50 protein-coding genes, 1 pseudogene and 1 riboswitch (2 of these 52 running past the window's edge) are annotated in these 57,671 nt (G+C 62.9%); of the genes and pseudogenes, 26 read left to right on the forward strand and 25 right to left on the reverse strand.

Annotated features, from left to right (window positions below; genetic code table 11):
• Positions 1-546, forward strand: the 3' portion of a protein-coding gene (locus tag AC4BCK_RS00820) for a copper resistance CopC family protein (protein WP_251421396.1). The gene continues 78 nt to the left of window position 1, outside the view; the window shows 546 of its 624 coding nt (coding positions 79-624); its start codon lies off the left edge, out of view; the stop codon is at positions 544-546.
• Positions 547-644: 98 nt separating this feature from the next.
• Here AC4BCK_RS00820 and AC4BCK_RS00825 read toward each other — a convergent pair whose 3' ends face one another.
• A complete protein-coding gene (locus tag AC4BCK_RS00825) occupies positions 645-1,112 on the reverse strand; it encodes a hypothetical protein (RefSeq protein ID WP_251421399.1) in 468 nt (155 codons plus the stop codon).
• Positions 1,113-1,630: 518 nt separating this feature from the next.
• Here AC4BCK_RS00825 and AC4BCK_RS00830 point away from each other — a divergent pair.
• Positions 1,631-3,919, forward strand: coding sequence for a transglutaminase TgpA family protein (locus AC4BCK_RS00830; RefSeq protein WP_251421616.1), 2,289 nt, complete (start codon positions 1,631-1,633; stop codon positions 3,917-3,919).
• 138 nt (positions 3,920-4,057) lie between these two features.
• Here the strand turns inward: AC4BCK_RS00830 and AC4BCK_RS00835 are convergent, their stop codons facing one another.
• Complete coding sequence (locus AC4BCK_RS00835; protein ID WP_251421402.1) at positions 4,058-4,834, reverse strand: NlpC/P60 family protein; 777 nt, start codon at positions 4,832-4,834, stop codon at positions 4,058-4,060.
• A 3-nt stretch (positions 4,835-4,837) separates the two neighbouring features.
• Positions 4,838-5,034: riboswitch (cyclic di-AMP (ydaO/yuaA leader) on the reverse strand.
• Positions 5,035-5,589: 555 nt separating this feature from the next.
• Here AC4BCK_RS00835 and AC4BCK_RS00840 point away from each other — a divergent pair.
• The 4 genes from AC4BCK_RS00840 (at position 5,590) to AC4BCK_RS00855 (ending at position 10,117) form a co-directional block, all read left to right on the forward strand.
• Positions 5,590-7,110: an alkaline phosphatase gene (locus AC4BCK_RS00840; protein ID WP_363936516.1), complete on the forward strand. Its 1,521-nt coding sequence runs from the start codon at positions 5,590-5,592 to the stop codon at positions 7,108-7,110.
• Positions 7,111-7,480: 370 nt separating this feature from the next.
• Positions 7,481-8,257 (forward strand): hypothetical protein, encoded by a 777-nt coding sequence (locus AC4BCK_RS00845; protein WP_251421408.1) that lies wholly within the window; start codon positions 7,481-7,483, stop codon positions 8,255-8,257.
• Positions 8,258-8,985: 728 nt separating this feature from the next.
• Complete coding sequence (locus AC4BCK_RS00850) at positions 8,986-9,135, forward strand: hypothetical protein (RefSeq protein ID WP_363936517.1); 150 nt, start codon at positions 8,986-8,988, stop codon at positions 9,133-9,135.
• Between the two features lie 202 nt (positions 9,136-9,337).
• Positions 9,338-10,117: a CPBP family intramembrane glutamic endopeptidase gene (locus tag AC4BCK_RS00855; protein ID WP_363936520.1), complete on the forward strand. Its 780-nt coding sequence runs from the start codon at positions 9,338-9,340 to the stop codon at positions 10,115-10,117.
• A 222-nt stretch (positions 10,118-10,339) separates the two neighbouring features.
• Here the strand turns inward: AC4BCK_RS00855 and AC4BCK_RS00860 are convergent, their stop codons facing one another.
• A complete protein-coding gene (locus tag AC4BCK_RS00860; protein ID WP_363936523.1) occupies positions 10,340-10,777 on the reverse strand; it encodes a DUF6023 family protein in 438 nt (145 codons plus the stop codon).
• Between the two features lie 1,048 nt (positions 10,778-11,825).
• Between AC4BCK_RS00860 and AC4BCK_RS00865 the strand changes: the two genes are divergently transcribed.
• On the forward strand, positions 11,826-12,047 hold the full coding sequence (locus AC4BCK_RS00865; RefSeq protein ID WP_251421418.1) for a DUF3188 domain-containing protein: 222 nt from the start codon (positions 11,826-11,828) through the stop codon (positions 12,045-12,047).
• A gap of 675 nt (positions 12,048-12,722) precedes the next feature.
• Positions 12,723-15,350: an AMP-binding protein gene (locus tag AC4BCK_RS00870; RefSeq protein WP_251421420.1), complete on the forward strand. Its 2,628-nt coding sequence runs from the start codon at positions 12,723-12,725 to the stop codon at positions 15,348-15,350.
• A 57-nt stretch (positions 15,351-15,407) separates the two neighbouring features.
• Here the strand turns inward: AC4BCK_RS00870 and AC4BCK_RS00875 are convergent, their stop codons facing one another.
• The 8 genes from AC4BCK_RS00875 to AC4BCK_RS00910 all read right to left on the reverse strand — a co-directional run bounded on the left by AC4BCK_RS00875 (position 15,408) and on the right by AC4BCK_RS00910 (position 22,324).
• Positions 15,408-15,638 carry a hypothetical protein gene (locus tag AC4BCK_RS00875; protein ID WP_309296832.1) on the reverse strand — a complete coding sequence of 77 codons (231 nt, stop codon included), beginning with the start codon at positions 15,636-15,638 and terminating at the stop codon, positions 15,408-15,410.
• A gap of 82 nt (positions 15,639-15,720) precedes the next feature.
• The gene (locus tag AC4BCK_RS00880) at positions 15,721-16,827 is read right to left on the reverse strand and encodes a phenylacetate--CoA ligase family protein (protein ID WP_364423793.1); all 1,107 of its coding nucleotides are present in this window, start codon (positions 16,825-16,827) and stop codon (positions 15,721-15,723) included.
• Positions 16,828-17,135: 308 nt separating this feature from the next.
• The gene (locus tag AC4BCK_RS00885) at positions 17,136-17,735 is read right to left on the reverse strand and encodes a cadmium resistance transporter (RefSeq protein ID WP_251421426.1); all 600 of its coding nucleotides are present in this window, start codon (positions 17,733-17,735) and stop codon (positions 17,136-17,138) included.
• A gap of 53 nt (positions 17,736-17,788) precedes the next feature.
• On the reverse strand, positions 17,789-18,538 hold the full coding sequence (locus tag AC4BCK_RS00890; protein WP_251421429.1) for a cytochrome c biogenesis CcdA family protein: 750 nt from the start codon (positions 18,536-18,538) through the stop codon (positions 17,789-17,791).
• Positions 18,535-19,044 carry a signal peptidase II gene (gene lspA / locus AC4BCK_RS00895; RefSeq protein WP_251421433.1) on the reverse strand — a complete coding sequence of 170 codons (510 nt, stop codon included), beginning with the start codon at positions 19,042-19,044 and terminating at the stop codon, positions 18,535-18,537. The genes AC4BCK_RS00890 and lspA overlap by 4 nt, the downstream gene beginning before the upstream one ends.
• On the reverse strand, positions 19,041-20,990 hold the full coding sequence (locus AC4BCK_RS00900) for a heavy metal translocating P-type ATPase (RefSeq protein ID WP_363936530.1): 1,950 nt from the start codon (positions 20,988-20,990) through the stop codon (positions 19,041-19,043). Before AC4BCK_RS00900 ends, lspA begins: the two co-directional genes overlap by 4 nt.
• A complete protein-coding gene (locus AC4BCK_RS00905) occupies positions 20,987-21,361 on the reverse strand; it encodes an ArsR/SmtB family transcription factor (RefSeq protein ID WP_251421439.1) in 375 nt (124 codons plus the stop codon). The genes AC4BCK_RS00900 and AC4BCK_RS00905 overlap by 4 nt, the downstream gene beginning before the upstream one ends.
• Before the next feature lie 354 nt (positions 21,362-21,715).
• Positions 21,716-22,324 carry a TlpA family protein disulfide reductase gene (locus tag AC4BCK_RS00910; protein WP_251421441.1) on the reverse strand — a complete coding sequence of 203 codons (609 nt, stop codon included), beginning with the start codon at positions 22,322-22,324 and terminating at the stop codon, positions 21,716-21,718.
• A gap of 302 nt (positions 22,325-22,626) precedes the next feature.
• On the opposite strand from AC4BCK_RS00910, the gene resB reads away from it, so the two are divergent.
• The 10 genes and pseudogenes from resB to AC4BCK_RS00960 all read left to right on the forward strand — a co-directional run bounded on the left by resB (position 22,627) and on the right by AC4BCK_RS00960 (position 30,846).
• The gene (gene resB, locus AC4BCK_RS00915) at positions 22,627-24,276 is read left to right on the forward strand and encodes a cytochrome c biogenesis protein ResB (protein WP_251421444.1); all 1,650 of its coding nucleotides are present in this window, start codon (positions 22,627-22,629) and stop codon (positions 24,274-24,276) included.
• The gene (gene ccsB / locus AC4BCK_RS00920) at positions 24,276-25,382 is read left to right on the forward strand and encodes a c-type cytochrome biogenesis protein CcsB (RefSeq protein ID WP_251421447.1); all 1,107 of its coding nucleotides are present in this window, start codon (positions 24,276-24,278) and stop codon (positions 25,380-25,382) included. The genes resB and ccsB overlap by 1 nt, the downstream gene beginning before the upstream one ends.
• 70 nt (positions 25,383-25,452) lie before the next feature.
• Entirely contained in the window at positions 25,453-25,665 is a 213-nt protein-coding gene (locus AC4BCK_RS00925) for a hypothetical protein (RefSeq protein WP_251421449.1), read from the forward strand.
• Positions 25,666-26,017: 352 nt separating this feature from the next.
• The gene (locus tag AC4BCK_RS00930) at positions 26,018-26,464 is read left to right on the forward strand and encodes a hypothetical protein (protein WP_366280037.1); all 447 of its coding nucleotides are present in this window, start codon (positions 26,018-26,020) and stop codon (positions 26,462-26,464) included.
• 451 nt (positions 26,465-26,915) lie between these two features.
• On the forward strand, positions 26,916-27,548 hold the full coding sequence (locus tag AC4BCK_RS00935) for a hypothetical protein (protein WP_363936535.1): 633 nt from the start codon (positions 26,916-26,918) through the stop codon (positions 27,546-27,548).
• 305 nt (positions 27,549-27,853) lie between these two features.
• Positions 27,854-28,330, forward strand: coding sequence for a hypothetical protein (locus AC4BCK_RS00940; protein WP_363936537.1), 477 nt, complete (start codon positions 27,854-27,856; stop codon positions 28,328-28,330).
• A gap of 148 nt (positions 28,331-28,478) precedes the next feature.
• Positions 28,479-29,108, forward strand: a complete 630-nt coding sequence (locus AC4BCK_RS00945; RefSeq protein ID WP_363936540.1) for a DUF305 domain-containing protein — start codon at positions 28,479-28,481, stop codon at positions 29,106-29,108.
• Positions 29,109-29,195: 87 nt separating this feature from the next.
• The gene (locus AC4BCK_RS00950; protein WP_400511926.1) at positions 29,196-30,074 is read left to right on the forward strand and encodes a F510_1955 family glycosylhydrolase; all 879 of its coding nucleotides are present in this window, start codon (positions 29,196-29,198) and stop codon (positions 30,072-30,074) included.
• A gap of 125 nt (positions 30,075-30,199) precedes the next feature.
• Positions 30,200-30,611, forward strand: a pseudogene (locus tag AC4BCK_RS00955) (four-helix bundle copper-binding protein).
• Positions 30,612-30,627: 16 nt separating this feature from the next.
• Positions 30,628-30,846, forward strand: coding sequence for a hypothetical protein (locus tag AC4BCK_RS00960; RefSeq protein ID WP_366372504.1), 219 nt, complete (start codon positions 30,628-30,630; stop codon positions 30,844-30,846).
• 368 nt (positions 30,847-31,214) lie between these two features.
• On the opposite strand, the gene AC4BCK_RS00965 is transcribed toward AC4BCK_RS00960, so the two are convergent.
• Positions 31,215-31,925, reverse strand: a complete 711-nt coding sequence (locus tag AC4BCK_RS00965) for an aspartate/glutamate racemase family protein (RefSeq protein WP_490566468.1) — start codon at positions 31,923-31,925, stop codon at positions 31,215-31,217.
• Complete coding sequence (locus AC4BCK_RS00970; protein ID WP_363936546.1) at positions 31,915-33,228, reverse strand: MFS transporter; 1,314 nt, start codon at positions 33,226-33,228, stop codon at positions 31,915-31,917. Before AC4BCK_RS00970 ends, AC4BCK_RS00965 begins: the two co-directional genes overlap by 11 nt.
• A gap of 1,219 nt (positions 33,229-34,447) precedes the next feature.
• Between AC4BCK_RS00970 and AC4BCK_RS00975 the strand changes: the two genes are divergently transcribed.
• Positions 34,448-35,632, forward strand: a complete 1,185-nt coding sequence (locus AC4BCK_RS00975) for a TerC family protein (protein ID WP_363936549.1) — start codon at positions 34,448-34,450, stop codon at positions 35,630-35,632.
• A gap of 962 nt (positions 35,633-36,594) precedes the next feature.
• Entirely contained in the window at positions 36,595-37,302 is a 708-nt protein-coding gene (locus tag AC4BCK_RS00980) for a hypothetical protein (protein ID WP_207597772.1), read from the forward strand.
• 268 nt (positions 37,303-37,570) lie between these two features.
• On the opposite strand, the gene AC4BCK_RS00985 is transcribed toward AC4BCK_RS00980, so the two are convergent.
• The 4 genes from AC4BCK_RS00985 to AC4BCK_RS01000 all read right to left on the reverse strand — a co-directional run bounded on the left by AC4BCK_RS00985 (position 37,571) and on the right by AC4BCK_RS01000 (position 42,175).
• Positions 37,571-38,245 (reverse strand): DedA family protein, encoded by a 675-nt coding sequence (locus AC4BCK_RS00985; protein ID WP_366280044.1) that lies wholly within the window; start codon positions 38,243-38,245, stop codon positions 37,571-37,573.
• 194 nt (positions 38,246-38,439) lie between these two features.
• Positions 38,440-39,498: a hemolysin family protein gene (locus AC4BCK_RS00990; protein WP_366280047.1), complete on the reverse strand. Its 1,059-nt coding sequence runs from the start codon at positions 39,496-39,498 to the stop codon at positions 38,440-38,442.
• Positions 39,498-40,844 (reverse strand): hemolysin family protein, encoded by a 1,347-nt coding sequence (locus tag AC4BCK_RS00995; protein WP_366280050.1) that lies wholly within the window; start codon positions 40,842-40,844, stop codon positions 39,498-39,500. Before AC4BCK_RS00995 ends, AC4BCK_RS00990 begins: the two co-directional genes overlap by 1 nt.
• 428 nt (positions 40,845-41,272) lie before the next feature.
• Entirely contained in the window at positions 41,273-42,175 is a 903-nt protein-coding gene (locus AC4BCK_RS01000; RefSeq protein ID WP_366280053.1) for a TerC family protein, read from the reverse strand.
• Between the two features lie 302 nt (positions 42,176-42,477).
• Here AC4BCK_RS01000 and AC4BCK_RS01005 point away from each other — a divergent pair, with 302 nt between their 5' ends.
• The 3 genes from AC4BCK_RS01005 (at position 42,478) to AC4BCK_RS01015 (ending at position 45,182) form a co-directional block, all read left to right on the forward strand.
• On the forward strand, positions 42,478-43,548 hold the full coding sequence (locus AC4BCK_RS01005; protein WP_490566469.1) for a TerC family protein: 1,071 nt from the start codon (positions 42,478-42,480) through the stop codon (positions 43,546-43,548).
• 85 nt (positions 43,549-43,633) lie between these two features.
• On the forward strand, positions 43,634-43,882 hold the full coding sequence (locus tag AC4BCK_RS01010; RefSeq protein WP_490566470.1) for a hypothetical protein: 249 nt from the start codon (positions 43,634-43,636) through the stop codon (positions 43,880-43,882).
• A 208-nt stretch (positions 43,883-44,090) separates the two neighbouring features.
• Positions 44,091-45,182 carry a calcium:cation antiporter gene (locus AC4BCK_RS01015; protein ID WP_490566471.1) on the forward strand — a complete coding sequence of 364 codons (1,092 nt, stop codon included), beginning with the start codon at positions 44,091-44,093 and terminating at the stop codon, positions 45,180-45,182.
• A 186-nt stretch (positions 45,183-45,368) separates the two neighbouring features.
• On the opposite strand, the gene AC4BCK_RS01020 is transcribed toward AC4BCK_RS01015, so the two are convergent.
• From AC4BCK_RS01020 to AC4BCK_RS01050, 7 genes are all read right to left on the reverse strand, one after another.
• Positions 45,369-45,830 carry a DUF6036 family nucleotidyltransferase gene (locus tag AC4BCK_RS01020; RefSeq protein WP_400586670.1) on the reverse strand — a complete coding sequence of 154 codons (462 nt, stop codon included), beginning with the start codon at positions 45,828-45,830 and terminating at the stop codon, positions 45,369-45,371.
• Positions 45,831-45,880: 50 nt separating this feature from the next.
• Complete coding sequence (locus AC4BCK_RS01025; RefSeq protein WP_366280061.1) at positions 45,881-46,495, reverse strand: helix-turn-helix transcriptional regulator; 615 nt, start codon at positions 46,493-46,495, stop codon at positions 45,881-45,883.
• A 315-nt stretch (positions 46,496-46,810) separates the two neighbouring features.
• Positions 46,811-47,599, reverse strand: coding sequence for an IS21-like element helper ATPase IstB (gene istB / locus AC4BCK_RS01030; RefSeq protein ID WP_237428195.1), 789 nt, complete (start codon positions 47,597-47,599; stop codon positions 46,811-46,813).
• Positions 47,596-49,125, reverse strand: coding sequence for an IS21 family transposase (gene istA, locus AC4BCK_RS01035; protein WP_237428196.1), 1,530 nt, complete (start codon positions 49,123-49,125; stop codon positions 47,596-47,598). Before istA ends, istB begins: the two co-directional genes overlap by 4 nt.
• A 74-nt stretch (positions 49,126-49,199) precedes the next feature.
• Positions 49,200-50,276 (reverse strand): ornithine cyclodeaminase family protein, encoded by a 1,077-nt coding sequence (locus AC4BCK_RS01040; RefSeq protein WP_490566472.1) that lies wholly within the window; start codon positions 50,274-50,276, stop codon positions 49,200-49,202.
• A 361-nt stretch (positions 50,277-50,637) separates the two neighbouring features.
• Entirely contained in the window at positions 50,638-51,855 is a 1,218-nt protein-coding gene (locus AC4BCK_RS01045) for a CaiB/BaiF CoA transferase family protein (protein ID WP_366279922.1), read from the reverse strand.
• 36 nt (positions 51,856-51,891) lie between these two features.
• A complete protein-coding gene (locus AC4BCK_RS01050) occupies positions 51,892-52,971 on the reverse strand; it encodes a hypothetical protein (protein WP_400586673.1) in 1,080 nt (359 codons plus the stop codon).
• Positions 52,972-53,210: 239 nt separating this feature from the next.
• Here AC4BCK_RS01050 and AC4BCK_RS01055 point away from each other — a divergent pair, with 239 nt between their 5' ends.
• A complete protein-coding gene (locus tag AC4BCK_RS01055; RefSeq protein ID WP_435896742.1) occupies positions 53,211-53,987 on the forward strand; it encodes an IclR family transcriptional regulator in 777 nt (258 codons plus the stop codon).
• Here the strand turns inward: AC4BCK_RS01055 and AC4BCK_RS01060 are convergent.
• Positions 53,918-55,096 (reverse strand): zinc-binding dehydrogenase, encoded by a 1,179-nt coding sequence (locus AC4BCK_RS01060; RefSeq protein ID WP_366279927.1) that lies wholly within the window; start codon positions 55,094-55,096, stop codon positions 53,918-53,920. The genes AC4BCK_RS01055 and AC4BCK_RS01060 overlap by 70 nt on opposite strands.
• A 379-nt stretch (positions 55,097-55,475) precedes the next feature.
• Here AC4BCK_RS01060 and AC4BCK_RS01065 point away from each other — a divergent pair, with 379 nt between their 5' ends.
• Together AC4BCK_RS01065 and AC4BCK_RS01070 are read left to right on the forward strand one after the other, a co-directional pair.
• Positions 55,476-56,837, forward strand: coding sequence for an MFS transporter (locus AC4BCK_RS01065; protein ID WP_366279930.1), 1,362 nt, complete (start codon positions 55,476-55,478; stop codon positions 56,835-56,837).
• Between the two features lie 85 nt (positions 56,838-56,922).
• A protein-coding gene (locus AC4BCK_RS01070) for a CaiB/BaiF CoA transferase family protein (protein ID WP_366279932.1) crosses the window boundary here: on the forward strand, positions 56,923-57,671 show its 5' portion. The gene runs 442 nt beyond the window's last position; 749 of the gene's 1,191 nt are visible here — the first part of the coding sequence; it begins with the start codon at positions 56,923-56,925; the stop codon falls past the right edge of the window.

Genomic DNA, 57,671 nt, shown 5'->3' on the forward strand with positions numbered 1-57,671 from the left:
GCCGGCCCGGCGCAGGCCCACGACGCTCTCCAGTCCACGTCCCCGGACAGGGACGCGACAGTGACAGCCGCCCCTGACACGGTGACCCTCACCTTGTCAGAACCGCCCACGGATTCAGAGAGCCTGAACCTGAGCGTGATCACCGTGACCGATTCAACCGGAAAGACGCTCAGCGACGGCAAGGTCACAGTGACCGGCCCGACGATCTCGACCAGAGTCGCCCCCGGAAGCAACGGACCCTACACGGTGCTGTGGCGGACGGTTTCCTCCGACGGTCACCCCATCGAGGGAAACTACTCTTTCACGGTCCAGGACCCCGCAGCAGTAACGCCGGCTGCACCGCCAGCCTCGACAACAGAGTCGGTGCCGCCCTCGGCTGCACCATCGCCGACTCAGAGCGCGGCGGCAAACACCGTTCCGAAGGCTCCGCGCCCGGATGACAGCAATGGTCCCCTCGTCGTAGGGATCGGCGCAGTCATCATCGCCATCTTGGGGGGCATCCTTTACCTCGCCCGGCGCCGCCGGGAGCAGACCGGTAACGGGTAACTGACCCCTGAGGGATTTTCTGGAACCGTAGCTGCCGTGCCCGGCCACCTGACACGAAGGGTGCGACCGGGGCCGGCATCTCTTTTTAGGGCGTGGTCTTAGTGCTTTTGCGGCTGCTGTCCGGCTTTCGTTGAACGCCTGCGGTCCCGGTACCTGGAGACCGCAGCAGCCGCAACGGCCCCGGCCATTAGCCCGAATGCGGCGAAGCCAACGTAGAACAATACGGAGGACACCGGCGGTGCAGGTGCGGACGCATCGGCGGCCGCAACAATGGTCAGCCAGTACGCGATGGTGGCTCCTGTCCACGCTACGCCCGCACAAGCTGTCAGCCATGACCACCGGGAAAACCACGCCGTTCCGTGCCGATAGGACAAGGCGACGGCTATCGCCACTACCCCGGCGACTGCCAGGAGCTGCAGGCCGAGCAGGTACGGCCCGGCAATCAATCCGACGGGAACGCCTAATCCGCCCAGGAGTACCAGCCGCTTGGCGCCCAGGGGCATTCCGGCCGTGCCTCCCTGGTCCCCGTCGGGCCGTGCCCCGTCGCTTGTCGTCTTATCTGGCATGGTCGTATCCATGGACTTCCTCTTAAAAAATGGGGCTTGGCCGGCGCAGGGGCTGCCCGGCGCCGCACGATGGCGCGGCAAATGTTTGGCCCCCCTGACGTTACAGCATCAGCTGGATCGAACCTGGCCGGGGCGAATCTACGGGGGAACGGAACTTTTCACCGGAGTAACGCGTTTGAGCTGTTATTCCTGCGAGGCGTCCGGCCCCGGGTCCCGGGCTCTTCCTTTGGCAGTGTGAGGAAGGTATCCATGACGCCAACTAATCAGGGGCTCCGCGGGCAGGAGATCTGTTACGGGCAAAAGCACCTTCTCCGGGCACAAGAGACGATGTGCGCTGAGGAGTATCTCGTTGACGGTTCTGATCCATCTGTTTCCTTAGTTCTGTAACGGGCCAGAACGTCATCTCGATGGAAACCGCCACGACGATAAGACGCCGGTCGCTCCTGGCGCCCGATCCACGAGAGCAGTGGCGCTCACCGGAGCAGCGCGCACAGACCGCTGGCGGTCAGCGGCACTTGATGGTGTCGGTAGCAGCTGTGGCGGCAGTGGTCCTTGTATCGCTCAGCATCCATGGAGTCCTTGATGGCTGGAGCTGGCTTCCAAACGTAGTGTCTACTGCCGTGGCCGTGTTGGGGGCGACGGCAGGGGCGCGGAGCCTCCGTTGGCCCCCTGCCCTCATCATGGGTGCGGGTCTTGTGGCCCTTGCGGGGGCGTTGATCTGGCAATTTTTCCGTGAGCAAAGCACTCTGGGCATCATTCCGAGGCCCGAGGCTGGAGACCGGTTGGCTTTTCTGCTCGAAAACGCCGAACTTACCGTGTCATCCGAGTTGGCACCGGTGGTCCCTGGTGATGGAATCCTTTTGATTACCTGCGCGACCATCGGTCTGACGGCAGTGCTCGTTGATACCCTGGCCATCACCTGCAGGATGCCGGCGACCAGTGGCCTGCCCCTGCTGGCTGTCCTTTCCATCCCCGCAGTCATCATTCCCGAAAGCGTGGGTGTTCCCGCGTTTACTGCAGCGGCCGCCGGCTACATCTTCCTCCTTGGCTCGGGGCAGTGGCGGGAAAGCTTTGATGTACACAGCCGGGCAGCGCACTCAACTGCCGGCTACCTCGCTCGTGCTGTGTCTCTCGGGGCGGCCGCGCTTAGCCTGACTCTTTTTCTGCCAACCGTCATCCCGGGCTTCAACGCAGGAACGTTTCCCCAGGGAGCCCGGTTGCAGTGGTGGGGCGCCGCGTCCGGGCTCGACCCAAGCATAACGCTGGGAAACTCGCTCAGGGAGCCTGACGGTTTTGGTCGAATCACGTATGCCACCACTGCCGATGAACCACTGTATCTGCGGCTTGCGACACTGGAGGACTTTTCGGGCAAACGATGGCAGCCGGACCCACGCCTGGATTCGCGCCGGTCCGGCATCAGGGAGATGGGAAAGAGAGCCGGCCTTCCGGTCCGTAGCGGGAGTGTGATCACCACCCGGATCGATACCCGAAGTTTTACGAGTCCCTGGTTGCTGGCACCCTATGCCCCGGTGAGCATCTCTGGACTTGATGGCAGGTGGACATGGGACCCGCGAAACCTGACTGTGCTGTCGGCCAAGGGGGAGACAGCAGCCTGGCAAAGCTATCAGGTGATCAGTTCAACACCGGAGTTAACGAGTGAGTCACTGGCCGGCATGGGCCCTGTCAGGGAAGATGAGGTCGATGCCGGGTTCAGCTCCCTGCCCGGGGAGCTTCCACCCATCGTCAGGGAAACCGCACAATACCTCACCGAGGACCTGATCAAGCCCTACAACAAAGCAATGGCCATCCAAAATTACCTGCGGGGTGGCGACTTCACCTACTCCCTGCAGGCACCCGTCGAAGGAAACTACGATGGCACCGGCCTTGAAGTCATTGGACGGTTCCTTGAAGTAAAAGCCGGCTACTGCGTCCACTTCGCCGGAACCATGGCTGTCATGGCACGGCTGGCCGGGATCCCGAGCCGCGTCGCCGTCGGTTACGCCCCAGGGGACCCAACCGGGAACACCGTTATGGTCGGCGGGGAAGAGCTGCCCGAATTCGCCGTTGATTCCAAGGACGCCCATGCCTGGCCAGAGCTGTACTTCCGCGGTGCCGGCTGGGTTAGATTCGAACCGACTCCTTCCCGCGGAGTCGTCCCCGGCTATGCGCAGCAACCGGCAACTCCTCAAGGGCTCGCGGTAGAGGACGACTTCAGATCCGAAGGCTTGCCCGTGCCGGACATCGGGATATCCCCGACTCCTGCCCCAGGACCTCCAGGCGTCGGCACGCCGGGCACGTCCGCCCCTTCCGGTATGGATCGCAGCGTTTTCACGGGCGCGGTTTTGGCCCTGCTACTTCTGGCCTCCGCACCATTTCTGGTCCGCATCGTCAGATCCGGTGGACGAAAGCGCCGATTTCTCAGGTCAAGTCCGGGACAAGCAGCCAGCATCGCCTGGGCCGAGACGACCGAAAGCGCCGTTGATCATGGTTACCGTCCGAGCCCCGCGGAAACACCGCGGAATTTCACCAGCCGGCTGATGTATCAAGCCCGGTTCAACGGCCCGGCCATCGAATCACTGACCAGGCTCCGTCACGCTTACGAACTCCAGGTCTACTCCGCTGCTGCAAACGCGAAACCCGGCCCCGGGGCTCCAACATGGGCCGACGTTCAGGAAGTTAAAAGGGCATTACGAGATTCCAATACTCTTCCCGCACGTCTGGAAGCCAGGCTCCTGCCGAGATCGCTCCATGAGGGCCAGTTGCACGCCGACAAGAAGCAGTCGCGGCAGGCCGTACCCAAACTGTGACCGAGCGGCCGGTCTGGTCCTTGCGAACAGGCCGGTAGTTTAAAAACCGGCGTTCAGAGGCCCATGCTGCTCAAGAGATACTGAAGGCCGGTGATTCGCCGCCCCCAAGGCACCGAATCGCCGGCCTTCAGAAATTTATTAGCCTGCGCGTACGAAGGTGACAGCACCCTTTGACGTCATCCACGTCAGCGGGTGAACGGCGGTTTCGTTCTTGCCGTTCAGGCCGGAGCTGAGAACCTGGCCGTTGCCGACGTAGATTCCTACGTGGCCGGGCTGCATGACCATGTCACCGGGCTGCGGATCGGAGACTACAGTGCCGTAGTTCATGAACTGCATCGGACCGAGGTCTCCGACAGGGATGCCGGCAGCGTTAAGAGCGTTCTCGACCAGTCGTGTGCAGTCCTGGATCATGCCGATCTGGGCGTAGGCCGAGGAGACCATGGTGGCGTTGACTCCGCCTGCCGGGGCGGCTGCCGGCGCGGCAGCAGGGGCGGGGGTGACGGTGACTTGGGCCTTGGCCGGCGCTGCGGCGTTCGCGACGGCAGTCGCGGCGGGCACGGCCGCCTTGGGTGCCTGAACGGCGACAGGCGTTGGCGCTTCGATGACAGGAGCGGGCGTCGTCTTTACGGCGGGGCGCTCGTAGGAAATCTGGACTGTCGAGTCTGCGCTGAGCGGCGCCTGGACCTGGCTGGCAACCTCCAGGGTCGAGGCCGGCTCTGCCTCGCGCTGGGTCGGGGCATCTGCTGCCTGGGCTGCAACGCCACTGGTAAGAACGAGTCCGGAAGCTGCTGCGATGACGGCCGCCTGGCGGCCCACACCGCCGGCGTTGTCGGTGACGGACTTGGTCAGGACTGCAAGGGCGCTGGTGTGGACGGGGACCGCGCGGTGGCGGCCGTGAGCACGGCGAATGGACATGAAAGGGCCTCTCCCACTGCCTGCGGGGTTAGCTGTCGGATTCGGATGGGAGACACCCGGCCGCAGTTCCAGCACAAGGCAGGAGTCGCGGCTTCACCCCAAGGCCTGCCCGAAGCAGGCCACAATTGGTTTCCCCGTCTCTGCCGGACGAATGATGCGAACGGATCCCGAGGCAGCGGCAGAGTTAGGCAATCTGCTCAGGAGTGCCGCATTCTGAGACCGGCACGCGTCTGACCCTACTCGAAAACCCACGACGTTGTCACATTTGCATAACGCAGAGCCGCAGATCCTCTTATTGGATGCATAAAGGACGGCACTAAGGACCAGGGATGAACAATTGCGCTGCCGCCTCCATGTACTGCCCTGTGCCCGTATTCCTGTCCGGTCGGCCACGTAGTCATTTCGGGAGTCTGAAACACGCTCTTAGAAAACAGAAGACGAAGACGAATTGCATTTTCCGTCGGGCACTTGCGAGGAGGCTCTTGTTTAAGGGCTGCCTCTGGAACAGACCCCGCTGGTGGGCCTCACCGCTTAGTAAGGCAGGGCCGGCCCAACCGGATTAAGGCTGAGTTGTCCTGCACTTACTCGATGTCCTGGAACACGAGCCGTATCCTTTCTGAATGGATCCAATTCCATTGCTTCGAGAAACCCATGGGTGGCGCTGCGGCTGCGGTACCGTCTAGGGCCAGCCCTACAAACACCGCCGCCCCTGAAGCCGACATACGCCCCCGCCGCTGAACAGGAAAGCACCGCCGATGACACAAGCTCCGGCCGCCGTCACGCCCGCCGACTCTGAACGGAAGATACGCAGGATCATTTGGGTCGTCCTGGGAGCAGCCGTGGCAACCGGGATGATCTGGTACGCGGTGTTTAACGCCACGAAGTCAGCACCTGCCACAGCCGAGAATGTTATCTACCTGCTTGGTGACGGCATGGGCCGAACCCAAGTCACGGCGGGCAGGGAGCGTTTCTACGGGGCCGAGGGCAGGCTGGTGATGGAAACCCTCCCTGTTCACGGCTCCGTCAGCACCTACGCTGTGCAGAAAAAGTCCGGCCAGCCGGGCCAGGCCGACTTTAATCCGGAACTGGTTACCGATTCCGCCGCCGCAACCACGGCCTGGGCCTCCGGGATTAAAACCTATAACGCTGCCCTCGGGGTGGACGCCAAGGGGGCCGTGGTGCCGACGATCATGGAGTTGGCCAAGCAGGCCGGCTACCGCACCGGCAATGTCTCCACCGCCGAAGTTACCGACGCGTCGCCGGCCGGGCAGGTGAGCCACGTCCTGTCCCGTGGCTGCCAGGGACCCGACTACTCCGCCGACGCGTGCCAGGACACCGAGATCACCGGCAAACCGTTGCCTGCCAGTGATGTGCGGGTGACCCCGATCGCAGACCAGATTGCCCGCAACGGCACCGCGGACGTCATTCTCGGTGGCGGCCTGGGCCGCTTCGATGCCTCGAATGAAACCGCGCTGAAGGAGCAGGGCTACGCAATCCTGGGTTCAGTCTCCAACCAAATCCCTGCCACCCGGACAGCCCTGAACGCGGCCGCACAGGAGAAGGTCTTTGGCTTGTTCAACACGGGAAACCTGACCGTCGAAAAAGCCAAGCAGGACAACCCCGAAGATCCCGAGGCGAAGGAGCCCTCCCTGTCGGAGATGACAAAGAAAGCCATCGAGCTTCTTGACCGGAAAACCAGCGGCAAGGGTTTTTACCTGCAGGTTGAAGGTGCCTTGATCGACAAACGCTCCCACGACAACGACGCGGCCCAGACCCTGGAGGAAGTCAAAGCTTTCGACGACGCCGTCGCCGCAGCCCTGGACTTCGCCAAGAAGGACGGCAACACCCTGGTCATCGTCACCGCAGACCACGAAACCGGGGGTTTCAACATCATCGAAAAGGGCACCTTCACCAATGCCGAAGCAGCCGGACCCCCCGTCAACGTCGACTCCGGCAACCCCGCCAATAACTCCACCCCTACCCGGTCCGACGGAAACTCCAAGGACACGGACCGCTCAACCGGGATCACCAACGGAACCGGCGCAACGGACCCGAAAAACTTCGGCCCCGCCACCTTCCGGACCCCGAGCGACCCGCCCCACGTCAAGGACGGCTCCAAGGAAGCCAGTCTCTGGCTGACCTACGCCTCGGGCAACCACGCCGGCGCCGACGTGCCCGTGTACGCCTACGGCCCAGGCTCCGAGCAACTGCACGGCAGCGTGGACAACACCGACCTGTTCGACATCGTAGGTAACGCCCTGGGCGTCCTGCGCTGACCCTGGCGAAAAATCAGAACTGCAAAACTGCCACGGCCCGGGTCAAACTCGACGGGACTCCCGGCGGCCTGCAAACCGATCGGCCAAGTGATGCAGGCACACCACCGGGGGACCTCGTTATGGTCCGGAACAAACTGCGGCAACCGGTCGGTGCCAGGGCAGCTGAGCCCGGCAGCCTACTGCGCGCGCTTGTTCTTCACCCTTCGCCACTGGCTGGGGGCCGGCTGTGTACCTCTCGAAATGCGGGTGCGGAAACCCGCATAACTTCCCCGTGAATCTTCCCTAGCAGATTTTGGGCATGGGACGCTGGGGAATCGCTTGTGAATCAACGACTGACACTTGGCCCCAGCCAGTTTGTCAAGGAGGCAAGATGCCAGCCATCCCTCGGTGGTACACCCCAGCAGCTGTACGGTTCAGAACCGATTCCCAGACCTGGGGAATCGCCCCGCGCCAGGCGCTGCTGGTGGCCCTGCTTCCCTTTATCCTCGCCGTTGTCGCCGCGGCTACTGTTCCCTTCAAGGAGCTCTATCTCTGGCTGGTTGACGAGGATTCCCTGATCGAATGGCTCCAGGTTCTCTGCCTGCTGGGCGCATGCATCTTCTTGCCCCTGATCACCCTCCGCCTGCTCCGGGCCGGGCGTCTGGGCATCGCACTGCTCTATGGTGTGGTCACTCTCGGCGTCTGGTTTCTCACGGGCGAGGAGATCTCCTGGGGCCAGCGCATCTTTGGCTGGGACACCCCCGAAGACCTGGATGCGGTCAACCGTCAGGGGGAGACCAACCTGCACAACCTCCGGGGAGTGCAGGAGCTGGTCCCCTCCGCCATGCTCCTTGCCAGCCTGTACGGTGCATGTGCCCCGCTGGTGTGGGCAGCGGTCGGCTCACGGCGGGACGTTGCGCCCAAACACCTGCTCGTTCCACCGCTCTTTCTCGTGCCGGCCTTCCTGTTGGCCGCGGGCTATCGCCTGTTCCGCCTACTAATCTGGCCGGAACCGACTTTCGTTATCTCAGAATATGGCGAGGTGATGGAACTATGCCTGTACCTGGGGCTTGCGGTGTTCTGTTGGCTCAACCTGCGCCTCCTGCGGCAGCTGGAGCCGGCCCCGGGTGTGCAGGATCTATCTCGTCCCTTGCCCCGCAGGCCCTGACTGTCAGGCATGTGCAGTCCCATTGGCCAGCAGCATCCTGCGTAGCAGGGCCTCCCTCAAGGGCACTTGACCGGCCGGAAACCCAGCCAGACGGCACCACAAAGCGGCTATCGCTGGGGCGAACCCCGCGCCCCCGCTTCCCTTAGACACGCCTGGCCGGGGTCATCGGCCGTTTCCTCGCGGGTCTTCAACTCAAGTGCTCGGTCAACGTCCCGGGCGCCCCGGGAGGGGCCAAAAGGAACCGTCCTGCCGGGCAAGGACTGGTTGTAGGAAGAACGTCGTTTAGTGCAGGCGACCTCGGTGCATCCGCTTGAGAACTCAGGAGGGTTCGGAGACTGCTTGTCCGTTCCCGTCTGCACTACGCGCGTAATCGTGGGGTTAATACTGCAAAAGGAGTGTCTGCAGTGGCCTGCACGAGCGCTGAGGAGGGGAGTGATGGAGAGACGGGCAGTTAAAGCAAGGCCTCGGTGATGCTGCCCTCACTGCATTGGCTCCAAACTTTAAAGCGGGGCTGGCTCCAGACGTGCTGAGACCGGGAGCCAGCCCCACCCCGTTCGGCACGTGCTCCGGGACGAAGAAACAGGATCTCCCCCCACAAGGACAAGGAACACCCACCGCTGCACATTATCGGCCAAAACGGGGTGCCAACCAAACAGCATCGCGCAGTCCATCGCCATGACGGCGACTTTCAGGAGCCAAACGGTCGCAGGGTGTGCACAGGTAAGCCAATGCCTGTCTCCATCCGTGAAGGCAACATCCCGTCCGGGGGCAGCCCAGATCCAAGGGCTGCCGTCGTCGCCCTTGAAGGCGTGAGCGCCAATACCTGGGCCTGCATACTGACCCTTTGCGTGCAGGTGGTTCCGGCGTCAGCCGAATAGTACACACGGTACCGTCCGGTTCAACGCAGCACGGTTAGAAAAGCCAATGAAGCGCCAACGGAGAAGTTAGCCGCCATCGCAGGAGTCTTGACGGCAGCCAGTAGAAATGGGTCCGATAGCCGATCCGTCAGCGGGCGGCCTTTCTTGTGGTGTCTTTGCGGCATCCCGGAAGAGACCTGGCAACTGCAGGCAAGATAGGACCATGCTGGTTCCTTCCCGCCGCCGTCTGCGGATCGAAGTCTTGATAGTACTGGGACTGTCGTTAGGACAATCCGCCGTCTACTCCGTGGTGCAGCTTCTGGACAAAATAACCAGCGCGCCGCTGGCTCAGGGCACCTCCACACTCAACAACTCCCAAAGCACGCGCGAATACTTTGACCTGACATATCAGCTGCTGGAAATCTTCTTCGCGCTGGTACCTGTCGTTCTGGTGTTCTACTTCCTGACCGAGCAGCACAGAACGAACACCGGCAACGGCTACGGCAGTGTTTCGGCCTTCACAAGAATCGGTTTTAATTTTGCCCGCCCCGGAATGGACATGCTGCAGGGGCTCGGGCTTGCCGCCCTGATAGGCGTCCCCTCACTGGGCCTCTACGCGGTCGGGCGGGCACTGGGCATCACGACAGCGATCATTCCCAGCGCCCTGGACCCTTACTGGTGGACGGTTCCCGTGCTGGTTCTGTCAGCGGTGCGGCACGCGATCGTCGAGGAAGTCATCGTGGTGGGTTATCTGCTGGACCGCTTTGGGAAGTTTGGCTGGTCAGTGCCCCTGGCCATTCTTGCCAGTTCCACGCTGAGGGGCAGTTACCACCTGTACCAGGGTTTCGGGCCGTTTATTGGCAATGCCGTGATGGGCGTGGTCTTTGCACTGATCTATACCAAGAGCCGCCGTGTGATGCCACTTGTCATCGCCCACGCACTCCTCAACATTGTGGCGTTCGTCGGTTTCAGCCTGTTTGGAAGGGCGGTCGGGCTCGGCTAATTGACTCAGCCCTCGGTACTGGGCCTCCGCGCAAAGATTCCAGCCTTGTGCCGCCCTCATCACCCGTGCGTGAGCGCACTGCCAGTCTAATTGACCGCTGTGGGTGTGCTGACCGGCTGAGGTAAGGATCTGGGACATGGACCCCTTCGTTTGGGGGGACATTTATCGCGGTGGCCGTTCAGGTGCTCAGGCTGGTGCCCTGATGACCGGCAGTTGCAGTGGCTAAGGTCGAGGAACGAGCTGGTATGCGTAAAGCAGAGGCGCGTCCACGCTTGATGCTGTGAATTCCACGGGGCCCGATTGCGGAATACGGAGTTTAATACTTTCGCGGGCACCGTTGCAGGCAGCACCAAAGTCGATCAGCTCGCGTTCTTCCACGCGTGCAGTCAGGAAGGCTTTGCCGCCGCCGTCACATGCCAGCACAAGGGTGTAATTGCCTTCAGGCACGGTCAAGATGTTGCTGACGGGCTCCGCATCCAGGATTTTGCCGGCGCCCTCGGCCACTGCTGCGCCAGTGGTCGGGAGCGCGGTGGCCTCCCACGATGGGATATCAGCGTTCTCGACCGAAAGCTGCTGGGCGCAGCCCGAGAGTGCGACCGCGGCTGCAACGGCAGCGACACCTTGGAAGGCGTGCGTAATGGACAAGAATCGGAAGGGCATGTCTCCAACTTACCCGGAAATCAGAAGGGGCCGGTGGCAACCCTGCAGGGCTACCGGCCCATGATGCATCCTGAATGCTTAAGAGCTTTTCCCCTTGGATGCCGCCACTGCGACCGCTTGGATGCCGCCACTGCGACCGCGCCGATTAGTCCAGTTAGGGCGAACAGAATTCCTACGATCTGGTCTGTGCCGTGGACGCCGGGCGCGATAAATGTCACCCCAAGTAAACCCAGGAGTGCCATTGCCGCCAGACTGAAACGCCGCATGGATAACTTCCGGACGCACGACAGGGATGTGTGGGGGAGCAGCCGGCTAATACTGCACCACACAGCCCCAGCCATGGTTCCGCTCAATTGGTGAAGCTCCGGTCAAATAGCGGTTGACCGGAGCTTCGGTCCATTATGCCTACCTGAACCTTGTGGTTTGCTGGGAAGGCAGCACCAGGGCCAGACATTATCCACAGATAATTGCCTGACTCGCCAGGCCTGGCGTATTACACACCTGCGCTGGGGTCGGTCCGCCCCTGTATCCAATCCTGCAATTGTTGGGGAAGGTAACCCGGCGCCTGTGGTCCAGGGCCGTCCACGCTCGACGGTCCCAGGGCGGCGCAAAGTAGTTGATCTGACGTGCCAGCTGCTGGAGACGTCATTTTTCGCTTTCGTGCCGGTTGTGTTGATGTTCTGCTTTCCAACCGTCAGGGCCAGACGAAGTTGGGGGCCGGGGCTATGACCGTACATCCTCATTTTCTGGTGCCTTGCTCTGCTGCAGGGGCCCGGATTGCCCTGATCTTTGGTTGCCTCGCCTGGCCTGTACGCACAGTTTGGACTCCTACGGCAGCCGGAAAGTGTCCGGAAAGTGCCGGGGCGGCCGGCGGTAAAGGCGGCGCCTGTGACAAGACGCATCACCGTGGCAAACATTGAGGAAAGGGCGGCAAAAGCGGGGGAGTGAACTGCTCCCAAGGGCTGGAGACAAAGGCGCCGGCTCATTGGTGGACCGTATTTTGCCTGCCCCGCCAGGTGTCCTGCCCGCTGAGCGGTAGACTCCTTTCGTGCTGAATGAGTTTTGGAATGGTGCCTCTAAGTTTTACAAAGCCTTGGTGTTTGGTGCCATGGGGTTCATCGCCGCAGGCCTCGTTATTAGCATCCTGGGCAATGCTACGCAGAATCAGGGGCTGGCTTTCGCTTCTTTGCCCGTGATCGGAATTGGTCTGGTTCTCCATGCGGTAGGAGTCGCGGTACGCGGGCACCAGGTCCGCAAGATGATCAGGTAACGCGGGCCGCCGCCGGCTCAGCACTGGTACGGAGGCCCCCGGCTGGATAGTTGCACGACGGCATGGCCCCAAAACTTTCACGACCCCTCCGCCCTGTTGTCGTGAAAATCTTTCGTGAACAGGACGGTCTGCCCGGCCGTCTCCGGAGGGCGCGTAACCCGGACAGAACTGCAAGGAATACATGAAGCTATCGTTAGTCGATTCTCTGGCCCAGGGAATCATTGCCTTCAGCGCAACCCCCTCCCCGAGCGCTGGCGAGAATGGGCTAAGACCAGGTCTTAGCCCCGACCAGGTGACCCCGGGCTTCCTTGGCTTCGTGATGACAGCGTTCATGGTTATAGCCGTTGTGATGCTGATGGTGTCGATGACCGGGCGAATCCGCCGCATGAGATACCGGGCACAGGTCAGTGAAGCGGGCGGTGAGGGTCCTGCTCTGCCCGGTGCCCGCAGTGCGGAGCAGTCCGGGGATGACCCGGCCCAGCAGGCGGTCTGACACCACTATTCGTCCTTCCCGTTCCGTCAAACCGAGTGTGTGAAGGAGAAGGGGTGGCCTGCTCGCTCTTCCAGGTCAGGTCGCCCTTGAAAGGCGGCTGTAATCGTGTCGCTGTCGTGGTGGCGCTGTCCCAGGGAATGTCCAGTTGAGTTAGGGTAGCTTTACCTTTACTGTGCTGGATTGTGACTGTACAGCCAGAACTGGCAGGAGTCTCGTTCGCCGCCACACTGGCCGGCTTCGGAGACCGCACCGCCATCAGGACCAAAAACCAATCAGTGAGCTACGGCGAACTGGCACGCCGCGTAGAGGACATGGCCCGAACCTTCGGCCCCGCCCGGCGGCTCATTGCCCTTGAGGCAGGGAATTCCCTGCCGTCCCTGGTGGCCTACCTCGCGGCCCTGTCCTCCGGCAACCCATTGCTGATCCTGCCCGCAGCCGGCGGGACCGCCGCCGAGGCGCTCGTCGCCGCCTACGATCCCGACATCGTGGTCCGCGCGTCCCAGGGCGAGGCGGTACTGGACGTACGGCGGGACGAAACCCGGCATGAGCTGCACCCGGAGCTGGCGCTTCTGCTGAGCACCTCCGGATCCACCGGTTCCCCCAAACTCGTTCGCCTGTCCGCCGAAGCCGTCCAGGCCAACGCCTCGGCGATAGCCGAATACCTGCACCTGCGCCCCAGCGACACCGCGGCCACCACGCTTCCGCTCTCCTACTGCTACGGGATGAGCGTGGTGAACAGCCACCTCCTGGTGGGCGCGTCCCTGGCGCTGACCAACCTTTCAGTAGTGGACCCGTGTTTCTGGGAACTGGCCCGCACCGAAAACGTCACATCCTTCGCCGCCGTGCCCTACACGTTCGATCTCCTCGAACGCGTCGGATTTGAGCACATGGACCTGCCCGGCCTGCGCTACATCACCCAGGCGGGCGGCCGGCTCGATCCGGACCGCGTGCGTTCCTACGCGGAACTGGGCAGGCGGCAGGGCTGGGACCTGTTTGTAATGTACGGGCAGACCGAAGCCACGGCCCGCATGGCCTACCTGCCGCCTGACCTGGCCGCAGAACACCCCCACGCCATAGGAGTGCCCGTCCCCGGTGGATCCTTCCGGCTGGAGCCCGTCCCCGGCCTGGATGCCTGCGAGCTCGTCTACTCAGGTCCCAACGTCATGCTGGGGTACGCCGAACAGCCGGAGGACCTTGCCCTGGGACGGGTCGTCACCGAGCTTCACACCGGTGACCTCGCCAGGTGCGGGTCCGATGGCCTCTATGAAATCGTTGGCAGGCGCAGCCGGTTCGTCAAAATCGTCGGCCTGCGGGTGGACCTGGGCCAGGTGGAACGGCTCCTGGCCGATTTTGGCCTGACCGCCGCCGCTGCCGGCTCGGACGACGCAGTGGTGGCCGCGGTGGAAGGAAGCCACGATCTTGCCCTGGTGGCCAAGACCCTTGCCCAGGACCTGGGCCTGCCGCGTTCAGCTGTCCAGCTTCATGCCGTGAGGTCCATACCGCGCCTCGACAACGGAAAGCCGGACTACCCCGCGGTCCTGGCCCTGGCGTCACCGGATGATGACAGCACCGATGGTAGTGGCACTGCGCCGGAACCGGCAGGAGACCCGGCTGACGTGCGGCGGATCTTCGCGGAGGTCCTCGAACAGGACGAGATCGCCGACACGGACAGCTTTGTTTCCCTGGGCGGTGACTCGCTGTCCTACGTCGCAGCGTCCGTCCGGCTGGAGCGTTCCCTCGGCTACATCCCGCAGGGCTGGCACCTGATGCCGGTCTGCGAACTTGTGCCTGCCCCGCACCGGGCTCAGGGGACGCCGCCCGCGGCCGCGGGTGAGCCTGCGGTCCGGCCGACCGGGCAGGTCGCGCGAAATTCCCGGAGCTGGCACCAGCGGTTGCTTGCCCCGATGGAAACCGGGATTGTGCTCCGCGCCATTGCCATCATCTTCATTGTTTCCACGCATATAGGTTTCTTCCATTGGGAAGGGACCGCCCACGTACTCATCGCCGTCGCCGGCTATAACTTTGCGCGCTTCCAGCTGACCGGTACCCGCGGTGCCCGGCTCCGGCGGCAACTGCGCAGCGTTGCCCGGATCGTGGTGCCAAGCGTTGCGGTCATAGGTTTAGCCTTTGCCGTGACGGATACCTATACCTGGGCGAATGTTTTCCTGCTGAACTCCCTGCTGGGGCCGGAAGGATGGACCGACTATTCCCGGTTCTGGTTTATCGAGATCCTGGTCTACATCCTGCTGGGCCTCGCTGCGCTGATGGCAATTCCTGCCGCTGACCGAGCCCAGCGCAGGTGGCCGTGGGCCTTCGCCCTTGCCTTGATTGCTGTTGATCTGCCGTTGCTCTTCGGCCTTGTTGACAGCCGGTATCCGGGGCAGGGGCCGGTCCTGTGGTTGTTCGGGCTGGGCTGGGCCGCGGCCGCGTCGCGGACGCTGTGGCAGCGGGCAGCCGTGACAGCCATTGCCCTGCTCACTATCCCTGAATCCTTCGACGACCAGTACCGCAGCGCAACCATCCTGGTGGGCTTCCTCATCCTGCTTTGGCTGCCAACGTTGACCGTCCCGCGCGGACTGCACCGGGTCACGGCACTGCTGGCCAGCGCCTCGCTGTACATCTACGTCACCCACTGGCTGGTGTACCCGCTTGTCGATCCGGCGCAGAAGGGCCTGGCCGTCGCCGTTTCCCTGGCAGCAGGCATCCTCTACTGGGCCGCAGCCACCCGGGCCATGGGCATGGTGGAAAAGATGTTCAGGAAGCGGCCTACGCCAGCGCCAGCCGCATCAACACACGCGGGAAGCCGTTGAGTACCGAGTCCGTGTCCGCGGCCTTGGTGAAGCCTGAGTACCAGCACCAGCCGCCGCCTATGGGGATGGGATGCGACTTAGCTGGAGGGGTCGGTCCGTCATGATGATCCAGGGGACGATCTTGACGTACGCCACCATCCCGATGAGCTCCACTAATGATGTCTGGGTGACGACGACGAGGGATACCAGGGCGAGCGGCTCGGGAAGGGCCAGGACCAGGGGGAGTACGACCAAGGAGTTGCGTGTTGCGCCGCTGAAGATCACGGCCTTGGCACTGGCGGCGTCCAATCCGCCGGCCCGCCGCGGCAGCCATTCCGGGCGGGACCATCACCACCAGGAACGCCGCGTAGTTCGGGATAACTGGCCTGCCCTACGGGGGCAGCGGGATGACTGTGCGGTGTTTGCCGCCTGGGGTGAGGCGCGGAGGACCGGGGTCTCTGGTTAGGGTGACGTTGCCCAGTCCGTGGCTGGTCAGCACGGCGGCGATTTCGGATCGGGCTGCTTCGAAGATCCTCGCAGGATCCGCACCAGCAGCGGGCTGTAGCCGGAGGGTGAGGCTCTGGGGTCCTGTTTGGATGATCTGACCTTTAGTGAGGCCGTGAACTTTGTCCAGCGCCGTACTCAGCGTCAGGGGTGTCACTGGAACGGGGAGCCCGGCGCTTCCCGGGAAGGTCAGCAGCTCCGCTGTTCGTCCCTGTACGTGTATGGCCGGCGTCAGGTCCCCGCACGGGCACGGGTCCGTCCTTGTGGTGACGCTGTCTCCCAGGTCGTAGCGCAGGATGGGTTGTATGCGGTTGGCCAGGTTGCTCAGCAGCACTGTGTGCGAGGGCTGGCCGGGCGGGACAGGTTTGTGGTTGGCGTCGACCGGTTCAAGGATGACCCAGTCGCTGTTGATGTGAAGCCAGCCTTCCCGGCAGCTGTAGCTCAGAAAGGGGCATTCGGTCGCTGCGTAGCTGTGGAGGACCTTGGCTCCGAACGCTGCGCCGATCCTGGCGTAGTCTCCAGCAGGCAGTCCCTCGGCGGAGAGAATAACGGCAACGGGGTGGATGTTCAGCCGTCCTGCTTCCTGCTCCAAGGCCAGCAGCCGGCCGGTGGAGGCGTAGGGGGCTAGAAGGGCCGGGCGGCAGCTGTCCAGTTGGGCGACGAGGTCCGGCATCGGTGTCTGGACCGGGAACACAGCCACGCGTTGCCTGCCTGGCCCGTTTTGGAGCGCGGCCGCGGCTGCTGCTGAGGCGAAGTGGCCGCCGGTGGCGATGACCATGGCGGTCCGCCCGCGCCGACGGATGATCTCTTTGATGTCGGCCGGGGTGAGCCAGGAACTGAGCATGTGGAATGTCAGGGCCTTGGCCACGGCCAGGGATCTGGTGTCGAGCAGGAAGATTCCCCGGGTGCCGGTCGTACCGGATGTCGTAGCGACCGTGTACCGGTTGAGGAATTTTGCGCCGACCAGTGATGTGTCAGCGACGAACGACTGCATTTCCTCCAGTGTCACGGCTGGGTCTGTGACCCAGTCATCGAAATGGCCATCAGTGCGGCCTTCGTCGTCGCGGGCAGCAGTCCCGGGTCGGTGATCCGGGCCGGCAGGCCCTGATAGAGCCGGCGGTAGTACGGGGAGCGTGTCCGTGCGTAGGTGACGATCTCTGCCAGTCGTTCCCGTTGACGTTCCAGGATCGCAGCGCTGCCTCGTTTCCGGGCCGCCCGGGCATCGAGTAACAGCCCGATAGGTGTCTCTCTTATGGTTCCTCCTGACCCTGGCAGTGTTCTCCTCTCACGACTCGTGATTTCTCAGGCGTTGAACAGCCGGGTGAGGACGCCGGAGCTGATGAGGATGAACAGGCCCAGCCCGATGAACACCGCAGGGACCAGCCAGTGTTCTATCTTCTCCAGGTTTTCGGTGACTTTGGGGTGCGTGCCTACAACGCGTCCCAGTGCGCACCAGACGGCAACAAGGATCAGGAACACAATGATGGTGACCACGGTGTCCTGCGGCGCCATGGTCCGGAAGATCGGGGTATAGATGGCGATGTTGTCCGCGCCGTTGGCGATGGTGATACCGGCGACGCTGAGCAGGCCGACTGCGCTGATGGCAGTTTCTTCCTCCTCTTCCCCGCGTTGGCGCAGGAAACGGATCAGGCCGATGACGCCGATTCCCAAAGGGACCAGGCCGAGCCAGCCGACCCATTCGTCCGGGACAAGCGTCAGCCCCAGGGCGGCCAGAACGCTGATGCCGACCAGGGTGATGAATCCCAGGTACTGCCCGCCGACGATCTCCCAGGGCCGGGGCCGGCCTTTCGAGGAGGCAAGGAACAGGACGGTCAGCACGACGATGTCGTCAATGTTCGTGGCGGCGAACATGGCTGCCGCCGCTGCGATGATGCCAAGCATTGGTCGTGCACCTCTCGGTGGGCCCCTGACGGGTTTCATTCCGGCGGGGTGGATCAGATGGGCGTGGTGAAGGTTCCGATCAGGTTCTGCAGGCTCAGGATCCAGGTGGTCCAAACACCGGAGACCATCAGGACGCCGATCAGGACCAGGGTCGCGGCTCCTGCGAGGTTGAAGGTCCTGATGTTTCGGCGGACGAAGCCCAGGGTGCCGGTGACCCAGCTGAATCCGCGGGCGACGAGGAGGAACGGGATGCCCAGGCCGATGCAGTACGCGAAGCCGAGCAGCGCCCCGCGCCAGGCCGACCCGGTGGTGGTGCTCAGCGCCAGCACGGCGCTGAGGGTCGGGCCGATGCAGGGGGTCCAGCCCAGCCCGAACCCGATGCCCAGCAGCGGGGCGCCAGCCAGGCCGGTGTTCGGTTTCCAGGCCAGTTTGGCCGTGCTCTGCAGGAACGGGATCTTCCCGGACAGTGCCACACCCATGACGATGACGACCGCGCCCAGGACGCGGGTGATCTCATCGCTCCAGCTCACCAGCCAGGACCCGATGGTCCCGAACGCCGCACCGTACAGGGTGAAGACCGCGGCGAAGCCGAGGATGAAGAGCCCCACGCCGGCGGTGGTCCGCCGGCGTGCGGCCTTTTCATCGGTTCCGGCGAGACCGGAGACGTAGCCCAGATAGCCCGGGAGCAGGGGCAGGACGCAGGGTGAGATGAACGAGACCAGACCGGCAATGACCGCCAGAGGCACGGCCAGGAGCAGGGCTCCGGACTGCACGGCCTCGGCGAAGTACCCGCCCAGATTCACGCCCTGTTCTCCGGGTCCTTCCCGGGCAGCAACGTTCCCAGGACCAGGACGGCGACGCCGACGGTGACGAAGACGTCGGCGAGGTTGAACGTCGGGAACCATCCGCTGTGCAGATAATCCACGACCCCGCGCCCGTCGAGCCGGTCAATGAAGTTCCCGATGCCCCCGCCGGCGACAAGGATTCCGCCGGCAAAGGAGGTCCTGGACATCTTCGGGGCGCTGACGGTCAGCCAGGACAGCAGCGCGGCGATGACGACCCCGGTACCGGCCACGACAACGCCGGTGGGCAGGGCCGCGCCGAGGCTGAAGGCCACCCCCGTGTTGTACAGAAGCTTGATCGTCAGCAGCGGCGTCTCGATCACCTCGCCCCGGGCGAGGTTGGCTTCCGCCTGTGCCTTGATGAACAGATCGGCTCCGGCGAGCAGGAGCGCGCCGATCAGCAGCCCGCCCCGCCGTCTCCACGGCCGGGGCGGGGCGCTGGTCCGCACCGGTGCCAGTTGGCTCACCGGGCCGGTTCCAGGCTGGGGACGGTGTCCTGGGTGACCGGGATGGTGCCGTACTTGCTGACCCGGCCGGCGCGGACACCGTTGGCGATGACGACGATTTCGGCCAGTTCGTGGATCAGGACCACCGCTGCCAGTCCCAGGATCCCGAACAGGGCCAGCGGGATCAGCACCGCGATCAGGACCAGGGACAGGCCCACGTTCTGGAACATGATGCGCCGGGTGCGGCGGGCGTGCTCCAGCACCTGGGGCAGGTGGTGCAGGTCCTCGCCCATCAGCGCGACGTCGGCGGTTTCGATGGCCACATCGGTGCCCATCGCGCCCATCGCGATGCCGGTATCGGCGGTCGCCAGGGCAGGGGCGTCGTTCACACCGTCACCGACCATGGCGGTCGGCTGCCGCCCCTTCAGGGTGCGGATGATGTCCGCCTTGTCTTCGGGGCGCAGGTCGGCGTGGACTTCGGTGATGCCCGCTGCCTTCCCCAGGGCCTCGGCGGTAAGCCGGTTGTCACCGGTGAGCATCGCCGTGGTGTAACCGGCGCGGCTCAGCCGTTCAATGACGGCTGCGGCCTCCGGGCGAAGTTCATCGCGTACGGCCACGGCGCCAATGAGGACGGAGTTCTCCTCAACCAGGACCGCTGTCGAACCGCCGGCCTGCATCCGCCGGACGGTGTCCTGCAGCGCCCCGGGGGCGATCCACCCGGGCCTGCCAAGCCGGGCGCTGTGCCCGTCGATGGTCCCTTCGAGCCCGGCCCCGGGGACCGTGTCCAGACCGATGACGGTGACCCGGTCCGTGGCGGCGGCGAGGATGGCCCGGGCGAGCGGGTGTTCGCTGCGTTCCTCCAGGCCGGCGGCAACGGCCAGCACCCGTTCCCGGGTGGAGGAGGCGGTGGCGGCAACCTCGATCACGGCGGGTTTGTTGCGGGTCAGGGTTCCGGTCTTGTCCAATGCGATGGTGCGGATTTTGCCCAGGGTTTCCAGGGCTCCGCCGCCCTTGATCAGGACGCCCATCCGGCTGGCCGCACCGACGGCGGCGACTACGGTCACGGGCACGGAGATGGCCAGGGCACACGGTGAGGCTGCCACCAGGACCACCAGGGCACGTTCGATCCACAGGAGCGGCTCGCCCACGATGAAGCCATAGACGGAAATCAGCACGGCGGCGATCAGGATGCCCGGGACCAACTTTTTGGCGATGGAGTCGGCCAGGCGCTGGCCGGGGCCCTTGCGGGACTGCTCGGCCTCCACGATGTGCACGATCCGGGCCAAGGAGTTGTTCTCCGCGGTGCTGGTGACCTCGACCTCGAGCGGGCCGGTGCCGTTGATCGAGCCGGCGTAGACGTCGCTGCCCGGTCCTGCTTCGACCGGGACTGATTCGCCGGTCAGGGCCGACGTGTCCAGGGAGGTGCGCCCGGTCAGGACGCGCCCGTCGGTGGCCAGCCGTTCGCCCGGGCGCACGATCATGGTCTCACCCAGCACCAGCCCGGACGGGGCGACGGTGACTTCGGTTCCGTTGCGCAGGACCCGGGCCTCAGCCGGGACCAGGTCCAGCAGCGCCCGCAGCCCGCGCCGGGTGCGGGCCACCGAGTATTCCTCCAGCCCCTCGGAGATGGCATACAGGAAGGCCAGCATCGCCGCTTCCTCGACCTGGCCCAAGGCAACGGCGCCCGCTGCGGCGATCGTCATCAGCGTGCCGACACCGATCTTGCCCTTGGCCAGCCGGCGCAGAGTTGAGGGAACGAACGTCCACCCCGCGACCAGCAGCGCCGCACCCTCCAGCGGCAGGGTGACCCACTCGGACGCGTCCAGCAGCGAAGCGATCCAGGCGACCAGCAGCAGAGCGCCGGAGACCGCGGCAGCGCGGACCTCGGTCACCTGCCAGAAACCCTCCGCCTCTTCCTGACCTTCTTCTGTTACCGGCTTGTCATCGCCGCAGCAGGCGTCACTCACAGTTGCTCCCCTTTGGTGGTTGCGGCGTCGCAGGACGCGTCACCGTAAACCGGGCACAGGCTGACCGCGTTGCCCGTCGCGGCCAGAAGGATCTCAGCCTGGGCCAAAACGTCGATCAGCTCAGGCCGGGTCAGCGAATAGAACACCTTCCGGCCCTCCATCCGGCCCGTCACCAGCCCACAGTCCCGCAGGCAGGCCACATGCGCTGAAACCGTGGACTGCGCCAGACCCAGTACCTGGGTGAGGTCACCGACCCTGACCTCACCCTGGGCAATGCGCTTTACGATGGCCAGGCGGGCCGGGTCCGCCAAAGAATGGAACAACGCGGCGGCCGGATCCAACCGGGTGCCGCTCCTCATATCAATCGTCATATGCCGATGATATCTAAGCTTGCAGATATGTGCCAGACGCAAGCCCTCCATGGTCTCCTGAATGCAGGTCGGAGCCAGTCCGCGCATGGCCCGTGGAAGGGGGTATGCGGAGCGGTGTTGGTGCGGTCCGGGGCGTCCGGAGAGAATGACGCCGCTTCCGGGCAGCGCGGGCACCCGGGTGAGGCCGATGCTCAGGTCCTGGGCGGGTACGGTGGCCGAGACGCTCCACCGATTCCCGTGCACGCATGACCGGCCTTCAGGATATGCGCAGGTGGCTGGAATATTCGGGAAATCCCAGCGCACCCCTGTACGGGAGGGCTGGGGAGGCAGCCTAAAACGGCATCCCAGTTTTTTCTAGGGGTTGAGTGTGGAAGTGATCAGGGCTTTCAGGGTGCTCTTGTCGAGTCCGCCCAGGATTCTGGCCGCGACACGGCCCTTTTTGTCCAGCACGAGGGTGGTCGGGACCGCCTGGGGCGGAACGAAGCGGGTCATGGCGAGCAGCACCTTGCCGTCCTTGTCCTGCACGCTTGGATACGTCACGCCGAAGGTCCGCTCGAAAGCTTCCGCGGTCGGCTTTTCATCCCGGACGTTAACGCCGTAGAACAACACTCCCTGCGGGGCGAACTCCTGGTACAGCGCTTCCAGGTGCGGGGCCTCGACACGGCACGGGGCGCAGGCCGCGTACCAGAAATTAAGTACCGTGACCGAACCGGACCAGTCACTGGAGTTGACAGGCGTGCCGTCATAAAGGGTCGCGTTCAAAGCCACCGGAGCCCCCCGTGACTCCTCGGCGTATTCCTGCACCGATCCGTCACCGGCAATGTAGTTCTTGTTATCCCCTGCCGCCGCCTGCTCGGCGAGCGGATCGGGTCCGGCGCAGGCGGCCAGGCCGAGGGAGGCCACTGCGGCCAAACCTGTCAGGATGCTGCGCCGGGCCAGGCCGCCGCCGGATGGGGTATTCATGGGATGACTTCCTCGTTCGTGGGTTTCCAAAAGGGGCATCACGCTCACTGCTTCCTTGGCGGATCAAGCCAGACCGCTGGGGAGCTCCACACCCGCAGAAACCGTTCCCGGCCCGCCCCCGTTTCCCGCGATGGCTTTTCGAGCGCAAGGCTTAACCGGAATCGGTTCAATCGTCTTTAGGCGATATTATCAGGACGAGGCTCCCTGAAGCGCAGGAGCCCCTTCTGCTAATTCTACGTATGGTAGAACTGCGGGTTACCAGACCTGTGCCCGCTTTTGATGAAACCGACCGGAAGGCAGCGATGTCCTCATCTGACGCAACGGACACTGCGGCAGCCCCAGTTCCTGCGCCGCTGGGTCCCGCCGGAATGCTGCGCTGGGCATGGACGCAGCTGACGAGCATGCGGACAGCGATCTTTCTCCTGCTTTTGCTGGCCGTGGTCGCCGTGCCCGGCTCGTTGTTCCCGCAGCGTCCGGCAAACCCTGCCCTGGTCACGCAGTACATCAAGGACCGCCCGGAGTACGGGAAAATCCTTGACTCGCTCCAGCTTTTCGATGTCTATTCCTCGGCCTGGTTCTCGGCAATCTACATCCTGTTGTTCATCTCCTTGATCGGATGCGTGATCCCCAGGGCACGGGCCCACTGGAAGGCCCTGCGCTCAGCCCCGCCGCGCACTCCCCGGCGGCTGTCCCGGCTGCCCGAATACGGCACGCTCGTGCTGCCGGCGAACGCCGCTGTCAGCCCGGGCGACGCCGTCCGGGACGCAGCGGAGGTTCTAAAGAAACGCGGCTACCGGGTCGACATCCGGGACGCTGACGGCCCGATGCCCTCACTGGGGGCCGAACGGGGACTGCTGCGGGAAGTCGGCAACCTCGTCTTCCACACCGCCCTGATCGGCGTGCTGGTTTCCGTGGCGATCGGCGGATTGTTCGGCTACCGGGGCCAAAAAATTATCATCGAAGGCGACACCTTCGTCAACACCCTTGTCGGCTACGACAACTTCACGCCCGGCACCAACTTCCAGTCCGACTGGCTGGACCCGTTCGCCCTCACCCTGGACAAGTTCGAGGTCCGCTTCGACCGCGAATCCATTAGGCAGTTCGGGCAGCCCATCGACTTCAAAGCCGCCCTGACGACCAGGGAAAGCCCTGATGCCGCCCCGCAACAGCAGGTCCTGAAAGTCAACGAACCGGTCTACTTCGGCGGGACCGGAATCTTCCTCGTCGGCAACGGCTACGCACCCATCATCACCGTCAAGGACGGTGACGGGAACACCGCGTTCAGCGGCCCCGTCGTGTCCGTGCCCAACGACGCCGTCTACACCTCCAGCATTGTCCTCAAGGTCCCGGACGCCGCGCCTTCCCAGCTGGGTTTCGTCGGGTTCTTCCTGCCCTCGGCCATCAAGAACCAGGAGGGTGTGTCCTACAGCTTCGACCCGGACCCGCTGAACCCGCAACTGAACCTGAACTCCTACTACGGTGACCTCGGGCTGGACACAGGCAAACCCCAGAACGTCTACAACCTGGACGTGCAGAACCTGACCCAGCTTAACGGCCGTGATCGTCCGGCCGGCGGCATTGTCCTGGACGCCGGGCAGAGCTACACCCTCCCGGAGGGCAAAGGTTCGATCAGTTTCGACGGGCTCAAACGCTACATCGGGGTGGACATCCGCACCGACCCCGGCCAGGCCGGTGTCCTGGTCTTTTCCCTGATCGCCACCGCCGGGCTGATCGTCTCCCTGTATGTGAACCGCCGCCGTGTCTGGCTCCGTGCCGGCGCCCACGAGGACGGGCGGACCATGATCGAATACGGGCTGCTGGCCCGCGGCGAAGACCACCGGCTCGCGCCCGAAGCCACCGCGATCCGTGCGCGGCTCGGCGCCCGCTGGAACCTGACCGAGTCCCGCCCCGCTGCGGCCACCGTCCCTGCCCGCTCACCGAAGGAGCACTAATGTCGGAGATCAACGAAACAATGGGTCAGTACAGTGAGCTGTTCATGCTCCTGGCCGCAGGCACCTACACCGTGGCGTTCATCGCCTTCGCCTGGGACCTGGCCCGCAGCAGCAAGGCCCTGCGGACGGTGGACCTCAGAGCCGCATCCGCCGCGCCCGCCCTGGCCTCCCGGCCAGCCAGGGTTCCGGTCAGCGCGGGAACCAGCGCCGCCGCGGACCGCGCGGCCTCCGGCGTTGGCGGACCGGCCGGCATTGCCGAACGCCCCAGCTCAGCAGCCCGTCAAACAGGAGCGGACGCGGCCGGTGCAGGACAAACCGCCGAGCCCGGCATGGGCTACGCCCCGGAGCAGCGCATGCCGGCGCGCATCGGTGTGGCCCTGACTGTGCTGGGCGCCCTGATCCACGGCGCCGGAGTCTTGACCCGGGCCCTCGGTGCGGGTCGGGTGCCGTGGGGGAACATGTACGAATTCCTCACCACCGGCGCCTTCGCCGCCGTGGCTGTGTTCCTGCTCGCGCTGATCCGTCGTGACCTGCGGTTCCTGGGAACCTTCGTGGTGGGCCTGGTCATCATCATGCAGGTGGCCGCCTCGGTGGCCTACTGGACTCCAGTGGGCCACCTCGTTCCGGCCCTGCAGAGCTACTGGCTGATCATCCATGTCTCCATCGCCGTGCTCTCCTCGGCACTGTTCACCCTGACCTTCGCGATGTCCGCCCTGCAGCTGGTCCAGTCCCACCGGCAAAAATCGGTGGCTGCCGGCGGAAAGGACAAGCTCGGCTTCATGCGCCTCGTTCCTTCGGCGCTTAGCCTGGAGAACCTCTCCTACCGCATCAACGCGCTCGGTTTCATCGGTTGGACCTTCACCCTCATGTTCGGTGCTATCTGGGCCGAGAAGGCCTGGGGCCGCTTCTGGGGCTGGGACACCAAGGAAGTCTGGACCTTCGTGATCTGGGTGGTCTACGCCGGCTATCTCCACGCCCGCGCCACCAGGGGATGGACGGGCACCCGTGCAGCCTGGCTGTCCATCGTCGGCTACCTGTGTGTGGTGTTCAACTTCACCATCGTGAACCAGTTCTTCAACGGCTTGCATTCCTACTCCGGGCTGTGATGGCATCACAGGTGCCTGAGCGTATCAACCGACCACGGCGGGCCAGGGCGGAAAGAGTGCCGGCACCGCCTTGCTGACCGCCATCGTCACTGTCCTCGCCTTCGACACCGGCATGGGCGGATGGATGCTTTTCATGCAATTCGGCAATTTCATGCCGGCCCCTACCGACATCAGCTTCTTCTTCCTCATGCAAGTCGGTCTGGTTCTGGAGTTCTTCACCGCATACCAGCCGTCCGCTGGCTCATTCGGCGTCGCGTCAAAGTCGTCTCGCTGTGATCGTTAAGGATGCAATGCGAGTGGGTCCACCGCGAACTCCCGCTCGCCGTGCTGGAAGCACCTGCACCGGCACGGTCTTCCGGTATGGTCACCGACACGGCTACCACAGTGGCCTCCCGAAACCCGTGCGACCGGACCCTGCGGCGTCCACGGTCGGCCACGACGACTCCGCAGCCGCGGGCACCCGCATACGGTTTCGTCGGTTTCGACGCGCAGGAGCATCCAGCCCCGGTGCCGGCAGTAGCATAATGAGAAGCGTCCGGGATGGCGAGCAGCGCGACACGAATGTGTCGGATGAACTGCCCGCTAGGAATGCCGTGCGGTCCCGCCCCAAACGACGGAAGCAAAGTGAACCGACGATGCAAATGATCTCGACAACTAAGTTCCGGGCAGTGAAGACATCTGCGATGCTGTTGTGTCTCTCATGGCTGGTTGTCGGCTGCTCAGGTGGAAACGCAGAATCCGAAGCAGCTCCAAGCGCATCGGTGCTTCCATCGCCGGAGTCCAGTCCCAACAGTTTGGCGGGAAGCGAAGTCTGCGGGGACCTTCTTGCTCAACAGGAGTCGTTCAACTATTTTCCGCCGTTGATCTTGTCCAAGCGTGAGGGAGCGCCGGAAGCGCTGGATGAGGCCATAAAGAAGGTTGAAGACGTCGACGCGTCGGCTATACCGGAGTTGGAGGCGAAGCTCAAGGATTTGGCAGCAACGATGAATCTTGGACGCGGCGAAGCGAAAGATTTTGACTACGATAAATTTGTGGCCGCCAAGATCGAGGTTGATGAGTGGATAACTAAAAACTGCCTGTGAACACCGGTTGATTCGGTCCACGGACGTCCAGTGCTTGTGTGAGTCTCGTGTCCGGCCATGAAAATTCACGAATCGTGGAACGGATCCCGGACCGCTTTCGATGCCGCCTCCGCGGTGGCTTTGTCGTCCTTGGCCCCGGTCATCCATTACCGGATTGTCCAGATCCGGCTATCGGGCCGCTGCTTTCGATGTCCCTGCTGCAGAGAAGCAAGGACTGATCACGGGGCAGCTGCCCGCGACCAACACCCGGCGCCCCAACCGCCCACAACGCCAGGTTCAGCTTCCTAAACGCGCCAAAGCCTAGCTGGTCTGCCCGAGAATATGTGACGCAATTTACATTCTCGCCCATCCTTTCCCGGAGTTGTTCCGAAGTACTGGTGCCCCCTTCCCGAGGGCACCAACGTCACACGCGCGTGTATGAGGAGATTTTCCCCAGGACGGAAGAAGAGCAATGAAACAGCACAAGCTATTGCTGGCCTCCCTGACCATGGCCGCCCTGCTGCTCTCCGGCTGCGCAACAGCGGCCGGATCGGCGTCCACCCCGGCCAACGTCTCGACACCGGCAGCTCCGCCTGAGACCGGGAACGCCGGCAACCACGGCGGCGGGCACAACGCAGGGGGGTCATCATCACCCGAAGCGACCATCGACGGGCCCAGCGATGCTGCCCTAATGGTCTGCGGGAAACAACCGATGGACAGGCTCAAGTCCATCCTGGACCTGGACGCGGATCCACACACCGCCAACGACTGGGCCGACAACACCTTCACCTGCACCTATCACCTGGACGAAGGCGCGCTGAAAATCTCCGTCAAGGAAGATAAAGACCAGGCAACTGCACGGACAACCTTCGATGCAATGCAGGGCCTTGCAAAGGACGCCAAACCCATCGAAGGACTCGCCAACCTGGGCTTCCCGGCCTATGAGACCGCAGACGGGTCAGCGGTCTTCCAAAAAGACAGCTTCGTCCTGCACGTGGACGGCACAAACCTGCCCGCCACCCTCGGGCCGGAAAACATTACCCGGAACGCCCTGGCCTACCAGCTCTCCACCACCATCCTGGCCTGCTGGGTAGAACACCCCTAACAGACACCCCGGCGGTACCCGTCAAAGGTTCACCCATAAAGGCAAACACCAGAACCGGTCCACAGGCTATAACGTCCTCGCGGTTCATCTGGCCGCCGGTGTCCTGGCGTTCGCCGGCGTGTTCTCCCCCCGGCGGGCGCTGTGCTGATGTCGGTATCCCCGATTGTGGTGGCCCTGAACGCCCAGTTGCTGCGGAGGGTGAAACTGAATCCATCCCGGGTACGTTGATCATAAGGCTGTGACCGGCACGAAGCCCCTGCCGGTACGCTTAAAACCATTGATCCGGTGTGGAAGGGAGGAAAGTTGTGACCGCAGTATCACGCGGCCCCGTCACCGCTTTCCTCCTCCGTGCAGGCCTTCTGACCGCAGCACTGGCCATCATCGCAGGGATTTTCGGCATGCACATCATGACCGATGCGCACAACATGCCCGCCGGGCCCGCCATGCCCGCAGCAGCTGCCGGCCCGGCCATGGCGCCGATGTCCGGCGCCCCGACCGGCAATGCCGGCCATGGGCCAGGACGAGTACCGGACGGGGCAGCAGTTGCCGAAACGGCAACCGGCTCCTCTTCCTCCTGTTCCGTCGCAGGGTTCTGTCCCGAGATGTCCGCGATGGACAACGCCTGTGTGCTGTCACCGGGAAACACGCCACTGACGGCCCCTATGCCGGGAACAGCACCATCCGTGCTGCCGGAATTCGATGGCCGGGCTGCGGCCGGCACGAACTATTCATACTCACCGGACAGCCCTTCCCCCGGTGACCTCTGTATCAGCCGTACGTAAACCGGCACTTTTGCGCCGTGTCCCGTCCCGGCGCACAGCCCAGCCACCAGCACGCATGAAGCAGCCCCGCCCTCCGGCCGGGCCGCCCCTGCACGCAACGTCCAAGGCGCCCTAAGCGCCGCTGGTACTTTTGAGGACCCCGATTTTCATGAAAAAAACCCTGACCATTTCCGCTGCCGCCATCGCCGCAGCCATCGCCCTCGCCGGGTGCTCCGCCGGCCCTGAAACAGCCAGTCCGGACGCAAGCATCACGCCCGGCATAAACCATGACAGCTCCGGCATATCATCCAGCCCGGCTCCAGCAGCTTCGGCTGACTTCAACGACGCGGACACCATGTTCGCGCAGATGATGATCCCGCACCACACCCAAGCGGTGGCCATGAGCGACATCATGCTCAAGAAAGAAGGCATTCCCGACGCGGTGACCCTCCTGGCGGCCAAGATCAAAGCGGCCCAAGCCCCCGAGATCGAGAAAATGACCGGCTGGCTTGAAAGCTGGGGCCAGCCCACGGTGATGCCCACGAACATGCCTTCGACCCACAGCATGTCCGGGATGATGGGCGGGGACGGCATGGCCAAACTCGAGGCCGCGCAGGGTACCGAGGCCGCCAGGCTGTTCCTTACCCAGATGATCGCCCACCATGAAGGCGCCGTCATGATGGCCAAGACCGAAACCACCAACGGCAAAAACGCCGACGCGGTCCAGCTCAGCAAGGACATCGTCAGCTCCCAGGAAGCCGAAATCCAGGAAATGAAAGACCTGCTGGCCCCCCTGTAGCAAGCACACATCCGGCACCGGCCCCCTCCCGGGGGCCGGGCCCTCCCACAGACATTTCCCGGTCCACCCTTTGGAGTTTCCGTGCCCCTGCACTCTTTTACCCGTCGCCTGCCCGGGGCTGCCCTCGCGGCCGCCGCCCTTCTGTTTACGCTGTCCGCCTGCACCCCGGGCTCAACAACCGATAGGCCGGGCGCCGGCACCGCACCGTCCATTGCGGCCTCGGGCCTTCCGAGCTCCCACGTCCATGGACTCACCGTCATCGGTGACACCGGCCAGGTACTCCTGGCCACCCACGACGGCCTCTTTGACGTCACCACGTCCCCGGCCACCAAAATCGGTGACACCAACGACCTGATGGGCTTCACCACAGTCGGTGACAAGGGCCCGTTTTACGCCTCCGGGCACCCGGGCCCCGAATCGGATCTGCCCAACCCGATGGGTCTACTGAAGTCCTCCGACGGCGGCAAAACCTGGGAACAGCTCTCCCGGCAGGGGGAATCCGACTTCCACGCCATGACGATCACTAAATCCGGCATTATTGCCTTCGATGGGACGCTGCGCACCAGCCCTGACGGGAAGACCTGGACAACCGCGTCGGCCGGGTTTGCCCCGGCGGTCCTGGCCGGGCATCCCGGCAGTGACACCGTTCTGGCCACCACCGAGGAGGGTATCCAGCGCTCCACCGACGCCGGCGCAACGTGGAAGCCGTTGGACGGCGGGCCGGTGATCCAGTTCGCCGCCTTCGCGAACCCGGCCGAGGCCGTGGGCGTTGAACCGGACGGTACGGTGCACTACTCCGCTGACGGGGGGCGGACCTGGACGCAGAAGGGCCGCATCGATGCCCAGGTGGTGGCGGTGGCCGCGGTCAAGGGCGAGGACGGCATTCCCTGGATCTGGGCGGCCACCCCGGACGGGATCGTTTCCTCCACGGACGGGGGAATGACGTTCCGGCCAGCGGGCGCCTAATAGCCTGATTCCTGACTGGTTCCTGACCTGTTGGGCGTACCGCTGGCGTGTCTAGGGAGAAGGGGACGGCCGGGAACGGCTCCGGCGGCCCCTCGCCCAGTGACAGGAGCCACCACGTCAGTGCCATGCTCAACGCCCGCCCCGAGGCGGACACTGCCCTGGGCCGAGACAGCCTGGCCGAATGTATTGCGGCCTGCTTCGAGTGCGCCCAGACATGTACGGCTTGCGCGGACGCGTGTCTCGACGAGGACATGGTCGCCGAGCTCGCCAACTGTATCCCGACAGATTTGGACTGCGCCGACTTCTGTGGCCGCGGGAATATCCTGACCCGGCAGACCGGCGGGCAGAGCCCTATCACGTTGTGGCGTTGAAGGCCTGCCGGGCAGCGTGCGCGGCCTGCGCCGAAAAGCATGGGGGATGCACGAGCACTGCCGGATCTGCGCCGAAGCCTGCTGCCGCTGCGAAGCCGCCCTGAGGTGTCCTCCTGGCCGCAGGCTAGGAGTTTTCGGTGCAATAGCTGCTCGTTCTAGGACGTGAGGGCCAGGGCGAGCAGTTGGACCAGGCACGCTCCGCAGAGCGTGAGGCAGCAGCCGCCGCCACAGAGGCAGAGCCCCGGGCAGTGACCGCGGAGGCCCGGGCAGTCGCCCTCCGGGAAGGCCACGACGCTCTGCTGCAGCGCATCACCCCGGAAACCCGATGGAAGGCCTCAGCCAAGGGGAGGCGGATGGCTAAGCCGAAGAAGGCAGCCGGCGGCCTAAGCCGACAAGCGTAAAGGGGCGAAAACCCGCTGGCTCCCAGCGGTGATAGGAGAGCCGACGGCGCGGACAACGAACAAGACGAAATGCAGCACCAGAGCCAGGGGGGAGAGCCCATGACGAAGCGGACAGAAGAGGCCAAATCAGATGGAGGTCCGGCGCCGGTGTCCTTCCCCGGAATGTTGTCCCTTGAGCAGGTCCAAGAGATCCTGAACCTGGGCGCACCGGCGGTCTATGCCTTGGTGAGAAGCTGGTGAGAAGCGGGGAGTTGAGGGACCACGTCAGGTCGGCACATAAGGTGGCCGCGCTCCCAGGAACCATGATGTGAGCTGGACGAGGTGGGGGCGCGCCTTCGCGGAAGGTGCGCCCTCTCACCACATCCTGTTTATTGGGTTGCTGTTTGTGGCGTGGTCGATAGTTCCTGGAGGACCTTGGCGCATGCGCTGGGTAGAGGCTGGATGATCTCCGCCATGCCGGTCAGCGCCAGCCGCCTGGCTGTTTCGCTGAGGGGTCCGCCGGCGATGATGACTGCTTGCGCCCCATCATTGTGGCTGGCTTCGCTCACTGCCTCGGCCAGTTCCAGATACTGCTGCTCTGGATCGGCGGCGAGAATCAGCGGTTCGGACCTCGTCAACCTGACGCCGGTGAACCACCGGCTGCGGCCGTGGTGCTTAACCAGTGCCGACAGCGACTTTGCGAGCAGTGGTGTGCTGGTTGCCATCCCGAACCGGCGGCCCTCTCCGCAGGCTGACTGGATGGAAGCCTGGCCGATGCCGATGACGGGTATGTCAAGGGTTTCGGCAAGGGCACTCCGTCCCGGGTCGCCGATGGCCGCAACAATCACCGCTTTGACAGTGGTTCCGTCCGGCCCCCTCATATAGTCGTGCACAGCGTCGTGGACGTGCTGTGCTGATTCTGCGAGGGAGTCCGGGTCGATGATCATTGCGGGGCCTGCGGCTGCTGTCAGGCCGATCACTTCCAGGCCCTCGGGTTCGAGGATTCCGGCGGCTATGTCGGTCATCAGCTGGGTGGTCCGGGAGTTGCTGTTCGGATTGATCAGGAGAACCTTCGCCTGAGCGCTGGATTCAGTGGCCATAGATGGCTCCTTCGTCCTCGGTGGCGTCCTCTTCCAGCGGCTGTCCGAACGTTTCCGGCGGGAACTGCACCACGACGCCCAGGATGATGAAGAGCCCCGCGAGGGTCGTGAACATGCCCATGAGTCCTGCGGCGTCGAAGATGACGCCGGAGATCAGCGGGAACAGCCCGCCGGACAGTGACCCGGCGGCCAGGATGATCGAGGTGCCGAAACCGCGGGTGCGGGTGGGGTACAGCTCGGGGGCGAAGAGCCAGATGGTGGTGTTCAGGATGATGACGGAGAAGTTGAACAGCACCCCGAACAGAACTACGAGAACGATGTCGTTAGCGAGGAAGGCCATGGAGAGCCCGGCGGCGCAGCCGAGGATTGCTGCCGCGGTGAGGACCTTCTTGCGGGGGAGCCGGCTGGCCAGGAACGCGGCGGTCGCGGCACCGATGAGGGACCCGGACTGCATGATGAGGGTGAACCAGAGGCTGGTATTCAGAGCGTAGCCCCGGGAGACCAGGATGGTTGGCATCAGGGTCAGCATCGAGATTTGGGCTGCGTAGGACATGCACACGGCGACGCAGAGCAGGACGGTCCGCTTCAGGAGCCTGCCGCGCAGTGCGTCCTTCCAGTGCCCCTTGGATTCGATGACAGCCGGGCCCGGAACCGCGGTGATGTAGGCTTCCGGGTCATCAATGCGGCCTGAGAGCTTGCCGCGGGCGAGCCGGGTGATGACCATGTTGGCTTCATCGAGCCGTCCCTGGGATGCCAGGAACCGGGGAGTTTCCGGGACGTACCGGCGGAAGAACATGACCAGCAGGGCCGGGATGAAGAGCAGGCCGAAGACCCAGCGCCACTTGTCCGGGCCGTCGAAGAGGGTGAAGACGAGGATGCCGAAGGCCGGGGCGAGCATGTTGCCAAGGCCTGCGGCGGTGACGTTGATCAGGCCGACGGCGGTGCCGCGGTGCTTGGCTGCAAAGAACTCGGCCATCATGATCACGGCGACGGCGATTTCTCCGCCAAGGCCGAACCCGACAATGAAGCGCCCGGCGGCGAGTATCGGGTAGTTCAGAGCTACGGCGCACAGCAACGAACCGCCGGCGAAGATGATCAGGTTGATCACCAGCATGTTCCGGCGGCCGTACTTGTCGACTATCAACCCCGTTGCCACGCGCCCGAGCGCGGTGGCAGTGAAAGTCATTGTGTTAAGAAATCCGATCTCGCCGGCGCCCAGGCCCCACGATTCCCGAAGGACCGGGCCGGTAATGCCGACGGCGTTCTGCTCCAGTGCATCGAAGAAGACGCCCAGCAGAATCATTAAAACAATTTGGCGGTGTGCCCCGGTCACCCCGATGCGCTGATACGCCCCCTCAATCTGGTGTGCCAACGTACCCTTGCTGGACGCCTGATCCAGCGCGGCCTCACTCTTCTTTTCCATACTGCGCCCCTTATGAGCTTCGGAACCGGCCTCACCCTTGAGCACCGCCTCAGTTCCACGATATGAAATTCCTTTACCGCATTAAGGAATGTGACTTAGCTTACATCCGTGGCGGTGCTGGAATCAACGGGTCAAGGAACAATGCTTTGTGACTCACTCGCTTCCGGAAGACTCCGGACTGAGGCCCCAGCTAAACGAACGCGGAGAGGCTTCGGCCGCCTGCTTAGCGGTTCCGTTCCAGGCTTGCGCGGTGTGTCCAACTGGTGTAGCGGGACAACCCTTCGGGCACTGATGCTGGGCCAGTGTCATGGGTGGACGTTTCGCCGTCGACCAGTACGGGCGCCTGCGGGGCGTTACGTCGCCCCGGTGGGTCGCTCTGGATACTTACCAACAACACCGTTGGCCGTGGAAACCCCTCGGCAGAGGATGACCGGATAGTGCACTTCCCCCTTTACCTGATTGAGCGGACCTCTTGTCCTTGCCGCTAACCGGGCGCGAGGGCAGGCCCGGGAATACCGGTCCCCCTCGGAAGGAGGCTCAGGTGTCTTGCTCCGGCGGCGTCCCACCTTTGGGAGCCAGCGCGAGTGCGGGTCGCAGCATTAGGGCGTGGTTTCCAGCGGTTTTGAATCCGCCATAGTCCCGGGCAATTCCGTTCCTCGGTTGCAAGTGATCATGGCGGCCGCGACGGTCTAGCCGCCGTGGTCCCCAGGAAGGTGCAGCAGGGTCGTAACCCCTGATCGAGTGAGGCGCCGGCCCAGCTGTCAATGAAGTCAGTACTGGTGATCGGGTACCTCGGCTCGGAAAGCCACGGCGCGGCCGGTAACCGGACCGGCAACTCCAAGCGACGGGAGCCCGTCATTGACCGGCGAAGGTCCCTCCCTAAAACGAAACGACGGGCCTCAATTCCTTGGGGCTGAGACTGCTATTTCGTCTTGCTTCACCCCCGGTTAGGGTGAAAACACGTAAGGGAGTATTCCGAAGCGCTGCAAACGTCACCACGTTAGGCATCGATGCCTCGCCGGGTGCAGCGGCCCGCCGGACGGCGGGCGGAGAGACTTACTCGGCAGGCTGCTACGCACCTTACGAAAGCAGGAACACCTTGACTGTTTCTCCGCTGATCTGGGGCATCACCATTGTGGGCATTCTGGCCCTGCTGGCCTTTGACTACTTTTTTCACATCCGAAAAGCGCATGTTCCCCAACTGAAGGAAGCGGCCCTCTGGTCGTCCATCTACGTGGGCATCGCCATCATCTTCGGCATTCTGGTCTTCGCCTTCGGTGGCGCCGATATGGGTAAGGAGTACTTCGCCGGGTACATCACGGAGAAGGCGCTGTCGGTGGACAACCTGTTTGTCTTCCTGATCATCATTGCCAGCTTCCGGGTTCCACGCGAGGACCAGCAGAAGGTGCTGTTGTTCGGCATCGTGTTTTCCCTGATCGTCCGCACCGGGTTCATCTTTCTCGGCGCGGCACTGATCAATTCCTTCGCCTGGGCCTTCTACGCCTTCGGTCTGATCCTGCTGGTCACGGCGGGCAACCTGCTCAAGCCGGACCACGGCAGCGGCGAAGCGGACAATTTCATGATCCGTCTGGCCCGTAAGTTCTTCCACACCACCGACCACTATGACGGCGACAAGCTGTTCACCATGGAGAACGGCAAAAAGGTCCTGACCCCGATGCTGCTGGTCATGGTCGCCATCGGCGGTACGGACATCATGTTCGCGCTGGATTCGATTCCGGCCATTTTCGGCCTCACGCAGAATGTCTACATTGTCTTCACGGCCACGGCGTTCTCGCTGATGGGCCTGCGCCAGCTGTACTTCCTGATCGACGGCCTGCTGGACCGGCTCATCTACCTTTCCTACGGCCTGGCCGCGATCCTCGCCTTCATCGGCGCCAAGCTGATCCTGCACGCCCTGCACGAAAACAACCTGCCGTTCCTCAACGGCGGCGAACCGGTCCCAAGCATTGAAATCAGCACCGAACTGTCCCTGACCGTCATTATCTGCGTGCTGATCGTTACCGTGGTGACCTCGCTGCTGAGCAAGGCAGGCAAGGCGCAGACCGCGATCAACAACGCCCGACGCCACGCGGTCAACTACCTGGACCTCGAATACACCGCGGACCCCGCCGAGCGCGAGCGTATCTATAACGCCCTGCGGAAGGAAGAACAGCAAATCGAACAGATGGAGCCAAAGTACCGCAACAAGGCCAAAGACATAGAAAAAATCCGCGCCGAAGTAGCCGAGGCGCACCGCCGGCACAAGAAGTACCTCTCCCGCTAAAACGCGGTGCTCTACGTGGCTGCCTGATAGGTAGGAGTGATCCCAACCGTGGGCACCGCAGGACTAATGAATGTTCTCCTTCGATCCGCTTGCGGCGCGGGTTCGAGCGGCCAATGGATAACCTACGAAAGTTGTCCCTGGTTGTGGGCGCGGCAGCCTCATTGTCCACTCTGGTTCTGGAAGCCAGATTAGGAATTGTTCAGCCACATCACGACGTATCGTCGTCAGGTTGGGGCGTGCCCTAACCCGACCGGGCCACCCTCGACAGCATCCAGACCACCATGATCAACCTCGGCGTCCCCGCTGCAATATCTGTCACACGAGCAATGCAAGGTAGCGTCTGCGGAGCTTAGTTTGAAGGGCGGGTTAAGTGACATTCAGGCTGGCCGCTATCCGTCCGTGAGGCGATGTCAATTAAACGAACATAGAAATAACAGAGGGCAAGACCGTGCTCTTCGGATACATGCGAGTCTCGAAGGCCGACGGTTCTCAGACGACAGATTTATATCTTCCGGTCAAGTTCAAGGATCGGACGCTGCCTACTGCGGTCCCGGAAGTAATGTAGGGAAATCTAGGGAGGTCTACTGTTTTACTATAGGTGGATAGAATTCGATAGAGATGAGGATTGATGGATCCGGTGCTGAACCCCTATTCACCAGGAGCGGGCCGTAAGCCCGCAGCGCTGGTCGGACGGGATCAGCCCAGATCCGACTGGAAGGTCGCGCTGGACAGGGTGGAAATTGGTCGCTCGGCCCAACCCTTCGTTCTCTACGGACTGCGCGGAGTGGGAAAGACAGTGCTGCTCTCAGATTTCCGCCGGGTCGGCTTGAAGGGATTCTGCACCATACCCTCCTCGGGTGAAACTAGGTGAAACCGGTGAAAGTGGTGAAACTCCTGCCACCATAGACCGCCCCCTCGACCTGAAGCAAGACGGGCCCGGGGGAGGCGGTAGCATCGGGGCCATGACCGGGGACGAGAACTACATCGAGCACGCGCTCCACGTCGGCGAGGACCTGACCGGCCTAAGCCTAGAGCAGCTGGGTTTCGAACCCCGGCTGGAGGACCTGACAGAGGACCAACGGAACCGACTGGACGCTGAGGACCTCGAATGGATAAGTTCAATCACGCCGGAGCAGCGCGACCAGAGCCTGTTCCAGGCAACGCTCCTGGCCGGATCCCTCTGGGAGGCATCGGCCGTCCTAATAGACCAGCTCTTCGAGGATCTCAACGGCCTGCTGAAGCTCGACCGGATCGACCGCCAGGACATCGCCACCACCTTCGTCCTGTCCGGACTTCCACCCCGGCACGCCGATAAATACGACGTCCGGTTCACCCAACAGTTCCTCGTCATCGCCGTGGACATGACCGGGGCACTGATCCGGGGATGGACCCACCCGTCCTGCGTGGCCCAGGAACTGGCGCTCCGCTGCCTTTTTGACCAAGTCGAAGTCATTCAGGACCTGTACGACCTGGACCTTCCGGGCGACTGGCGGGGCATGCTGGAACAAAACATGCTCGAAGACATAGACAGCGAAATGCTCTACCAGAACGCCATGGACGGCTTCGAAGGCGACATCGAGCTGAACATGCAGCTGGGCCTTGCACCGATGAAAGTCGAGGACTGGTTCGAGCCCTTCAACGACGCCTCCGTCCCGCCCTACGTGCGCTGAAACCCCGGAAATACCCACCGTCTGCAACGGTTTTCTTAGACGGTGATAATCGAGATTCCCTCTCCAGCCTCACAGGTAATCCTCAGGTTTACCGGCACATAATGGACCGAAGCTCCGGTCAACCGCTATTTGACTGGAGCTTCGCCAATTTCAGGCCTCGGCAGGGTTGAGGCCCCGCCCGAACACATGGTGAATTCCTGCGATAGATGAAGTCCTGAAGGGTCGTCCGCCCCGTGACAGGATTCCAGAAGACGTCCGGTGGCTTCACTCAGGTAGCGTCGGCTTTCTCGCGTCGCTTAGTCATCTTCGCGGCCACCCACCAGACGATGGCTAGGGCGAGGCCGGCGATCACGGCTTTTTGAAGGATTCCGGCGTACTGCTCGACCAGATGCCAGTTCTCGCCCAGGTAGAAACCCGCGAGGACAAATACCGTATTCCAGATCAAACTTCCCCCGAGCGTCAGCAGCAGGAATTTCCACACGCTCATCCGCCCGATCCCTGCCGGAATGGAGATCAGGGACCGGAACAAGGGGACCATTCGGCCGAAAAAAACCGCACGGTACCCGTAGCGGTGGAACCAGTTTTCGGCTTTGTCCACATCTTCGACATCCACCAGGGGCAGTCTGCGCGCGATGGCCCGCATCCGGTCCCGGCCTAAGAGGGCGCCTATCCCGTAGAGCAGCCATGCTCCGAGCACTGAGCCGATGGTGGTCCATAGCAGCGCCTCGACCAGGCTGAAGCTACCCCGGCTGGCTGTGAAGCCGGCCAGCGGGAGAATGATCTCGCTGGGCAGCGGCGGGAAAAGGTTCTCCAGTGCCACGATCAGTCCGGCACCGGGCGCGCCGATTCCCTCCATCAGCTCCACAGCCCATTGGGAGACGCCAGTCAGACCTGCTGCTGCAGATGAGTGTTCGGGCACAGAAAAAGGCAAAACAGTTGCCATTATTGGTCTCCAATCTGCCTCAGCGGGCAGTTATAGGGCGGATTTTTTTCGCCGGGGAAGGGCCAGCCGCCGCGGCGTTGCGGCTCAGGACGTGCCACCCTGCCGGTGGCAGGGTCCCTGTTTTTTGTAGCCTTCGCCGGGGGGCAGGCTGACGCGGGTGGATAGAGCTTTGGTCCCGCGTCAGCGTGGCTTTCCTAAGCCGTTCTGGGCGCGGCGGTCCTGGATGCCCGGCTGTTGTCGCGGATCTGGCCCACGAGTTCCTCGAGCATGTCCTCCAGGGTGACGATGCCGTAGGGTCTCCCGCCCTCGTCGGTGACGAGGGCCAGGTGGGCTCCTTCGCGCTGCATGCGGCGCAGGGAGACGCGGAGGCCGTCGTCCAGATGCACGCGGGGCAGATCCCGGATGCGGTGTGTCGGCAGTGGCTGATTGCGTTCCGGGGCACTGAGGCCGAGGAGGTCCTTGACATGCACGTAGCCTGTGAGTTCACCGGTCAGTGCCTGGACGGGGAAACGGGAGAAGCCGTTGGCGGCAATCTGTTCGATCTGGTCCGGGGTGCATCCATGCGGCAGCGTGGTCACCTTATCCAGGGGAATCACGATACTTTCCACGGAGCGTTCCTCGAAGGTGAGGGCGCCGAGAAGGAGGCGTTCGTCCTGTTTGTCCAGCAGGCCGCCTTCGCGGGATTCCTCGACCAGGCCCGCTACTTCGTCCCGTGTGAAGGCGCTGGCCACTTCGTTCTTCGGCTCGACCTTGAACAGGCGCAGAATCCCGTTACCCATGGAGTTCATCAGCCACAGCAGCGGCTGCAGGATGCGCACGACGACGACCAGGACCGGGCCGAGCACCAGGGCCATTCGTTCCGGGCCGGCCAGGGCGATGTTCTTCGGCACCATCTCGCCGAGCACGACATGCAGGTAGGTCACCACGGACAGGGCGACGGCGTACGCGATCGGGTCGATCCAGCCATCCGGGACGCCCCATGCTTCGAAGGGCCCCTCCAGGGCGTAGACGACCATGGGCTTGGTGACGTAACCCAGGGCGAGGGAACAGACGGTGATTCCGAGCTGGGCGCCGGCCATCATCAGAGAAACGTTTTCGATGGCCCACAGGGTGATCCGAGCGGACCGCCCTCCCTGTTGGGCCAACGGTTCAATGATGCTTCGCCGCGCGGCGATGAGGGAAAACTCGGCCCCGACGAAGAAGAAGTTCGCGGCGAGCAGGACGATGGTCAGAATGATCCCGGCGGTATCCACTAGCGTTCCTCTGTTTCGTCGTTGCGGGGGCTGGCGGTGGCCAGGATTTTGGCGATGCGTGCCCCGTCCATTTCCTCCACGCGGAGTTCAACGGTTGCCGCCGGGTGGCCGTGGGACTGCTCCGTGGCGATCTGAATGGCATCGCCGGGCCGGGCGATATGCCCCAACTCAAGCGTGACCAGGCCGGCCAGAGTGTCGTACTCCGTGCCCTCGGGCACCGTGTGGCCCAGGATCGCTGTCGCCTCGTCGGGGCGCAGCGCGCCGTCGAGACGCCAGAGACCGAAGGGTAGCCGTTCGCTCGTGCCGTCCTGAGGGTCGTGTTCGTCCACGACCTCGCCGACCAGTTCCTCGACGAGGTCCTCGAGGGTGATCAGCCCGGCGATGTCGCCTGTTTCATCGATCAGGACCGCCATCTGCAGCCCGCCGGCTCGAAGCGTGTCCATCAGGTCATCGAGCTCGACGGTGTCGGGTATGAGGGTGGGTTTGTCCATGACATCGGCGAGAGCTGTCTGCTCGCGGTCGGAAAAGGCCACTGCCAGTCCCCGTCGGACGTGCGCGATGCCCAGCACCTCATGGGAGCCGGACGTCATCACCGGGAACCGTGAATGTCCGGTTTCGGCGGCGGTCTGCAGCATTTCCTGGACGCTTTGCTCCGGGGCCAGCGTGACCATCCGGGTGCGCGGTGTCATGGCATCGTGAGCGCGGCGGGACCCGAAGGCGAATGACCGCTGGACCAGGTCGGCGGTCTCCTCGGGGAGGATGCCCTGCCGGGCCGAGTGCCGCACGAGGAAGGCGAGTTCCTCGGGGGAGCGCGCCGAAGCGAGTTCTTCCTGAGGTTCGATGCCGAGGGCGCGGACCAGCTTGTTCGCCGTGCCGTTGAAAAAGCGCAGCAGCGGTCCCGTCGCGGTACTGAAGCCCCGCTGGAAGCCGGCGGTGGCCCGGGCGGTCGCCAAGGGCTTTGCGATGGCCAGGTTTTTCGGTACGAGTTCGCCGAAGACCATGGTCAGCAGTGTTGCCAGGATCAGGGCGAGGATCACCGAGGCAGAGCGTGCCACCGGGGCCGCGAGGCCGGCGTCCATCAGCGGACCGACGATGAGGGCGGCAATTGCGGGCTCGGCTAGAAAACCGATGCCGAGGTTTGTGAGTGTGATTCCCAGCTGGGCACCCGATAACTGGGTCGAGAGCGTGTTCATCGCCTTGAGCACGCCCACGGACTTCTTGTCGCCGGAATCGGCGGCTTCCCTGACCGTGTTCCGGTTCACGGTGATCAGCGAGAATTCTGCGGCGACAAACAAACCGCAGCCGACGATCAGTAATAGGCCGACGAGGATTGAGGCTACTTCCACTTGCTACACCCCCCGTTGCTGTTCAAGGCGCTCTCACGCATCAACGGGGGGCACGGACTGTGCCCCGGACTGTCACCGGGAGTAGACATCGGTTCCTCTCAAGGGATCCAGATACAGAAAATGTCCGCGGCCTGCCGCCGTGGACACCATCAATTCTGCCAGCAGATGGCGTCACATCAAAAAAATGCCAGCGCCTGCGTTCCCCCTTGCCCGCGAGTTTTTCCTGCTGGGCAGGCGGTGGCAGTGCCCTCAAACAACCCCAATTGGTAGGGAAAAGTCACGATCTGAACTTGATGCCTTGCGAGCTCTCAGAAACGACCAATTCTGCGGTCACTTCCGTACGGATGGAACGCCGTCCGGTCAGGGCTGAGCTTGTCTGCCGAGTCCAGCTGATCAGCCTAACCGGCCGGTCAGATGGCCCCATCGGGTCATCCCAGCCCGGCAGGTTCCTGGTGTCCGTCCTCGTCGGTGATGCGGCCGGTGACCGGTTTGCGGGACAGGTGGACGTCGCCGGCTTCGGGCCCGCGGGCTGTTGCGGCGGCGATGGCGGCGCGGTCATCTGCTTTTGTGTAGGCGTGGCGCAGATGGACAGGGTCGATGGGCTTGCCCATGCGTTTTTCCTGGCGCCGCTTGGCTGCCAGGTTCAGTGCTTCCACGGCGATGGCGAACGCCATCGGGCCGTAGATGAGCGCCTTGTCGATCTTGACCTCGAACCCGTCGGCGATCAGGAACACCCCGATCAGCACCAGGAAGGCCAGCGCGAGCATCTTGACGGTGGGATGCCGGTTGACGAAGGCGAAGATGTACTTCGCGGAGAAGAGCATGATGGTGAAGGAGGACAGCACCGCGACGATGATGACCAGCAGGTTGTCCACCATCCCGACGGCGGTGATCACCGAGTCGAAGGAGAAGACCATGTCCAGGATGATGATCTGCCCCAGCACGGCACCGAACGTGGCGGCCTTCGCTCCGCCCGGGCCATGGGATTCGGTTCCTTCGAGCTTCTCGTGGATCTCCCGTACCGCTTTATAGACCAGGAACAAACCGCCGAACAGCAGGATCAGATCCCGTCCGGAAAACCCCATTCCGAAGAGTTCGAAGAGATCCTCGGTGAGGGAGATGATCCAGGAGGCTGCGAACAACAGGACGACCCGCATCAGCATGCCGAGCGTCAACCCGAGGTTGCGGGCCTTGGCCTGCTGCTCCACCGGAAGTTTGCTCGCCAGGATGGAGATGAAGATGACGTTGTCCACGCCCAGGACGATCTCCAGGATGAACAGGGTCACAAACGCAATGGCCAAATCGGGTGTCAGCTCGAATGCCAGTTCCATCCGGCCAGCTTAACCAATATGCACGGCAAAGTTCATGGGGTTTGTGTTTTCGCGTCTTCGCGCCCAAGACCCGAGCTAAGGAAGACCGGAGCAGTCCCGGGTGCTGCCGGCGGCATGATCTGTGGGTTTGGACGACGGTTTTGGTCCGGCTATGATTTTCCTATCAAGGGGAGTACTCCCGTCTGTGATCGGCCCGTCAATACGGATGCACTGAAGCATCTCGGGCCGACAGTTCCGGTGTCATCCGGGCGGAGGAGACCTTGGCGTTCTTGTTCAACGCCTACCCCTTGGGAGCCCCCCTTATGCAGGTCACACCTATGATCTGGCTCATCACGATTGCCGTGACGATCCTGTTCTTCGTCTACGAGTTCTTCGCCCACGTCCGTAAACCCCACGAGCCGTCCATCGCAGAATCGGCCCGCTGGTCCGCGTTCTACATCGGCCTCGCACTACTGTTCGGGGTGGGGATCGGCACGGTCTCGGGATGGACGTTCGGCGGCGAGTACTTCGCCGGCTACCTCACCGAGAAGGCACTGTCGATCGACAACCTGTTCGTCTTCCTCATCGTAATGGCCGGATTCGCAGTACCGAAGAAGTACCAGCAGAAGGTCCTGATGATCGGGATCATCATCGCACTGATCCTGCGCGGCGGGTTCATCGCCGTCGGAGCGGCCCTGATCGAAAACTTCTCCTGGGTCTTCTACATCTTCGGCGCCCTCCTCCTCGTCCTGGCCTACCGGCAAGCCTTCAGCAACCACGAATCCAACCCCGCTGACGGTAAGTTCATGACACTTGTCCGCCGGGTCCTGCCCGTCACTGACGAGTATCACCAGGACAAGCTCACCGTCATGCAGGGCGGGAAGCGCTTCATCACGCCGATGCTGCTCACAATCATTGCGATCGGTTTCGTGGACCTCATCTTCGCCGTCGACTCAATCCCTGCGATCTACGGCCTGACCAACGAGGCCTACATCGTCTTCACCGCCAACGCGTTCGCGCTGATGGGTCTGCGTCAGTTGTTCTTCCTCATCGGAGGCCTGCTCGAGCGTCTGGTCTACCTCGCCCAGGGGCTGGCCGTTATCCTCGCCTTCATCGGCGTGAAGCTCGTCTTCCACGCCCTGCACGTCAACGAGCTCCCCTTCATCAACGACGGGCAACCGCTCCTGTGGGTGCCGGAGATCCCCATCTGGCTCTCGCTGCTCTTCATCACCGCCACCATCGTCGTAGCGACCGCCGCGAGTCTGCTCAAGACCCGAGGCAACGAGAACAAGGAAGACCGCAGACAGATGCACGGCGAACCGGTGACCACCGCTGGCCCGCACGACCGGGACGAGGATCCCGATAAGACGTTCACTGCAAACATCTCAAAATGAATTACCACCAAGCAACTGTGAAGTCAGCGTTCCGCTGTGGCCTCAGATTCATACGGGAGTGGCGTTGCGCAAGATAGGAGAACGCGTGGAACCGGCGCTTGGCATCGTACTCATCGGTGTGTTGATCATTAACATCGGGGTTGCCCTGCTTGTCGTTTGGGCCTTCGCAGCTACCAAGAGCCAGCGCGGAATGCAAATGCCCGGGCAGACGGAAGACGCGCAGGAGGGCGCTCGGACAGCTAAGACCCGCAAGTGGGCCGGAATGTCTGGAATAGCCGGAACGGCTTTTGGTGTCCTACTGATCGTCGGAGCAGTCGCCGCTTCGGATACCTGACAGCCGTTGTCACCGACAAAACCCAGAGCCTCGATGACCGGCTCAGCCTGCCGCCCCTACACTTAGGACGATAACTTCCGCGATCGCCGCCGTCACCGCTGAGGAGGCCGAAGTGGGAGACTAGCTTGTCGCGATTGGCGGACCGCTCTGATAACCGACCATTACGCTCATCCGTAGTCCGCCGGGCTGATAACTGGAGGAGGAACCCTTGGCCCGTTTCCTGCTGGATAAATGGTTCGTAGCGGTTCCGATCCTTGCATGCATTCTGCTTCTGTTGACCTGGGGACAGGCATTGGCTCCGTTGCTTGTCGTGGCTGTGGCGGTGGTTTTGATCGGAGCGGTCCTTTCCGCTGTTCATCATGCTGAAGTCATCGCACACCGCGTGGGGGAACCTTTCGGGTCCCTGATTCTGGCCGTTGCGGTGACGGTTATCGAGGTCGCACTGATCCTTACCCTGATGCTCTCGGGTGGACCGGAAAGCCGTTCGCTTGCGAGGGACACAGTTTTCGCAGCCGTGATGATTACCGTCAACGGCATTGTAGGTTTGTCACTTCTGGTTGGGGCGCTGCGGCACGGGTTGGCCCGGTTCAATCCCGAAGGCACCGGCGCAGCATTGGCGGTCGTCGCGACGTTATCAACGATGACCCTGGTGCTTCCCGCATTCACTACCGCCCAGCCCGGTCCGACATTTTCGGCCGCGCAACTCGGTTTCGCCGCCGTCGCCTCACTGGTTCTCTACGCGTCATTCGTGATGACACAGACAGTGCGCCACCGCGATTTCTTCCTTCCCGTGACCACTGTCCCAGGAGCGCCCCCCGACCAGGAACATGCAACGCCCCCGTCAAAACGGTCGGCCCTGACAAGCCTCATCCTGCTCGTCGCAGCACTGGTGGCGGTTGTTGGCCTCGCCAAGACAATCTCACCGGTGATCGAAGCTGCAGTGTCGGCGGCCGGCATCCCCCAATCATTCGTCGGGGTGGTCATTGCCCTGCTGGTGCTGCTGCCCGAGGGGCTGGCCGCCACCCGCGCTGCGCTGCGGGACCGAATGCAGATTAGCCTCAACCTCGGCTACGGTTCGGCGATCGCCAGCATCGGTCTGACCATCCCGGCGATCGCCGTGGCAATGATCTGGTTGGAAGGACCCCTCACACTCGGGCTCGAACCGACACAAATGGTTCTGCTTGCCCTCACCATCATCGTGGGGGCACTGACAGTGGCACCAGGCCGCGCCACAAGACTCCAAGGCACCATACATCTGATCCTCTTCGCCGCCTTTATCTTCCTCTCCATAAACCCCTGACACCCTAAAAAAGGCATCGCGACCGGTCACGAGCCCTGACGGTTGTTACTTGCGATTGCGTCGGCTTCGTCCGTGGACGGGAGCTTCCCGCAGCTACTTCTGCTCCCGTTGTTCAGAGGCCGATAATGGATATTCCGTCAAGCTGCGCGCCTCAGTTGCTGGCGCTGTCGAGGGCCTCTTGGGCGATCAGGAGCAAGTCGTCGCGGTTACTGAGTTGCATTGATGCTCACCGTAAAGCTCGACTGCTACGTCTACGGCCGATTCGGCGGTGCTTATGTCCAGGGCGCGACAGAGTACCGCGATGTCGGGGATGTCCCGGTCCCGGCCGGCCGCGAGCTTCATGGCTAAGAGGAACCTTGGTGAGGCGACGCGCAGCATGAGGTTGTCTGCGACTGTCACTTCTGCCGCTTCCGTGTCCTGTCCGTCCGGGATGTAGGTCCGGGCGGCGTTGTTCAGCCACCGCGGGTCGAGGCCCATTTCTTGTGCCATGTCCGTGGCGACGTCCTGCACCGTCTGCTCCGGGTGGTACAGGGCATCGATGTCTGTCGTCGACCGCCGGGAGTCAAACTCGATGGCGATCGCCGCTCCGCCAATGAGATAGATATCTGCGCCGGCACCCCGGGCGTGGAGCCGTCGGGACAGTTCCACGAGAAGCTCCCGTATGTCATCCGGTCCGTAAGAGGCGCGGCGTCCCGCTCTCATGCTGCGGCCAGGTTAGCGGCATCGAAGACGATGTTCGCTTCAGCGAATTCAACGGGCGTTCGTTCTGCCATTCTTTGCTTCCAGGCAGGAGAGACATGCTTGCGGGGGGTGGCGTACCATTTCGACTCCAGAGGGGGAGTGCTCGTCCAGTCCGGCTCTTTAAGTCCGTGCTGATGGCATTTGTAGGCGAAGGTCCTGGCCAGCAGGGCGTCCCAGCGCTTCCGTCCAGTCGACGCGGGCCGAGCGCGGAGGAATCGTCGGCGGCCAGCTGGATCGAGATCGTCGAAATAACTGGCGGCCATGGAAAGCACTCGCATGGCGAAATCCGGATCGCCATTGCGCAGCTCCCGTTTAATCTCACGGGCTGCCGTTTCCGCGGTCCAGTAGAGTTCCGGTTCCCGAGGGGTCCCTTCGATGGCCAGCCCGGTGCCCAGCTGGGAAAGAACCTTCAGGGCGGTGCTGATGGAGACGTTTCTGCCCTGCTCGAGATCAATGAGGGTTGAACGGCTGATACCGGTTGAACGGGCAAGTGTCTCCTGAGTCAGGCCGGCATGGAGCCGGTGGCTTTTCACCTGCTCTCCCAGTTCCCGCGCGTCCTGGACTTTATTCACGGCAATCACACCTCAATGTCGGATATATCCATCATAGTGTGCGAGTGACAATTTGGCTTCAGGTAGTCCACGCGCCAATAGCGTCTATTCATCCCGTCGATCCACGACATGTGACGGGAATCCCGGGGCCCTTTAACACGAATGCCCGGTTTCATTCAGAGCAGGCCGATTTCAGGGCCAAGTGTCAATGGCCATTACGTTCTGCCCATGGGCGGCCAGTTGATGTGCCCGCTGGTGGCCAGTAAAACTGCCCGGTTATGGCCAACAGATCTGCCCACTGATTCGTTTCGGCGGGGTCGGCCATCGTTGGGTTGGTCAGTTCAAGCGGGTCACTCCTTTTCCGGCGAGGGCCTGGGTAAGACGGACGGAATCGCCGCTGGTCTGGCAGACGTGGGCGTGGTGCAGCAGTCGGTCAACGGTGGCGGTGGCGAGGGTTTTGGGCATGAGCTCATCGAACCCGGCGGGGTGGAGGTTGGAGCTGATCGCGACGGAGCGTTTTTCGTAGGCTGCGTCCACGACCCGGTAGAGGCCTTCGGCGGCGTCCGTGGCCACGGGCAACAGACCAATATCATCGATGACCACGAGCTCGGCGCGCAGGATCCGGGCAACGGCCCGGGTGACGCTGTCATCGGTTCGGTGGGCGCGGATGAGGACGCCGAGGTCCTCGAGCCTGAACCAAGCGACCCGCATTCCGGCTTCGACGGCCTGCTGGCCGAGGGCTTCGAGGAAGAACGTCTTCCCCGTCCCCGAGGGCCCGCAGACGACCAAGTTTTCCCTGCGGGTGATCCATTCCAGGGTCCGCAGTGCCTGCTGGGTCGGGCCCGGGATGGAGGACGCTGCAGGGTCCCACGCCTCGAAGGTCTTCCCGGTCGGGAACCCGGCTGCTTTGCGGCGGGAAGCGAGCATGGACCGGGCCCGGCCGGCGGCTTCCTCCGTGAAGAGGGCCTTGATGACCTCGGCCGGTTCCCACCGCTGGGCGCGGGCGGTCGCGATCAGGTCCGGGGCCAGCGCCCGGGCGTGGGGCATTTTCAGGGACCGCATCAGGGCCTCCAGGTCCGCCGGTAGCGGCGGAGCCACGGTATTGGTCGTGGTGACGGGGCTCATCGGGCCTCCTCCGGCGTGGTGATGGTTGCGGGGTTGCCGATCGCGGCCCACGCCCCTGTTCCTTGGGTGAGGGAGGTGGCTTCGTTGGCGGCGTGGGTGGTAGTGCGGCGGATGTTGGCGTTCAAGATCGAGGCGAGGTCCGGGTGCGCGAACCGGCCGTGCAGGGCGGCGTCGCCCAGGGCCCGGTCGACCTGATCAGTGCCGGCGATTTTGGCCAGCGTAACGGCTTCGGCCATTTTCACGTTCATCCTTGCGGTCCCGGCCGCGGCGGCCTCGACGAGCCAGGTTCTGGCGCCTTCGCCGATGGCCAGGAACGCGGCCTCGTCCGCGCTGCGGGCCCTCACCTCGTAGTCGCCGGGGAGCTTCGCCCGGGTTCCGGGGAAGTGTTCGTCGTTGATGGCGGGGCTGCCGGGCCGTGCCCGTTCGTGGCGGGCGACTTCGACGGGCCCGGTCGTGCCGTGGTGGACGATGATGACCTGCTCGCCGGGCCCGGTGCCGTGGGTGCGGACGAACACCCGGGCTCCGAGCAGGTGGGCCGGGACGGAGTACTGGGCGTTTTCGAAGGTGACCATTGGGGTGTTCTCCGGAACGCCGCGGGCCAGGCCGAACGCGACCGTGTGGGCGGTGTCCGGGATCCGGTGCAGCCGCGGGGCTTCCTCGGCGAGCATGGCCGCGGGTTTCCGCCGCGTCGTCCGGTGCTCACGGTGATTGACCTCGTCCATGAACGCCGTGCAGGCGGCCTCGAGCTCGGCGAAGGTGCGGTAGTCATCGCGGAGGTTGGTGTCTTTGGGCACGAGGTCGGCCTTGGCGAGTTTCACGGACGCTTCGACTCCGCCTTTGGTGGCCGGGTCCGCCGGTTGGCAGGTCAGCACGGTCACCCCGTAGTGCCGGGCGAAGTCCAGGGTCTGCTGGTTGCGCACCGGGACCCCGGCGACGTGGGCGGTGGTGACGGTCTTCTCGTTGTCCGTGAGGACATAGGTCGGCGCCCCTCCGAGGATCCGGAAGCACCGGTCCAGGGCCGCGAACACGCTCGGCGCGGTCCTGTCCCTGAGCGGGATCACGATGCGGAAGCGTGAGAACGCCAGCCAGGCCACGAAAAGGATGGTCTTCACCCCGCCGATCCGGGGCCCGTCGCCGAAGTCGTACTGCAACCACATCCCCGGTTCTGTGATCCACGGCCGGTGGACGCGGGTGTGGCCCAGCCGCCACGCGGCTTTGACCTGCGCGATCGCCCGGCGGGTAGACCGTTCCGAACCGGTGTAGCCCAGAGCGAGGAGCTTTTCGTGGGCCTTGTCGGCCCGGATCCGGCCCTTGGAGGCTTCGATCCATTCCTCGATCTTGGGCAGGAACGCGTCGGTGACCCGGCCGCGGGCCGCGGGTTCCCCGATCGGCCGGCCCGCGTCACGGGCGGTGACGTGTTTAGCAACGGTGTGGTGCGAGCAGCCCGTGAGCTCCGCGGTGGCGCGCAACGATCCGGTCAGATCGTAGGCAGCAAGAATTTCCATGATTTCTCCGTCAGACTTCATACAGGGCCTCTTCCTGGTTCGCTTTTGGTGCGCTTAGACACCGTCATCAAACCGCAGGGAGAGGCCCCCACCGCTTAAAGACGCGGCAGGAACAAGTAAGGAAGTGGGCAGATCTCATGGCCACCGGCGGGCAGTTCTGCTGGCCGCCAGCGGGCACTTTCGTGGCCGCCTATGGGCAGTTTTTCATGGCCGCTAACAGCCAAGCCCCCTGGAACAGAGGTGAAGGGTGTCATGCTTTCATCACAAATGACCTCATAGAGAGATATTGCTATGGCGAGATCTTGCCAAGGCATCCCCGTTGTCTTGAACACCGCGGGTTGCTTCGTTTGGACCTGTTTCCGGCCGCAAACGAGGTCCGCGAGGATGATGAGACTATCGGGCCCAGGGATGGCACCTGAAGCCATGGCTTGGATGACATCTCCGGCTTCGAGCTGTGCACTGCGTAATGACTCGACGCAGATGCTTGCTCGTGCCAGGAGGGCATCGTCCAGCTCGCGCCGGTCCGGTTGATGTGAACCTATGGCGATGACTACGGCCGTGTCTTTCACCCGGGAACCGTCGAAAAGGGGCTCCGCTGAGCTTGTGCAACAGATGATTAGATCAGCCTCGGAGACCTCCTCGATGCTACAGACCTTGGAAGTCATCCCCATTGCTGATGCACGGGCGGCCATTACCGCCGCGGCGGCTGCATTCCGACCCACGATGCCGACTCGGTTGATCGTGATCATGCTGCTGAAGGCTTTGACGTGCTCCCAGGCCTGCGGTCCTGTACCGAAAATAAGGAGATTCTTGGGTCCTGGCGCCATCAGCTTAAGGGCCCCCAGAACAGACACTGCGGGGGTGCGCAGATTCGTCAGCGCTCCACCGTCGAAGACTGCGAGAGGTCTCTGATCGAGGCCGCCGAACAGTACATAAACGCCTTGGATGACGGGGGAGCCCGATGACGCATTAGCGGGGGTGATGGTTAGCAGTTTCGTCCCCGTGTAGTTTCTCCAGCTTGAGGGCATCTGCAGGAGTTGCCCCTGCGGGGTATCGAGACGAGAACGGATACCGTCTTGCTCTGGATCAAAGCCCTCTTTCAGGAACGAATCAAGTTGGTTGACGGCATCTGAGAGGGCTACGGATTTGATATCAGAGCTGCCAATGAACATGGGAGCGTGTCGTGGCCGGGGCGGCGGGGTAGCAAAGTCCATTGCGCTCTATTCCTGAATCGTATGTTCCATCGGTGTCCTGAGAGGTCCTGGTACCAATACGCGGGGTTTATGGGACCAGCCGGGCAGCTCAAGCCTCTGACTGGTGCATTGAGCCGGGTAGGGCTAAACCGGTTGCCTCGACGGGCGGGATGGTGGAAGGGTCCGAGGGCAGCGGATGAGTGCCACCCCCGAATCCTCCGGTATGGCAACGGTCCTTGCTTCCTCTGCTGAGGGCATTAGTGGGATCTGCCACCGATCCCGGCTTCAGGGGAGGCAGGCAGTTGTTGCGGTACTGCCGGGCCGTTGCCAGCTTTGGGGGCTAAGCGAAGCTGGGTCGGGAGGGGCTGCTGACAAGCCCTTCAGTGCGCAGTTCCTCGATTGCGGAGGATGAGTAGCCAAGTTCAGTAAGGATTTCTTCCGAGTGTTGTCCAAGCAGTGGTGCCGGAGAATAGTCACGGCTTGCCGCAGCCGACATGCGGATTGGGTTATCAATGACTTTGATAGTCCCGGCCATGGGGTGATTCACTGTCCGGATCATGTCGTTGTTTATGACTTGAGGGTGGGCCAGTACTTCGTCGTAGTCCAACACGGGTGCGCAAAGGACGCCGCTGGCACTGAGTCTCTGCACGGCTTCATCGGTAGTGAATTTGCTTAGCTCGTTGTCGAGGATCGACCACAGACTTTCCCTGTTCTGCATCTGGAGTTTTGAGGTTGCGTATTCAGGTCGGTTGGTGAGGCTGTCGATGCCCAAAGCGTCACAAACGGCTTCGAGTGGATCGGGACGAAAAAGGCCCACGATGTTGACCCATCCGTCAGAGGTCTTGAATGAGCCGACGAGGTTATCCCGCTCCCAGTTGATTTCGAAGCGTCTCATCATCCACTGGGTGTATTCGTTCATTTGAGCGAAGAGGGAGGTGTCCAGTAGCGACACGTCCACTCGCTGGCCCTTGCCGGAGGAAGACCGTTCGATGAGGGCCATCAATATCCCCTGCACGAGGGCCATGCCTGCCCCGAAGTCGATGAAGGGGATCGGAAATATCCCTGGGCGGCCTGCTCCATCTCTGTTGTGCCAGGTGGATCCGCTGAATGACTGGATTGCCATGTCCTGGCCGCCCATGTTCTTCATGGGCCCGGTTTCGCCAAAACCTGTTCCCGAAGCGTAGATCAGGCCGGGGTACTTCTCCTGCAATGAGTCATAACCCAGGCCCATCCGCTCGGCCACGCCGGCTCGGAAGTTCATGACAATGACGTCCGTCTTCTCCAGGAGTTGGTGAACGATTCCCATGGCCCGGGGGTCCTTCATGTCTAGGACGAGGGAGCGCTTGTTGCGGTTTACTGCCAGGAAGCTGGCGCTATCTTCGATGCCGCTGGACCGGACGTCGATTGAGCGGCTGATGTCACCGAGTTTTGGTCGTTCCACCTTGGTTACCTCAGCGCCGAAGTCCGCGAGTATCTGTGTTGCCATCGGGCCGAACTGGACTTGGCTGAAGTCAAGAATGCGGATGCCTGCCAGCGGGAGGGATCGGGTAGCGGTCATAGTGGTTCTGCTCCTGTGCCTGGGTTTCGGGCGGTGTTAGATGCGGCCGGCTGGGATGGACCCGGCGAGAATGGCCAATGATTCGAAGAGGAAGTAGCTGCCGAAAATGAGTTCAACGTCGGTTGCGGCGTCCAGGCTTCTGACCGTGTTGCTGCGGGTGAAGCACCCTCCGGTGAGGATGCCGACGGGCCTCGTGTCATCGGGGCGGCAGGGGGTCAGGTAGCCGGAGACAAGGGCTGATGCAGTCTCATGGGCAATTTGTGCGTATGGCGAGCCGCCTTCGGTTCCTAGGGCATGGCTTAGCCGAAGAAGGGCGGCGGTGGCAATCGCGCCGGCGGCCGTGTCGCGGCTGGTGTCAGGGATGGCCGGATCCGCGAAGTCCCAGAAGGGTATTTTGTCCGCCGGAACGTTCGCGATCCACCAGTCGGACGTGCGTACCGCGTATTCCCGCCATTGAGGCTCGGCGGGGCGAACCACCGCAGCGTGCGCGCTGAAAATCATGGCCCAGGCCTGAGCGCGGCCCCACGTGCTGGTGTCGCTGTATCCCTTGTGGGTATGGGTCTTGAGGACGGCGCCGGTCGATGGATCCAGAGTCGATGATTGGACGACCGAGCCGTCCGTACGCACATGGTTCTCGAGCACCCTTTGCGTGTGTCGGACGGCTACGTCCTCCATACGGGTATCGTCAAGTTCGGATGCAGCCCAGAACAGGAGGGGGCTGGCCAGAAGTGAATCGATGCTGCTTTCCGCCGCACCGGTTGAGGATGCCTCTTCAGCGTCCTCACCCAAGGGTATGAGTCCGAGTCGTTCATCAAACATCTCCGCGAGGGACTTTGCCGCCTGCAGGGCTGTTTCGCGGGCGTGTCGATCGCCAGTAAGTAAGTGACCAATGGCAGCGCCGCAGTAGAAGCCATAACCCTTAAAGACGGTCTGCTTGTGCATCCGAGGTGTGATGAGCTCAAGGGCGCGGTGTGCGTCCGTGAGGCTGAAGTTGGCCGGGTCGATGCTGTGCGCCAGCCATAGCTGTCCAACCCAGCCGCCACCGGTCCAGTCCCCGTCCGGCGTGGTGGTCCAGTCCCCGGTCTCCGTATCCGCCCAGTGAGGAACGCCGGGCAACCCCGCATCTCTGGTGGCCTGAATACGTGTAAGCATCCTCGATTGGGCTTCGAAAAATTGTAACGACGACATGCAACTCCTTTGTCCATGGTGGGGTCGGCTCTGATACCGTCTGTGGGCTATGCAACTTTGCATAACTTGTCTGATACTTCAGACAGCGTCTAATATTTATAGAGTCTAGTGTCTAGCTTATGTGGCGTCTACCAATCCGGTAATCGCCCCGTACGATTGGGAATAACATGAACCGCACCACCGCCCCCGCGCTCCGGCGGGGCTTGGATATTCTCGAGTTGTTCTTGGAGCCGAATAACGGACTCCGTGTTCCCGAAATCACCGAGAGGCTCGGTATTCCCCGTGCCAGTGCGCATGAGCTGGTAGGTGCCCTGGCGGATCGGGGTTATCTTCAGGCGGTTTCGGAACCACCGAGCCGTTATGTCCTGGGGGTCCGGGCCTTCCGTCTGGGCGGTGCCTACGAACGTGGACTTGACTTGGCCGCCTTGGGTCGGGAAAGCGCCCGAAAGATTGCTGCGGAGTGCGGTGAGACCGTGCAGATTGTCGTCCGGGAGGGACGGTTTGCCGTGTTCATTGTGCGGATCGACAGTACGCACTCCATTCGCCTTGTCTCAGATGTTGGGAGCAGCCTTCCCGCCCACTGCACCGCAGGAGGGAAGATGTTGCTCTCGGCATTGCCTCCCAAGGAGCTGGACGCCCTGTTTCCTGACGACGCGGCTCTTCCTGCCATGACTGCCCAAAGCATCAATAGCCGGGAGCGGCTGCTAGTCGAGCTGGCCACGGCGCGGGAACGGGGATGGTCGGAGGAGAACAGCGAATCCAACGAGAACGTCGCCTGTGTCGCTGCCCCCATCTTTGACCGCGCTGGTTCCTGTGTCGCTGCCATGAGCATCTCCACTCCCACTCTGCGGTGGGGCGAGAAGCAGAGGGAGGACTACGTCAAGCTCGTCGTCAAAGGGGCCCGGGAGATTTCGACGAACCTCGGGTCGCTGTCCGTGCGGTAGTCCGGAGTTGGAGTCGATGGCAGAATGACGGCGCGTCCTGTTGCTCCGGTGGAAAGGGCGGCGTAGGCCTCGTTAATCTGCGACAGCTCGAACCTCTCGCCGATCAGCTTCTCCAGTGGAAGCTTGCCCGCCGTATACAGGTCGAGTATCTTCGGTACTTGCACCAGGGTGTTGGATGACCCGTAGAGGCTTCCGATGATGCGCTTTTCCTGCTGAACGAGGGCGTTGACGGGAACCTCGAAGGATGTTCCGGTTTTGCCCAGGCCCACGGCCACTACGGTGCCGGAGGTGCCGACGCTGTTGACTGCCTGGGAGAGGGTGGCGGGGATTCCTACGGCGTCCATCGCCCATTTTGGTCCGCTTGGGCATATTCGTGCGATCTCCGCCGCCAGGTCCTGCTTCACGGAGTTGATCGTGTGCGTAGCGCCGACTTCGCGGGCGAGTTCGAGCCGGGCGTCGACAGTGTCTACCACGATGATGGGATGGGCGCCTATAAGGTTCAGGCCCATGACGGCGCTTAGTCCGACTCCGCCGGCTCCGATTATGAGGGCTGCCTCGCCTGTGGAGTCCTTCATCAAATTTAGTGCTGCTCCAACGCCGGTGATGACGGCACATCCGGTGATGGCGGCAATTTCCGGTGGTATCTCAGGTGAGATGCGGATGACGGAGCGCTCGGAAACCACGGATTCTTCGGCGAAGCACGAAACGCCCATGAGGTGGTGTATTTTCTGCCCGTTCAGGCTCAGGCGCGAGGTCCCGTCTACGAGGCCGCCCGTGGCTGCCTGGACCTTGCCGGCTACGCACAAGGCTGGCCTGCCGCTGGTGCAAAATTCGCAGTCACCGCAACGGGGCCGCCAAGTGGTGATAACAGAATCGCCAGGCGAAACCCGGGTCACACCCTCACCCACGCTCACCACAACACCAGCCCCCTCGTGCCCGAGGACTGCCGGCAGCTTCCCGTTCAGGTCACCGTTCATGTAGTGAAGGTCGCTGTGACATACTCCAGCCGCCTGGATCCTGATTCTCACCTCGCCGCGGCCGGGAGGATCCAACTTAACGTCTTCGATCCGGAGCGGAGTCCGCGCCTCAAATAGGACTGCTGCTTTCATGGGGCTCTCCTTGGTATGTAGCCGACGTCAGGCGCCGCCTGATGTCAGGTCTATGGGCCACTAACAGCGGCTCAAGTGCGTAGGTCAGTTCAGCGCGAGCTGTACGATATTTCAGACGCTGTCTGTAATAGTAAACAAGAGTAGTAACCTTCTTTGGAGCGGTCAAGGTCAGTGTCAAGGAGTGGTGCCGCGCAGTCCGGCCCCAAAGTCCATGCCGGCCGAACGCGTGGAGCAGGCAGGGAGGGTTGACCGTTTCCCCGTCGCGTGCAACGATTCTGTCTATATACCGGAAGCTGTCTGAAATCTTAGACGAAGCTAAGGCTCATCGTTGGGACGTCCTAAGGGGCTGCATCCCACCAAATGGCAAGGAGGCCATTAGATGGCAATGACACAAATACAGAAAGTCGGCTTGGCCAGTGGTGTCGGCACCACGGTCGAATGGTACGACTTCTTCATCTACGGCACGGCCGCGGGTCTGGTGTTCAACAAGATCTTTTTCCCCGAATTCGATCCACTGGTCGGCACGTTGCTTTCCTTTGCGACGTTTTCTGCAGCGTTCATAGCGCGACCTCTGGGTGGAATTGTTTTCGGTCACTTTGGTGACCGAGTCGGCAGAAAATCAATGCTGATCATCACACTGACCCTAATGGGCGTCACTACGCTTGCTATTGGCCTTCTTCCCAGCTACGAGACCATTGGCCTGGCCGCGCCGCTGCTTCTGGTGACTCTTCGCTTTGTGCAGGGGCTTGCCTTGGGTGGGGAGATTGGTGGCGCCATCCTGATGACAGTGGAACACGCGCCGTCCAACAAGCGGGGCTACTACGGCAGTTGGGTGCAGATGGGCGTTCCCGCCGGCTTGATGCTGGGCAACGCCGTTTTCCTGCTGATGGCCGGACTGTCCTCGGAAGCGTTTCTTGAGTGGGGTTGGCGGGTCCCGTTCCTCATCGGCGGTGTTTTTGTCGTGATCGGGCTTGTGGTCAGGTTGAAAGTTGTTGAAAGCCCAGTCTTCGCTGAAGTGAAAAAGCAGGATGAAGTCGAAAAGATGCCTATCGGTGTTGTGCTTCGCCACTACCCCAAGCAGCTGCTTCTGACCTGTGGCTCGTACTTCGCGATTGGCGTGACCTTTTATGGAGCAACGGTCTTTGGCCTGAGCTATGGCGTTCAGACCGTCGGGTTCAACCGCAACGAGATGCTCAGCATCGTTCTGATCTCCATGGGCGTTACATTTGTGGCGCTACCACTGTTCGGAAAACTATCAGACGCGCTGGGGCGCAAACCGGTGTTTCTAGGCGGCGTCATCGCCATGCTGGCGTTCACGTTCCCATGGTTCTGGCTCGTCAACAGCGGTTCCTACACCCTTGCATTGCTGGGCTTCGTAATATTCTGCCTCGCCTTCTCGGCCTCCTATGGACCCCTCGCAGCCTTTTATGCCGAAGCCTTCGAGACAAAAATCCGGTACTCCGGTATTTCCTTCGGCTACACAATCGGGACCCTGGCTGCCAGCGCACCAACCCCTATCGTCGCCGCATACGTGATGGCAGAAACCGGATCCTACGAAGGCGTAGCACTGTTCATGGTTGCGATGTGCCTCATCTCTGTCATTTGTGTGATCGCAATGAAGGAAACGCACGGACTGGAGCTGTCTGAACTGGGCAAGAAGTACGACCCGGAGCCCCTCGCCAGCCGTGCCAGCTACCCCGGACAAATGGAATCTCAGCGCCGCCAAACCGCGGACGACTGAACCGATCCCTATTCCATTTCCACGAAGCGACATAGTGGCGGTCATCTTCCGTTGACACCACACACCACCTAGCAAGGAATCTCCATTGACTGAACTCATAGACGTAGCGGGTGCCCGTCCCGACAGCGAAAACGAAAAGGGCGACTCTCCAGCAGGACCCCTGGCAGGAATCAAAGTACTTGACATGACCCGCCTTGCCCCGGGGCCCTACGCAAGCATGCTCCTGGCAGACCTCGGCGCTGAGGTGATATCCATAGGCGGCGGCCGCTCAGGTTTGCCTGTCCCGTCATTGTCCCGGGGCAAGGATTTCATAGCCCTTGACCTTAAGACTGATGGCGGGCGGAAAGCCCTGCGGCAGCTCGTTGCCGACGCGGACGTCTTCATGGAGGGTTTCCGGCCCGGTGTCGTTGACCGGCTGGGCGCCGGATATGGGGAATTGTCCGCCATCAACCCGCGTCTGGTGTACTGCAGCGTCACCGGGTACGGTCAGACGGGCCCTATGGCACAGCGGGCAGGCCACGACATCAACTACCTGGCCATCGCGGGCGCACTCGGTACGTTCGGCCCGGCCGGGCAGCCACCTGTTCCCCCGTTGAACCTTGTCGCCGACCTGGGGGGCGGTGGAATGCTCTCCGCCTTCGGCATCGTCAGCGCCTTGTACGAGCGGTCAAAGACCGGTAAAGGACGTTACATTGACTCCGCTATGGTGGACGGTGTCCTGTCGATGATGGCCATGAACTTTGCCGACTGGCATACTCCGACCCTGCCACGCCGCGGCGAGGGCGTTCTCAACGGGGCAATGCCCTTTTATCGGTGCTACAGCTGCTCGGACCA

The sequence above is a fragment of the Pseudarthrobacter sp. As-47 genome (genome assembly GCF_058215595.1).

Excerpts from the sequence above, each read along its gene's own strand:
- AC4BCK_RS01000 (WP_366280053.1), bottom strand. The coding sequence starts at position 42,175 with ATGGAACTGGCATTCGAGCTGACACCCGATTTGGCCATTGCGTTTGTG.
- AC4BCK_RS00830 (WP_251421616.1), top strand. The coding sequence starts at position 1,631 with ATGGTGTCGGTAGCAGCTGTGGCGGCAGTGGTCCTTGTATCGCTCAGC.
- AC4BCK_RS00985 (WP_366280044.1), bottom strand. The coding sequence starts at position 38,245 with ATGGCAACTGTTTTGCCTTTTTCTGTGCCCGAACACTCATCTGCAGCA.
- AC4BCK_RS00905 (WP_251421439.1), bottom strand. The coding sequence starts at position 21,361 with ATGACGATTGATATGAGGAGCGGCACCCGGTTGGATCCGGCCGCCGCG.
- AC4BCK_RS00845 (WP_251421408.1), top strand. The coding sequence starts at position 7,481 with ATGCCAGCCATCCCTCGGTGGTACACCCCAGCAGCTGTACGGTTCAGA.
- AC4BCK_RS00840 (WP_363936516.1), top strand. The coding sequence starts at position 5,590 with ATGACACAAGCTCCGGCCGCCGTCACGCCCGCCGACTCTGAACGGAAG.
- AC4BCK_RS00880 (WP_364423793.1), bottom strand. The coding sequence starts at position 16,827 with ATGCAGTCGTTCGTCGCTGACACATCACTGGTCGGCGCAAAATTCCTC.
- istB (WP_237428195.1), bottom strand. The coding sequence starts at position 47,599 with ATGAGCCCCGTCACCACGACCAATACCGTGGCTCCGCCGCTACCGGCG.
- AC4BCK_RS01005 (WP_490566469.1), top strand. The coding sequence starts at position 42,478 with ATGCAGGTCACACCTATGATCTGGCTCATCACGATTGCCGTGACGATC.
- AC4BCK_RS01055 (WP_435896742.1), top strand. The coding sequence starts at position 53,211 with ATGAACCGCACCACCGCCCCCGCGCTCCGGCGGGGCTTGGATATTCTC.
- ccsB (WP_251421447.1), top strand. The coding sequence starts at position 24,276 with ATGTCGGAGATCAACGAAACAATGGGTCAGTACAGTGAGCTGTTCATG.
- AC4BCK_RS00945 (WP_363936540.1), top strand. The coding sequence starts at position 28,479 with ATGAAAAAAACCCTGACCATTTCCGCTGCCGCCATCGCCGCAGCCATC.
- istA (WP_237428196.1), bottom strand. The coding sequence starts at position 49,125 with ATGAAGTCTGACGGAGAAATCATGGAAATTCTTGCTGCCTACGATCTG.
- AC4BCK_RS00885 (WP_251421426.1), bottom strand. The coding sequence starts at position 17,735 with ATGCTTGGCATCATCGCAGCGGCGGCAGCCATGTTCGCCGCCACGAAC.
- AC4BCK_RS00910 (WP_251421441.1), bottom strand. The coding sequence starts at position 22,324 with ATGAATACCCCATCCGGCGGCGGCCTGGCCCGGCGCAGCATCCTGACA.
- AC4BCK_RS00930 (WP_366280037.1), top strand. The coding sequence starts at position 26,018 with ATGCAAATGATCTCGACAACTAAGTTCCGGGCAGTGAAGACATCTGCG.
- AC4BCK_RS00850 (WP_363936517.1), top strand. The coding sequence starts at position 8,986 with ATGCCTGTCTCCATCCGTGAAGGCAACATCCCGTCCGGGGGCAGCCCA.
- AC4BCK_RS00860 (WP_363936523.1), bottom strand. The coding sequence starts at position 10,777 with ATGCCCTTCCGATTCTTGTCCATTACGCACGCCTTCCAAGGTGTCGCT.
- AC4BCK_RS01065 (WP_366279930.1), top strand. The coding sequence starts at position 55,476 with ATGGCAATGACACAAATACAGAAAGTCGGCTTGGCCAGTGGTGTCGGC.
- AC4BCK_RS00980 (WP_207597772.1), top strand. The coding sequence starts at position 36,595 with ATGACCGGGGACGAGAACTACATCGAGCACGCGCTCCACGTCGGCGAG.
- AC4BCK_RS00825 (WP_251421399.1), bottom strand. The coding sequence starts at position 1,112 with ATGCCAGATAAGACGACAAGCGACGGGGCACGGCCCGACGGGGACCAG.
- resB (WP_251421444.1), top strand. The coding sequence starts at position 22,627 with ATGTCCTCATCTGACGCAACGGACACTGCGGCAGCCCCAGTTCCTGCG.
- AC4BCK_RS01060 (WP_366279927.1), bottom strand. The coding sequence starts at position 55,096 with ATGAAAGCAGCAGTCCTATTTGAGGCGCGGACTCCGCTCCGGATCGAA.
- AC4BCK_RS00970 (WP_363936546.1), bottom strand. The coding sequence starts at position 33,228 with ATGATTCTGCTGGGCGTCTTCTTCGATGCACTGGAGCAGAACGCCGTC.
- AC4BCK_RS00835 (WP_251421402.1), bottom strand. The coding sequence starts at position 4,834 with ATGTCCATTCGCCGTGCTCACGGCCGCCACCGCGCGGTCCCCGTCCAC.
- AC4BCK_RS00965 (WP_490566468.1), bottom strand. The coding sequence starts at position 31,925 with ATGGCCACTGAATCCAGCGCTCAGGCGAAGGTTCTCCTGATCAATCCG.
- AC4BCK_RS01040 (WP_490566472.1), bottom strand. The coding sequence starts at position 50,276 with ATGTTCATTGGCAGCTCTGATATCAAATCCGTAGCCCTCTCAGATGCC.
- AC4BCK_RS00935 (WP_363936535.1), top strand. The coding sequence starts at position 26,916 with ATGAAACAGCACAAGCTATTGCTGGCCTCCCTGACCATGGCCGCCCTG.
- AC4BCK_RS00855 (WP_363936520.1), top strand. The coding sequence starts at position 9,338 with ATGCTGGTTCCTTCCCGCCGCCGTCTGCGGATCGAAGTCTTGATAGTA.
- AC4BCK_RS01045 (WP_366279922.1), bottom strand. The coding sequence starts at position 51,855 with ATGACCGCTACCCGATCCCTCCCGCTGGCAGGCATCCGCATTCTTGAC.